Consider the following 57,671-nt stretch of genomic DNA (forward strand, 5'->3'; position numbering starts at 1 on the left):
ACCAAAAGCCATAAGGTCCTGGAAATCATATTGATTATTGTCCATCAGCACCACCCCCATTCTATGTAGAATAGAGGTCAAGCCACCCTGTAACACGATTGTTCCTAATGAAAAGGATAGCACAATACGTTCTTGTTCGCAACACAAAAACGGGCAGAAGGTTGAAATATCTCATCCCTTCTGCCCGTTGCTTTTATCTCCTGGCTGGTTTTATTCTTCGGTATCTGTATTTTCTTCAGCAGTGTCCGTTTCTTCGCTTTCTGCGTCGGTATCCCCAGCAGTGTCTGCCTCCTCACCTTCAGCATCAGTGTCCTCAGCCTCATCAGCGGTCTCAGCCTCGTCCTCCTGTGCATCCGCGTCTGTATCCTCGGCTGTCTCTGTATCTTCTTCGACTTCAGCAGCCTTCATGGAAAAGCTGTGGTTATCCGTGATCGTCAAAGTTTCCAGAACCTTATCCTCTGTCTTAATCTCTGCATCCTCAAGCCATTTGTCTGTCGTCTCAGTATAGTATTTGCTCTCTTTTGTAGATTTCAAGGATTCCATCTTAGACTGGGTTGCGTCTTCGTCATGAGTCTCGTCAAGTCTCACAATATAGCAGCTTGTGTCTGTTTCAATAAGCTCCGGATAAACCTCTCCATCGCCCAGGGTTCTCAGTGCCTCGATAACCTCATCCGGATAGGAAGATGTCATATCCTCGTCGTCGCTTTCATTAGTAAAGAAGGTTCCGCTTAATGCTGAATAGCTCTCATCCTGAGCCTTTGCGGTTTCACCCATATCTGCTTCCGGGTCTTCCTTCATTTCATCTAAAATAGCCTGAGCCTGCTCTTTTCTCGTCGCAATGTCATCTTCCGTCAGGTCATCTCCGCTGGTGGAAATGCTCACATAGGTAAAGCTTGACTGCTGTGCCTCGTCCTCAGAAATCTCGATAGCCGCTTCGTCATAAATCGGCTGACGGATCTTTTCACGGTAGGTCTCCAGCTCCAGAAGTTCTTTTACCTGATCCTCTGTTACAGAAAGAGCTTCGATTGTTTCCTCATCGTTATCTGCCATAAACTCAGCAGCCGCATCTGCCATAGCATTCTGCTCATCCTCGGTGATCTCAACACCGTAATCTGCTGCCTTTTCTTTCATAATGTACATCAGCTCGATCTGCTCCAGGCAGCTCTTTACAGCTTGCTCGCCGTAAGTCTCACCGGACTCAGTATCTGCTGTCTGATCCCAAATGTTTGCCGCACTGCCCATAAAGCTCATATACATAGCCTCTGTCTGTGCCTGTGACTGGCGGGCGTAAAGGCTCAGGACTCCCATGGGGATTTCCGTGCCGTTTACAGTGGCAACCGTCTGTGTTCCATCTAATTTCTTTTCTCCGCAGCCGGAAAGCATTCCTGCGGCCAGAACGCCGGTCAGAACAGCTACGGTTGTTCTCTTCATAGCTTTTTTCATATCTTCCTCCAAACTACACCCTGTTTCTCAAAATCAGGGAAAATGTTTTCCGCATTCTTAAAAAACACGCTTAGTAAGAGTATAATCTTTTTTTCTGGATTGAGCAAGAAAAATCGCAAAAAAGCACAGATATTTCACAACTCTTCCACCAGCGCCAACAATTCCTGCGAAAACTCTGTCAGCGCGGGAATCATATCTCCCACCGGGGTAAACAGGAATTTCGGCTCCTGCTCATTTTTAAACTGCAGACCCCGCCGGTGCTTTTGTATCAGCTCCGGAATTCCAGCCGGATTCAGCCGCGCTTTTTCATAAAGTGTGATGGTGACTGTTTTTCCAAACTGCTTGATCTCCGTAATGTAAGCCTGATGCGCCAGTGCTTTCAGCCGGGCAATGGCAAGCAGGTTCAGCACTGCCTTGGTTGGCTCGCCAAAACGGTCGATCAGTTCCTCCAGCATATCATCGTATTCCTGCTGCGTCTCAATTCCCGCGATCCGTTTGTAAATATCCAGCTTCTGGAACTCATTGCTGATATAAGAATCCGGGATAAAGGCATCCATATACAGATCAATGGTAGTCTCAAAATCCTCCATGGTACGTATGCCTTTTGCCTCTTTTACGGCTTCACTGAGCATTTTACAGTACAGATCATATCCCACCGCATTCATATGCCCGTGCTGCTGCGCTCCCAGCAGATTTCCTGCTCCTCGCAACTCCAGATCCCGCATGGCGATCTTAAATCCGCTTCCCAGATCCGTAAACTCCCGAATGGCGGAAAGCCTTTTTTCTGCTGTTTCTTTCAGCATCCTGTTCCTTCTGTACATAAGGAACGCATAAGCCGTCCTGTTGGAACGCCCGATACGCCCGCGAAGCTGATAAAGCTGGGAAAGCCCGTATTTGTCAGAATCATGGATGATCATGGTGTTTACATTGGAAATATCAAGCCCTGTCTCAATAATCGTCGTGGAAACCAGCACATCAATATCACCGTTGATAAAGTCATACATCACCCGCTCCAGCTCTTTTTCGCTCATCTGTCCGTGGGCAAAATCCACACGGGCATCCGGCACAAGCTTCGCGATCCGCAATGCCACCTCATCAATATCTGTGACACGGTTATATACATAATAGACCTGTCCGCCCCTGCGCAGCTCACGGCTGATAGCCTCCCGCACTGTTTCTTCATCGTATTCCATGACATAAGTCTGAATAGGCATCCGGTCCATGGGCGGCTCTTCCAGCACGCTCATATCCCGGATTCCGATCATACTCATATGAAGCGTCCGCGGAATAGGCGTTGCGGTAAGGGTAAGCACGTCAATATCCTTTTTCATCTGCTTGATCTTTTCTTTATGAGCTACCCCGAAACGCTGCTCCTCATCAATAATAAGAAGCCCCAGATTTTTAAACTGCACATCCTTTGAAAGAACCCGGTGGGTTCCGATCACAATATCCACCTGCCCCTTTTTCAGATCCTCAATGGTCTTTTTCTGCTGTGCTGCGGTCCGGAAACGGCACAAAAGCTCCACCCTGACCGGAAACTCCTTCATTCTCTGAACAAAGGTATTGTAATGCTGCTGTGCAAGTATCGTAGTGGGCACCAGGTAAACCACCTGCCTGCTCTCCTGCACTGCCTTAAAAGCAGCCCGGAGCGCAATTTCCGTTTTTCCATAACCCACATCGCCGCAGACAAGACGATCCATGATCTTTGTGCTTTCCATGTCACGCTTAGTATCTTCAATGGCTGCAAGCTGATCCTCCGTTTCCTCATAAGGAAACATCTCCTCGAATTCTCTCTGCCATACAGTATCCGGGCCGCAGACATAGCCTTCTTTTTCCTGCCGGGCAGCGTAAAGCTCCACCAATTCCTTTGCAATGTCCTTTACAGCCCCCTTTACCTTTGTCTTGGTCCTGTTCCATTCCTGGGTGCCAAGCTTGTTCAGTTTCGGAGGCTTGGCGGTATCAGAACCTGAATATTTCTGCAAAGCATCAAGCTGCGTTGCCAGAATATAGAGGTTGCTTCCATCGCGATACTGGATCTTGATATAGTCCTTTATGATCTTATCGACCTCAACCTTTTCGATTCCCCGGTAAATACCCAGACCATGTTTTTCATGTACCACATAATCGCCGATGGAAAGCTCCGCAAAATCCTGTATTCTTTTACCGTTATAGGTCTTTTTCTTCTTCTTTTTCTTTTGCTCCTGCCCGAAGATATCAGTCTCCGTAATGACCGCAAATTTCACCAAAGGATATTCAAAACCTCTGCGCGCATGCCCGTAGACCACCATAATCTCACCGGGATTAATGCTCCGGTCATAATTCTGTCCGAAAAAGGCATTCAGCCCCTCCTCCTGCAAATCCTTTGCAAGACGCTCCGCTCTTGTGCGGGAACCGGACAAAAGTGCAATCTGATAGCCCCGCTTTTTATATTTTTGCAAATCCTTTACCAACAGCTCAAAGCTGCTGTTATAGGAAGGTACACTCTGAACGGCAAGGTTAAACTTTTCACCAAAATTCCATTTACCGCTTACAGGCTCCAGCGTGGAGAGGGATACCGCCCTTCTTTTATTCAGCCGTTCCTGGAGCGTACTGAATTTACACAGCCACTGATCAGGAAGATTCCTTTCTCCCTTTTCCTCACGGTGCATCCGGCTCTGAAGGTACTCCCTTTCCACAGCCTCGCCGTTTTCTGCCAGTCGATTAGGTTCATCCAATATCAGCAGTGTTTTTTCTGCCGGAAAATAGTCCAGAAAGGAAACCATATCCTTTTCCCCGCTTTTTTCCACAGCAGGATAAATGGTGATCTCATCCAGATTTTCCAGAGAGCGCTGGCTTTCCGCATCAAAGCTCCGGATAGAGTCGATCTCATCTCCCCACAGCTCAATACGCCAGGGATTTTCCTCGGTAAGAGAATAGATATCAATAATTCCTCCTCGCACCGAAAACTGTCCCGGCATTTCCACCTGCCCGGTACGCTCATAGCCCAGATCCACCAGCGCCTTTTTCAGCGTATCCATGTCGATCACACTGTCGCTGTAAAAGTGCAGGATCCGGTTGCTAATCTTTTTCAGGGGCATCAGATAATCCATGCAGCCGTCAATGCTGGTGACTACGGTCAGCTCCTCCTGCTCCATAAGCGCCTTGACCACGCGCATACGCTGGCGTATCAGCAGGTTGCCGTGGATATCAGCCTGGAAAAACAGAAGATCCTTTGCCGGGTAAAAGAGAGCTGTTTTGTCATAAAAACGGTAATCCTCGTAAATGTCCTTTGCCTGCTTCTCATCCTCTGCAAGAATCAGGCGGCAGGGAGCCATCCCGGAAAGCCCGTGGATAAAATGCGCCTTCTGGGATTCGATACAGCCGCTGATCTGAACAATACCCTGTTTTTTCTCTATGCAGTTTTGTATTTCTTCAAATTCCGCCATAGCGGTCAATGGCTGGGTAAATGAAATCATAGGATACCTCTGCTTCCTTCAACAATTCTTTTACAAATGATCACGCGCAAAAAGGCCCGCGTTTTAATTGGCGGGCTTTTTGCGATTGTACTCATTCATGGCTGCATCCGGTCCGTCAGCAATGATCCGCTCAACGGCATCTGCAGCATTTTCAATGGCTTCGTCTATCAATTTTCGTTCTGCCGGGACGAACCTGCCCAGCACATGGTCTGCCAGATCCCATCCCTTTGGCTTGGCTCCCACTCCGATTTTGACACGCATAAATTTTTCTGTGCCAAGCTTCTGGATAATGTCCTTCAGCCCGTTATGGCCTCCGGCGCTTCCCTGCTTGCGTATGCGGAGCTGTCCTGGTTCCAGGTCAATGTCATCCTGAATGACGATCATCCTGGTTTCCGTATCGATCTTGAAATAGGCGGCAATGTCTCTCACAGGACCTCCGCTTAAGTTCATAAAGGACAAAGGCTTCATCACAATTACTTTTTCTCCTCCAATAGTACCTTTGCCGTACATGGCGTTAAACTTTACACCGCTCTGGGGAATGCCATGCTTTTCCACCAGGCGGTCTATGGTGTCAAAACCCATGTTGTGACGGGTTGCCTCATACTGCTTCCCGGGGTTTCCCAATCCAACTATCAAGTACATATTTTCCTCCGCAGGATGGTGCTTTGGTGAGAAAGCACCCAGTTTTTTAATTAAAGTAAACAAGCTCATCCTTCAGCGGCTCACAGGTGCGGATATCGTCCGCATAAAGAACGATCCCTTCTCCCTGATACTCCATTCTTTTTTCAAATCCGACCTTTGCGGTCACCTCGATCCATTCACCTGGCTTCAGTTTCGGCGCGTAAGGACTTTTGCATACATAGCCAAGGAACGTGGTATCGTCTGCGCAACAAGTCATAGCTGTCCGACCCGGAACGAAAAATTTGCTTCCCATTCCCCGCGGCTTCATAACGCGAGCTTTAAATTTCACGGTTTTTCCTATATAGGTATCCGGGTTGTCCATTGCATCCACAAACCAGATGCCGTAATCCTCCGGCATGATCTCTATTACGGGTGCGTTTACATCAAAGGGCATCTCATCTCCGAAAATGTCCTCGATTTCTCCTTCCTCGTCCTCAAAGATCACTTCTGCGCTTTGGTTGGTAACCTTAATGCTCCGTCTGTAATTTGCCAGCGGGTCATCCTGACTGCAGCGGTTAAACACTACCATGTCCGCATGGCGCACCATGTCCATAAAGATGGATTTCATATTTGCCATGTAAATCTGGAAAGTGCTTGCATCCACACAGGTGATCTCCTGCTCCACTCCCCAGCCTTTTGGCAATGCCATCTCTTCGAATTTGCTTACCAGCCACATGCCGTTGTATTCTATAATGACACGCTCCGGCTGATGGATGATATCCATGGCCTGCAGGCGTTCCAGTGTCAGGTCTTCTTCCTTCTCAATGACCTCTACAACGGTGTTCTTCTTTGCCAGAGCCTTGCGGTCATATTCCTCTTCGCCCTCCTCGCAGAGAATCAGCAGGGTCTTACCGTCTATGCTGAAATAGTCCTGCTGCAGGGTAAAGCTGAGGAATGTGGTCTTACCGCTTTCCAGGAAACCGCTTATCAGATATATGGGTACTGTAATTTCATCCATAATATTCTCCATTCTGCCATATGGCCTTTATGCTACACCGAACAGCTTAGCCAGCTTGTCTTCTTTCAGCTTGGAGCCAATGACGCACAGACGTCCTGTGTATTCCGGAGCTCCTTCCCGGATTTCCGTTTCTTCCGGAACCATATCGAAATAAATCCAGGTTCCATCCTCTGCGGGAAGCATTCCTTTCGCACGGAGGATGATGCCATAATCTTCTGATGCACTGAGGGCTTCCAGAATTTTTTCCAAGCCATCGCGGGTGAATTTTTTAACCGTTTCACGGCCCCAGCTTGTGAAAATCTCATCAGCATGATGGTGGTGATGTCCATGCTCATGGTCGTGACCGCAGCCACAGCCACATTCTTCATCGTGGTCGTGATGGTGCTCATGGTGATGGTGCTCGTGATCATGCTCATGTTCATGGCCGCAGCATTCCTCGTCATGATCGTGGTGATGGTGTTCATGATGATGCTCGTGATCATGACCGCAGCACTCCTCATCATGATCGTGGTGATGGTGTTCATGATGATGCTCGTGATCATGGCCGCAGCACTCCTCATCATGATCGTGATAATGGTGCTCGTGGTGATGCTCATGATCATGTTCACAGCATTCCTCGTCATGATCGTGGTGATGGTGTTCATGATGATGCTCATGATCATGACCGCAGCATTCCTCATCGTGATGGTGGTGGTGATGACCATGATGATGCTCGTGCTCCTCCATCATCTCTTCCTCCAGGGAAACAGGATGCTCCATAACCTCCAGGAGTTTTTTGCCATCCAGCTTCTCAATCGGAGTGGTAATGATCGCAGCTTTTTTATTGATTTCTCTTAACAGTTCCATGGCCTGCATTGCTTTTTCTTCATCCACAATATCGGTACGGCTCATAATAATAGCGCCTGCATACTCCACCTGATTGTTGAAAAACTCACCGAAGTTTCTCATATACATTTTGCATTTCTTTGCATCTACCACGGTGGTATAGCTGTTCAGCTCAATTTCCACCTCGTCCTGTACGCCCTGAACCGCCTTGATCACATCAGACAGCTTACCGACCCCTGAAGGCTCGATCAGGATTCTGTCCGGATTGTATTTCTCCACGACCTCTTTTAAGGAGGCTCCGAAATCACCAACCAGAGAACAGCAGATACATCCTGAATTCATTTCGCGGATCTCAATCCCAGCCTCCTTCAGAAAGCCGCCGTCAATTCCGATTTCACCGAATTCATTTTCAATCAGCACTACCTGCTGGTCCTGAAATGCCTCTTTTAAGAGCTTTTTGATCAAAGTTGTTTTTCCGGCACCAAGAAAACCGGAAATAATGTCAATCTTTACCATTGTGTTTCCCCTTTCTATATTCATTTTCACATTAACGCAATCTGACCAGGAAGTATCTATACCCCCTGGTTACAGCAGCTTTGGAAAAGGCACATCTGCGGCTTTTCCGCTTCTTCTTATAGATGAATACGGGGATATGACCTCTTGTCACATCCCCCTATCATTTTTCATGTATATCCGGCTAAAACCTGTTTATCGATCAGCCGTTAATCATAAAGTGCATCAGTTTATCAATATCCTCTTTCTCGTAAGCTACGATCTCCAGTTCCGGAATCTCGCCGTTAGAGAAAATATTTGCAAGAGATACATACTGGGATAATTTGGATTTCAGATTCAGTCTGTCGCCCTCACCAGTTACTAACTCAACTTTTCCGCTGCAGCTGTCAACTACTTCAAAAAATTTTTCAACGTCTTTAATATTGGATACTTTCATGTCAATAATCTCCTTTCAACATGTCATTTACTTATCATTTTCCTATTTCGCGCTCATTATAACCTATGTTTCCATAAATTTCAAGCCATGATATACCTAAATATTTCCGGATTTACTCTGGTTTTTTATACACTTTTCCATGTTAGTACAGGAAAATTGCCACACCATATGCCGGAAGAGGATACGCGAAGGAAAACGGCCTGTTGTCGCACTCGCTCTTTTCAGCCTTGAAGACCTTTTTCTCAGTCATGCCATTCTCATCCATAATGAGTGTGTACTGTTTTTTCTTCGGAACGCCTACCCGATAATCAGGACGGTCCACCGGAGTGAAATTGCATACTACAAGAATGTTATTTCTCTTTGTCGGAGATTTGCGGACAAAGCTGAAAATGCTTCTGTCGCCGTCATCTGCATTGATCCACTCAAAGCCCTCCGGATTATTGTCCATTCCATACAGCGCCGGATATTTTTTATACAGCTTCAGAAGGCTCTGCACGTAATCCTTCAGATTTCTGTGATTTTCCTCACCCAGAAGGAACCAGTCAAGCTCACGCTCCTCACTCCACTCTCTAAGCTGCCCAAACTCCTGTCCCATAAACAGAAGCTTTTTGCCAGGATGACACATCATAAAGGTATAGCCTACCTTCAGGTTTTTGAATTTATCGTCAATCTCTCCCGGCATCTTATTCAGCATCGAGCACTTCAGATGCACAACCTCATCGTGGGAAAGTACCAGAACATATTTCTCACTGTAAGCGTATGCCATAGAGAATGTCATTTTGTTATGGTTGTATTTACGGAAATACGGATCCAGCTTCATATATTCCAGGAAGTCATTCATCCAGCCCATATTCCACTTCAGTGAAAAACCAAGACCGTCATCCTCTGCCTTTCCGGTTACCTTTGGCCAGGCGGTTGATTCCTCCGCGATCATCACAGTGCCGTGGTTTCTGCCCAGAACAACTGTATTTAAGTGCTTGAAAAACTCGATGGCTTCCAGATTCTTATTGTCACCGTACTTGTTGGCAACCCACTGTCCATCGCTCTTTCCGTAGTCCAGGTAAAGCATGGATGCAACCGCGTCCACACGGAGTCCGTCAACATGGCACTCTTCAACCCAGAAAAGTGCATTGGCAATCAGGAAGTTTTTCACCTCCGGACGTCCATAATTGTAAATCTTGGTGCCCCAATCCGGGTGCTCGCCCTGTCTCGGGTCCTCATGCTCATAAACAGCCGTACCGTCAAAGTTTGCCAAGCCATGAGCATCCTTAGGGAAGTGCGCAGGTACCCAATCAAGAATGACACCAATCTTTTGGCGATGGAGATAGTCCACAAGGTATTTAAAATCCTGGGGAGTTCCATAGCGTGATGTAGGCGCATAATATCCTGTCACCTGATAGCCCCAGGAGCCATCAAAGGGATGCTCTGCAATTCCCATCAGTTCTACATGGGTATATCCCATTTCTTTTACATATTTAGCAAGCTTTACAGCCAGTTCACGGTAATTATAGAAGCCCTTTGGGTCTTCCTCTGTTGCAGGATGCTTCATCCAGGAGCCGGGATGTACCTCATAGATTGCCATTGCATCGGTAGCTTCGTTGAAATCCGGACGTTTTTTCATCCAGGCATCATCCGTCCACTTGTAATCTGAGATATCCGTAATTCTGGAAGCTGTACCGGGGCGCAACTCGGACTCGTTACCATAAGGATCTGCCTTGTAAAGCTCTTCCCCGTGCATTCCTACAATATAAAATTTATAGAGCTGTCCGATCTTAGCGCCGGGCACAAACACCTCAAACACGCCGATCGGCCCAACCTTTTCCATCGGATTGGCCTGGGTATCCCAGCCATTAAATTCTCCCACCACGGAAACATACTGCGCATTCGGTGCCCATACGGCAAAATACACACCTTTTTTCCGTTTTTCTGTGGTTGGATGCGCACCAAGCTTCTTATAAATATCATAGTGCGTTCCCTGCCCAAACAGGTACTGATCCAACTCTGTGAACTTCACTTTTTCTCCCATCTGAAGTACCTCCCTTTAAAGCATAAAAATTATAATAATGCGGATATGGCTGCGAAAACCCTCAACAACGCCGCCGTCCGCTGCGCTTTCCCCATATACTCTATTTCATAGATACCAGCAGGCTCTCATTTACTCCCAATGTCACATGCAGGCAGCCGTCTCCAGCCTCAAGCGTTTCCCCGCTTATCAAATCTGTATACACTTTTCCCTGCATTGGCACACGGATATTCATCTGCGCCTCTTTATCATCATTATTTACTCCGACTATAACGCCTTCATCCCCAAGGATTCTGGCAAAAGCATACTGACGGTTAGTGAGAAGCAGTTCCTGATAGCTTCCATCGTAAAGAGCCGGATTTTCCTTACGGATTTTGCCCAGTGTCCTGATCCAGTCCAGGAGCCTGGAATCCGGCACATTTTTCAAGGTTTCTTCCAAATCTACGGCAGGACGCAGCGGGTCATCATTTCCGCCCTCTTTTTTGCCCTGGATTCCCCACTCAGATCCGTAATAAATAGACGGAATACCTGGCAGAGTAAACAGAAGGGTGTGCACCGGATAAATGTGACCGGGCACATTCAGCTTAGATGCAATTCTGTCCACGTCATGATTATCTACAAAAGAATACAGCTTCATCCCTCTGTAAATACCGCCGTTCTGGTCAAACTCCCTGCGGATAGTATGTGCGATCTCAAAGTAATTGTGGTCATTATGCCCGGAATACAGTCCCTTATGCAGCTCATAATTTGTAACGCTGTCCAGTTTATCCGGGCTGACATAACGGCTGTAATCGCCGTGGATAACCTCTCCCATAAGCCAGAAATCCGCTTTTTTCTCGTTTGTATAACGGCGCATATCCTGCATAAAGGAAAAATCCAGACAGTCTGCGCAGTCCAGACGGATTCCGTCAATATCAAACTCATCAATCCAGAAGCCGATCACATCCAAAATGTATTCCCGAACCTTCGGTTCCCAGTAATTTAAATTTACCAACTCGAAGCAGTTTCTCCATGCCTCATATCCAAAGCCATCATTATACGGGGAATTCCATCCAAAATTAATTCCCTTGTACCAGGAACAATAAGGAGAACCCTCCCTGTTTTTCTGAATGTCCTGGAAAGCGAAAAATTCGCGTCCTGTATGGTTGAAAACACCGTCCACAACCACTTTGATGTCGCTTTCATGTGCTTTCTTTACAAAACGTACAAAATCCTCATTATCACCCAGGCGGCGGTCAACCAGCTTATAATCTCTGGTATCATAACCATGGGATGTAGATTCAAACAATGGTCCTATATAAATTGCAGTGCAGCCAAGAGACTGTATATGCGGCAGCCATTTTTCAAGCTCTTCAAACCGATGGGTAACCTCCTGCTGCTCATTTCTCCTTGGCGCACCTGTCATTCCAATTGGATACATATGATAAAATACTGCCTCTTCATACCATTTGCCCATTACGTAGCCCTCCTCAATTATGGTAATATAGCTATGGATATTATACCAATCCGGTCTGATTCCGTCAATGTAAAACCTCTAAAAAGAGGAGCAGCCCTGCCGCTGTTCATACCAGCCGGACAGTTGCCGCTCCCCTTTTTTGCATTTTCATTTTATGTGCTGTTTTTTGCTGTTTTCCTAAGAAAAGTCATTTTCGGCAGAAATCCGTTTTTATTCCTCCGCCTTCCGCTTACGCCCTGTTATTTACAGGTGCTTTTTAAATTCCTCTTCCTTCATGTCCAGGCGCCTTGCCGCCTCATCTACAGTCAAAAGTCCGTCTTTTACCAAGCCAATACAAACTTCGAGTTTTCCTTCTCGGAGAATCGTCTTGGCTTCGTATTCGAGAACCTTTCCACCCATAACAGAGGTCACTCCCTTTCTCACTTTCGCGTACTTCGCCGCGATATTCTTGATGACCTTTTTTGACATGTCCACCAGTGTACATTTCACATACTCGCTGATTTTCCCTTCCGTACACAGACCTTCCAGCCGCTCCATGATCCTCTGATATTCCTTTTTGAGTTCCTGGAGTTTTCTATCGTCCGTCTCATATTCCTCAAAGTTTTTTTCATAATTGAAAATATAGAACGGAATCAGAAACAGCAGGTTCTTATCAAAAATCTCATCTATCGTATACATTTGTGTTTTCAACACCGGGATCTCATAGGAAACGCTCCCTCCCGGCGTGTTTATCTCAACTGTCAGTGCATCCGGTGTATTACGAGTATGCCGAAGATACAAGACTGCCGAATTTGGAAAGGTAACCATTAGCTTTCCCTTCACAATTTCGCCATGATCCAGCGCTATCTGCGAATCATACTCAAACATCCGTACCATCATACTGTTGTCAGCAGTGCTCTGGCATTCAATATGATATTTTTTGTCCGTAGTTCCTTTGATACGGAAACAGGAATCCGTAATCTTCTCTTTTGTATTTACATCCTGCAGATTTATGAAATGCTCATTCTGAAGAAATTCCACCGGTTCTTTGCCCGTATAGTGTTCCCCAAAAATCTCATTTACAACAGGAATTATCAGACTGGTACAATCATTCAGCAAAGTTCTGAATACGTCATCATATGGTGTACCGACAGTGATATTTTCCATTGCCCCACTTCTTTCTTATGAATCGCAGCAGCATAAGACAGAAGTCGCAGTATGTAAGAAACGAATTTCTGTTGGTTTTAGTATAGCAAAAAATGCTTTTAATTGCTACCCTAACTATACCCTATATTTTTTATGTCTGCTTTCGCATGAAAAAGCCGCCGCGCCCATGATTTTCATCATGGGCACGGCGGCCCGTCATTTATTCACTTATTCGCCATCGCTAAAACCGTCCTCTGTGCCGTCTCCATCATCAGATGTAAAGTCTTCAGAGTTTCCGTCATCTCCATCCTCGAAGCCCTCACTGTCTCCGTCTGATGTTTCTTCTGAGGAAGTGTCCGTACTGCCTTCCGTGCTGTTGCCTGCATATCCGGCCACGGCTCCTCTGTCAAGACTGCTCTGCCAGAAATCTGAGTAAGAAGCATTCTGCAGCACAACATTTTTCGCCTCTGCCATTTCGCTGACTGTTACCAGCTTATACCCCTTTGCAATCAGGTCCGGAATCAGCCTTTTTGCTGCTTCCACTGAAGGCTGGTGAATATCGTGCATCAAAATAACAGAACCATCTGTCAGATCGCCATTCATAACAGAATTATAGTCCAGCTCCACATCCTTAAGATCCCAGTCCAGCGAATCAAGGGACCACATGAAAAACGGCTTTCCAACTGTGGCAATAATGTCGGAATTCCAGTTTCCGTAAGGTGCACGCGCCACTGTAGCAGCTTGTCCGCACGCCTCGATCAAAGCATTGTCCGTATCGGTAAACTGCTTTGATACGCCATCCATATCAAGGTTATAAAGGTTCTGATGATCCCAGGAGTGGGATCCGATTTCACAGCCCAACTCCAGCATACGTTTCACTGTATCCGGATATTCCTGCACTTTCTGTCCCAGCATAAAGAAGGTTGCATGTGCGTTGTTTTCCTCAAGGCAGTCCAGAAGCTCCTCCGTATACTCGCCCGGCCCGTCATCAAAGGTCAGTGCCAGCAACGGTCTCTTCTTTTCCGGATTATAGGAACCGTCATCGTTAAAATAATAATCGTTTACGCCTTTGGTTACCCAGCCTGTCTGGATATATCCGTTATCATTAAAGAAATACTGCACACCGCTGATTTCCTGGAAACCTCCGGCAAAATATGTACCATCCGCATTTTGATACCAGCGGCCGTTTTCGTCTTCGTGCCATCCCGGTGTCAGTGCCGATACCTTGCTTACATCCCCTTGTCCCTTCAAAGGCTGCCGCACAGCAGCATTTGGATCCGCTGCTACAGGCTCCGCCTGTACCTCCTGGGTTTCCCCGGGTTTGCCCCCTCCTACACGCTGGGCAATGGGAATAATCACGCCCCGGACTACAAAAATCACCGCAAGCACGGCTGCCACAGCATACGTAACAAGCTTAATAATCCTTCTTCTCCTTAACTGGCGCTGTTTCCTGCGCATTCTCTCGCGCATAGCCCGTCTGTCCATTTCAAATCCCCACTTTTTCTATTGAATCTTCACTTTTTTTATCTACTATTTCATAATACACCATTTCCAGTTAATTGGCAACCATTTACAGCACCTTTTTCAGTTCCAATTCATCTGTCACAAGAAGGATATCCGCTTCTTTTCCTACGGAAAGAGAGCCGACCTCCTCATATATACCGATGCTCTTCGCCGGATTGCGTGTTGCCGCAAAAATAGCCTCTGCCACAGGCACTCCAAAGGAAACAGCCATACGCATACAATCAAAAAGGTTCGTTGCGGAGCCTGCAATGGTGCCGTCCTTTAAGGTAGCCTTTCTGTCTTTCATGGTAACCTCCTGCCCGCCGAGCTGGTAGGTACCGTTTTCCATTCCGGTTGCCATCATGGAATCGCTGATCAGCACAACTCTTTCCGGCCCGAACATCTTAAAGGTGGTGCGGACCACAGACGGATGGATATGAAGTCCGTCACTGATCAGCTCTACCATACATTCTGAGTCGTCACAGGCAGCCCCTATCAGTCCCGGGTCCCTGTGTCCCAGCGGCATCATAGCGTTGTATAAATGGGTAACATGGTGCGCACCGCGTTTCATAGCCTCTGCTGCCGTATCATAGTCTGCCTTCGTATGTCCCAGGGAAATACACACTTCGTTATGTACTTCGTCAATAAACTCCATAGCGCCTTCCACATTCGGCGCCAGAGTCACCAGCTTCACTGCATTGCCGGAATAAGCGTTTAATTCACGGAAAAAATCTGCATCCGGACGGCGGATATGACTTTCTACATGAGCGCCCTTTTTCCCCGGATCAAGGAACGGCCCTTCCATGTTGATGCCTCGTACCGTGGCGCCGTCCTCCATTCCCTGCACCTCTTTTATGGTTGCAAAGATCTTTTCCAGTTCTTCTTTCGGTAAAGTCATTGAAGTGGGGCAATATGACGTGATTCCGTGACTTTTTTCATATCTCAGAACAATTTTCAGGCCTTCTGCATCCGCATCGGAAAAATCATGACCGAAAGCGCCATGGCTGTGAACATCTACCAGCCCTGGGATCACCTTGAGTCCTGCGGCATCCACCACAGTCTTATCCGTTACCTCAGCCTCGCTTGCCACGATTTTATGATTTTCCACATAAAGGTCCTGCACCCGAAAGCTTCCATCCTCCTGAAAAACCTGACCGTTCTTAATAATCATAACCATTTCCTCCTTCCTGAATTCTATTGCTGTGTATCTGTACTGTCAGCCTGGGCATCTCCGCTCTCTGCTGCAGGGTCTGCCTGGGGAGTTTCTCCCTCACCAGCATTATCTCCCTGAGCGGCTTCTCCTACATCTGTCTGAGCATCCCCGCCTTCTGCCGGAACCGTCTCGCCTTCTGCAGCCGCATCTGTCTGAACCGCATCGCCCTCAGCCGCTGCATCCGCCTGAGTTCCGTCGCCCTCACCCGCTGCATCTGCTGCCTGCTCAGCATCGCCCTGTTCAAAGCTGGCATTTGCTATAATAAAATTCTCCACCCGAACTAGTCCGATGCTTTCGTCCACCGCTTCCTGCCCATAGGTGTCGATCAGTGTTGCCAGATCGCCTGCGCCATACTGCTGCACAAGCTGATCCTGGATCGCAAGGCTTTCCTCATCCTCAAGGGTCATGCCCTCAGCGTCCATGATTCCCTGAATGATCAGATCCTGCTTAACCTTTGCCTGCGCATACTGCAGACACTGCTCCTCAAAGTCCTCCATGGACACACCCTGAGATTCCACAAAATCCTCCAGTTCCATGTTTCCCTGCTGTGCATAGCTCTGTGCCTGACGCTTGAACTCTGCAACCGCATTGTCAATATCCTCCTGCGGATATTCCATCACCTCGGAGTTGGTATAAACAGTGGTCCACGCCGTAGTCCTCAGGCTGCTCTCCGCCTGTGCCTGGGCTGATGTCTCCAACTGGCTGCGCACAGATGCCCGGTATTCCTCTGCTGTTCCAAAATCCGTATTGGCGGCCGCCCACTCATCTGTCAGCTCCGGCGGTCTGCGGAAGTTCTGGAGCGTGATCTGGAAAACAGCCTCAACGCCTGCCATTTCCGCTTTCTGGTAATTCTCCGGGAACGTAACGGGAACTTCTTTCGTTTCCCCTATCTTCATTCCAATGATCCCATCCTCAAAGCCTGGAATCATCTTTCCGTCTCCGATAGTCACATCATAATTATTGGCAGTGCCGCCCTCAAAAGCAACACCGTCTTTTGTTCCCACGAAATTAATGGTAACCGTGTCCCCTGTCTCAACAGAAGCACTTTTCGCGGTTACTTCCTCAGCCTTTTCTTTTAAATTCTGGAGTACCTGGTTCTCCACATCCTCATCAGTGACTTCCTCCACTGTGTTGTCAAGAACCATTCCCTTATATTCGCCGATGGTTATATATTTTTCCACGCTGTCCACAGAAACCAGCCTCGTTCCGCCTTCCGGATCTTTTTCCTCCGGCTCCTGGCTTTCCGCCTCCTGGTTTTCTACTTCCTGCTGTGTCTCCGTAGTTCCTGTACTGCTTTCCTTGGCTTTATCCTCGTCTCCGCAGCCTGCTGCAGCCAGTGCCATACACATAGCAAGAACAGCGATGTATCCTTTTCTTTTCATATCCTGCTCCCTTCATTTTCTTAACATAAACCTATCACATTTCCCGAGAAAAAGGAACCCTGCTGGTGCATTTCATTCTTTTTTAAGAAATGTCCTCTTCCGCTCCGATATCCCCTGTTTCTCCTTCCGAGTCCAACATGGATGGTACCGGCACGGGGCGTGAATCGTCCCATACCTCCGAAACATCAAAAAGGTCGCTCAGCATTTCCGGGTCGTAATACATCCGGTAACCATCCAGATTTCTCCGCCCCTGTCGGAAATAATCGTCCGTAATCTGCACCCAATATTGGTTGGAATCCACGTTACAGAAATAACGATACCCTCTTTTCCTGTAATATTTATATTTGGGATTATCCGTGGTGTATTCGTTCCAGTCCCCGATATCAGCACCAAAAGCAAAGATGATCATATCGGTTTTTCCCAGTATGGGAGCTACATATGCCTCCCATTTTTTATTGTCCTGCTTCAGCTCCTTTGCAGTGGAATCCGTCGCATTTTTATGCCCCCAGGTATGACTGGCAAATTCCCAACCTTCTGCTTTTAAAGCATTGGCAACCTCCGTTGCCTTGCTGACCTCCTCATCGTAATTAAAATCCGGGTGGCTGTCCAGGAATTCCTTCTGATTGTCCTGAAGATTCTCCCGTGTCTTATAGGCAATATCCGTCCGGTATCCAAGAACTCCGTTATATCCTGTCATGGCGAGAATCCCCCTGCGTCCATGATAGGAAAAATCCGGATGGGTTTTCAAAAACGTATCCAGCAGAGGCACCATGTCATAATCCCCCACAACGGTCGTCCCGTCGCTCTGCACATATTCTGCCTTTACCTCTCCATTTTCATCCAGAACCAGCTTGCTGGCAAAACCATCCCCGTCCATGTAGTGATAATAGCTTACATCATCCTGTGAAATGACAAACGGTGTTTTTCCCGGTGGAAGCAGGATCTTTCCCCTGCTCATGGTGCCGTCCTCATTCACAATCGCCATATCATGAGGGCTTACCATCACATAGCCCTTGTCGTAAAGTATCTGGATTATTTTATTAAATTCTGTGACCGTAGTCATCATCTGATTATAGCCGTCTGTTTTATAGTCTCCGTCAAAAGCTCTGGCGGTATCGTCTATCAGCGTATGGAAGAATACATGGGTGATCTCTTCCAGCGGGTATTCCACGCAGGAAGCCTTTTTATTTTCATATTCAGCGATCGCTGCCATGTAGTCTCCGTCCCCTTCGTATCCCTCCTGACTGGTAAGAACCTGAATTGCCCCGTCATAGTCATACTGTACGGCAAGAGCCGCTGCCGCATCCAGCGCAGCCAGCTTTTCCGGACTGATTGGTTCCGGTGTAGGTGTAGGTTCCGGTGTAGGCTCCGGCGTGGGCGTCGGAATCGGTGTTGCCGTAGGCAATGGTTTATTCGGATCCGAAAATACATTGTCCTCCCGGAAGGGAAGCACTGCGCATCCTCCCAGGACTAATGCTGTACAAAAAGCTGCCAACAGAACAGCCATTCTTTTTTTCATGTGTGTATCATCCCCCGTTCATAGGCGGTACAGGTGTAGGTCGTGCCGGGTCAAATACTGCACTTGCATCAAACAGATCTGTCAGCAGATCCGGGTTATAGTACATCCTGTAACCATCCAGATTCCGCCGACCCATTCGGAAATAGCTGTCCCGGATCTGGACGAAATACTGGTTGGAATCCACATTGCAGTAGTAATTATAACCCTGAGATTTCAAATAATCAAATTTTTCTTCTCCTGTGTAATCCTGTCCTTTATTGATATCCGCTCCAAAAGCAAAGATGATGATATCCGTACCTCCGATCAGCGGGTCTACATTTTCTTTAAAGTTTTGTGTGTCTGTGATAAGTCGCTCCATGGAAACATCTGACATGTTTTTGTGGCCCCATGTATGGCTGGCAAAAGTCCAGCCTTCTGCCTTCATCGCGTCAGCCACAGTTTTTGCTCCCGCCCTTTCTGTTTCCAGATCAAAATCCGGGTGCGCCTCCAGCCAGGCAAGCTTGTCTGCGTAAAGGTCATCCGGACGGGTCTGATAGCTGATATCCGTGCGATAGCCCAGAATACCATTGTAGCCGGTCAGCGCAACGATCCCCTTTGTCCCATGATAGGAAAAATCCGGGTGTGCCTCCACAAACCGGTCGATCAACGGCACTACATCATAGTCACCCACAGAAACGCTTCCGTCATCCTCCACGTACTCATTCCGGATTTTGCCTTCCGCATCTATCACCAGCTTTGTGGCAAAACCATCCCCATCCTGGCAATGATAATAACATACGTCATCCTGGGACAGCACAAATGGAGTTTTTCCTTCAGGCAGGAGAATCTCCTGAGCTGTCATAACACCGTTTTCGTTAACCTTTGCCAGGTCATAGAGATTCACCATTACGTAGCCCCTGTCGTACATGGTCTGCGTGATCTGGTTAAACTCATTCAGCGTAGTCATCATCTGATTGTAGCCAGCCTCCTTGTAATCCCCATCAAAGGCTTTGGATGTGTCCACGATCAAAGAATGATAGAAAACATGCGTCACCTGCTCCGGGGACCAGGAAACGCAGGAATCCTTTGTCTGCTGATACTGCGCTGCTGCCTGCTGCATCTGTGTACTTCTGGCATAGGCAGCATCATTTTGCAAAAGGTTGATCGCACTGTCGTAATCATACTGGACAACATAGTTCTCAGCCTGCATAAGGACCGTATTTTCCCGGTTGGACTGCGCTGCAATGACTCCTGCACCTGCTGCCGCTGCCTGCGGAATGATCTGTACCTCCGGCTCGGATGCTGTCCCGCTTTCGCTGCCGTTTTGTGCCGGGTCTGTCTCAGTTGAATCATCGCCTTCCGCTGGGATACCGTTCTCGGCTGAAGCATCGCCTTCCGCTGAACCATCACTTTTCGCCACAGTATTTTCCTGCTCTTCTGCTTTCTTTTTCTCTCTGGCCTCCTCACGGGCAGCCCAAAGCTCCCTTGCCTTTGCAACAAGGGTTTCCGCACCCTGAGAAATGCCGATCCTGTCATCAAGAAAATATCCCGCGCCGCCCAAAACGATCAATGCGGTCAGGATGGCTGCGATAAATCTGTTTCTGTTACGTTTCCTTCGGCGCTGGACAGCCCGCTCATGCCGCTCTTTTCTCCGCGCCTCATAAAAAGCAGCTTCCCCCTCTTCGTCACTGCTTTCCTCATTTCCGCTGTCGGTCCAGAAGTTCCGTCTATCCGTACTAAGATCCTGTATTTCTTTGTCAAAGCTTTCTCCCGTCTCCCCACGGTCAGCTTCCTGTTTTATCGGGTCGTGGATTTCCGTCAGGACATCCTTCTCTTCGCCCTGTCCTGTTTTATTCTCCGCCATAGTTCCCTTACTCCTTATCGTTGTAGTGTGACTGTTCACTCCCCTTATGGTTTACCATATCAGACGAAACTATCCCTTTTGTAATCACTGTATTACAATTATAGTATGCCCCTGCATAAATTTCCACCTTTTTCACGCACAATCCTTTTTTCTTCCATTTTAATAATTGCCTTTTTCCCGAAATAATGGTAGAATATACATCGCGTAATATATACCAATGCCACATTAAATAGGAGGATACATATGAGTACAGTGACAATCGTCCTTCTGGTGATTTTAGTTGTCCTGATAGGCTTACTGATCGGCTTATATTTTTTCGGAAAAAAGACCCAGAAGAAACAGGAAGAACAGCAGGCGCAGATCGAGGCCAGCAAACAGACCGTTTCCATGCTGGTTATCGATAAAAAGAGGATGCCCCTGAAGGATTCCGGTCTGCCCCAGATGGTTATTGACCAGACTCCGAAGCTTATGCGCCGTTCCAAGCTTCCCATTGTAAAAGCTAAGGTCGGCCCGAAAATCTCTATTCTGATTGCAGACGAAAAGGTTTACGACCTGATTCCTGTAAAGAAAGAGATCAAAGCAGAAGTAAGCGGCTTATATATCGTGGGTGTCAAAGGAATCCGCGGAAACCTGGAAACCCCGGTGAAAAAGAAAAAAGGCTTTTTCGCCCGCCTGAAAAAATCTGCTGATGAAAAAGTCCAGGAGCAGAATGCTTCAAAAGGCAAAAAGAAAAAATAAAAATTACAAAACGGTACCGTAAACCACCATATTCAGGTGATTCAGCGGTACCGTTTTTTTCTGAGACGCACAAAAAGAGGTCTTCCCGGCCACCTTTCGGCAATCTTGAAGACCTCTTCTGATTTACCTGATCGTGAACTAATATCAGGCAATTGTCTGTGCGTGTTTTACAAATTTTCCTCTACAAATTTCTTAACTTCTGCGATTGCCGCGTCCTCGTCGCCGCCCTCTGCGGTCACGGTGATCTCGTCTCCGCATTTTACCCCAAGACCCATGAGCGCCATCAGTCTGCTGACATCAACTGTTTTTTCTCCCTTGGTCATGGTCATACTGCTGCCGGAAGCCTTTGCAAGCTTTACCAGCGCTCCGGCGGGTCTTGCGTGGATTCCCAGCTCGTCCTTAATTGTATACTGAAAGCTTTTCATTCTGTTCCTCCTACACAAGTTCTTTTACGATTGCCAGAAGTTCTTTTACACACTCCGTCTTGGTATCGCCGCTCTCTTTGTCTATAATGGAGCTGTATACATGCGGGATCACCTTCTGCACGCCTGCATCCAGGATGATCTCCATGATCTCACGGAAGTTCTCCATAGTGATTCCGCCTGTTGGCTCGAGGATAAACTCATTTCTGGCGCAGGCTTCTGCTACTGCCTTTAATTCGTCTTTGCATTTCAGTCCGCCCATCGGGAAGAACTTAATGGAGTTTCCACCCATCTCTTTGATCATGGCGATGGCAGTATCTACCGGAATCAGTGCAGGTTCAGCTTCCTTGGAAAGAGGTCCTGTGGAAATCTTCACCAGACCCGGTGTTCCGGAAGGGGAAACCAGTGCATTGATGTGGCAGGTATCATCCCCTACATTTGCTCTTGTATATCCAACTGCGGAAAATATCTGATTAAAATGGTGGGCTTTGATTTCTTTTGCAATATCTCCCACAGCCTTCCACTGTGCCGGATTTCCTCCGCCTAAACCAACGGAAAGATTTCCCTCCAGAACCTCCATATATTTTTTCATATCCTCAACTGCGGATGCAACGTCAGGATAATCCGCGGAGAGTACGCCAACCTCCACATGTTTCTCTGCTGCAGCATAGATTTCCTCTGCGTTTTTCAGGCTTCCTCCAAGTACATTTAAACACACTCTGTCATTATAATAATTAATTCCCATGATGCTTATCCCTCCATGATTTCTTTCAGTCTGCTGATGATCAGTTCTTTGTCGCCCTCCACCAACGGTCTCGGGTCAAAATCCAGCTTGCCCAGGTTCAGGAATTCTGTTCGGCAGTAAACCATCGGATCGCCTTCTCTTAAGGCACGGTTGATATCTGTCATCTTTTTGTCACATACCTTGTCATCCACCGTTACTCTGGCACGGTAGATAGCTCTTCCCGCCTCATCCTGGATCTGCTCAGCCTTCAGGCCGGGAATCTCGTTGATGTTCTGGCAAAGATATTTTACGATCTCAAGGTTTCTCTCAACCTCTTTCCGGCGGTCCTTGTTCTCATAGCGCTCCAGAGCCTTCAAAAGACCCATGATGCCTTCTTTGCCGATCTTCATGCAGCGGCCGATGCCTTTGTACTGCCGTTTTACATAGCTGATATATTCCTTTTTGCCTGTCACAAAGCCTGATGTGGTGGCTTCCAGGGCCTTTGCACCGCTGTAGATCACCAAATCTGCGCCCATTGCAATATATTTGCGGAAATCCTCCTCCGCAGCCGCATCTACCATAAGCGGAAGATTATGGCGGTGTGCAATGTCGCGCATAGTTTCCAGATCCACCATGCCTTTCTGTACACAGTGGTGGCTCTTTACATACAGAAGTGCCACGGTCTTATCTGTAATTGCCTCTTCAATATCCTCCGGCACAACCTCATTGGCAGTTCCCGCCTCCACGGGAACACCGCCGCCGATCCGGAGCATGGTGGGCATTGGTGCCCCATAATCAATGCTGTGTCCTTTTTGCAGTACGATCTCATTGGCAAGCCCGGTAGAATCCGGCAGCCTGTCCATAATAGACTTTTTCCCTTTGGAGATCAGTCCTGCCACAGTCAGGCAGATGGCTGCGGAGGCGCTGCAGGTAACGCAGCTATCCTCACCGCCTGTATATTGGGAAATGATCTCTCCTGCCCGGTTGATCAGTTCTTCTATTACCACATAGGACTGCCCGCCTGCGATCGCCGCCTGGGCAACCTCGTCACTCAATGTGGACACACCCAGAATCGTAACTCTTCCGCTGGCATTGATCACTCTGCGCAGCCCGATATCCTGATATACACTCACTTTAATCGCCTCTTTCACTTTATCTTACAGGAAAATACCACCCAGGATCATAGCGCCCAGAATGGCACCGCCTGTCATCTCTTTGCCCCATTTGTAGAAGATGGCTGCTCCCACAATAGAACCGATTCCTGCGTATACATTGTACTGGGTTGCAGCTACTACGATAAGCGGAGCCAGATAACGTCCGATTGCATTTCCTGCACCCATCATGATGCTTGTTCCGCCTACTGCAACACCTTCCGGTACCAGCTTACGGATTATAATGATCACACCGCCCATAATAAGGCCGAGTCCTGCACCTACGATCAGCGCTGCAAAGAAGTTGGAGAACGGGAATTTGATTCCCATGGAAAGGAACAGGGCCGGAACACCGATACCAATACCTGTCTGCAGAGTTCCTCCGATATCCATCAAACCTACAAGAGGTCCTTCCAATACTCGTGCGATGAGGAATCCGGCTGCAAAGCCTGCTGCTGCCGCATAGTCTCCGCCGTCTATACCATCTGTCAGCATTGCTACAATGGAAATATCATTAAATGCACCAGTTCCAAAAGTAATAAACATATAAGTTCCTGCAAAGATTGCAGCGGCAGCTCCCATTACCAGAAAGATAAAGGTACTGTCTTTCATCATAAATTCGTCAAATTTCTGTCCGAATGACTTCTTTTCCATTACTGATTCCTCCTTATGCTACAAACTGGGTGAAGAAGCCTCTGAAGTAAGCGATTGCAATAAACATAACTACAACGATTGCAATGAGGATTCTTACGATATTGCTCTTATAACCATTCTCCTCAGCGGATTTACCGATCAGGATACCAAGAACGATACCAGGAACTGCGTTGCCGGAGATCAATGCGGAAACGCCGCCCAGTACGGTTCCCCACATACCAACAGTTTTTCCTGCGTCAATAGCTGCAAGCCAGAAAATAGCAGGCATTACCGGGTTTAACAGCCAGCTTGTAGCCGGAGTCAGTACATTCTGTGCGATCAGGGAAAGCTTCTCCGGAATGATCTGGGACAGTGTGTTTAAGAATGTAACAACTACTGCGCCTACTGCCGCTCCGGCAAGCATCATCTTTCTCGGGTTCCATACGGTTTCTTCCGGGTTTTTGTTCTTTATAAGAAGAGCTGCTGCAGACCAGTTCGGCACGATTCTGTGCAGAACGTCCTGGGTCAGCGCTCCGGTTCCCACTGCTGCTGCGGCAGAGGAGAAAAAGAAGCCCAAACCAAATGAAAAGTGTGCGATCGGGTCGCCGTTACATGCGTTCATCTCGCCTAAAGTACGGAATGCACCCATTGCCTGTACCTCCGGCGCGTGGAACATACGGGCTGCTCCGGCAGCGATACATCCGCCGCCGATCACGCCTATAATAATGGAATAAATAATGATCTGTATCATTTATAAGTCCTCCTTCGTTACATTCAGATATTTCACATTCACTACGATTCTTGCAGTGATGGTATAATCTACTTTTTCCCGCGGCCAAAAGAGAAACATGAACTTTTCTGTTGTCCGATGGACATCAACGTTTTCAAAGTAGACCTCCTGTGCTTCCATCTGAATGATCGGTTTTCCGAATTCCCGGAAAATCTCTTTTCTCATGATCTGGAACAATTTTCCCACTGCGTCCTCCAGTGATGTCCCATTGGCTTTTACAACAACTTCGTGCTTTGTTTCTTCTAATAACTGTCGGTTTTCCATATGATTATTCTCCGTGTACTTTTCTGTATGTCTGTACCAGTCTTTCTCCAAGTTCTTCTACATCCAAAAATCCAAGGCCTACAACCTTGCAGCCTTCCTCAACAGCGGTACATGCAGCGTCTACGGAACGAAGCTCAGCCTTTGCCGGATATCCGTATTTATTCTTTGCTGTCAGAGCGCCTGCTCCGCCGCTTCCACAGAAGCTGATCCCAAGATCTGCGTTGTTTTCGTGCATCACATCTCCAAGCTTCATGTCTGCTGCCATTCCCGGGATGACGATCGCCTTTCCGCCTGCCTTTTCCACGCCTCTTGCCACTGCCTGTCCCTTTCCCATACGGTGACCGATCACTACTAATACCTCTTTGCTCATTTTTATATCCTCCTTTTTTATTATCTTTGTCTCATCTATTTTTCGTTCTGCATTGCCATTTCTATATGTGTTGCTACCAGAAATACCTCGGAGCGGTTCACAGCCAGTCCTTCCTTGGAAAACTGTCCGCCCACAAGCTTTTCCGCAGTACCAAAGGCTTCCTCGGAAACCTCTGACATCATCTCTTCATCAATGTCCTCCACAAAGGCGTTTGCCTTGATCCGCTTTAACAATGCAAGAATATGGTTGCTGAATACAAATTCAGCGTTGTCATCCATCTTAATTCCTGTTTCTGCAAATGCCTCTTTTACTTCTTTGTAAGAATTCAATACATCTTCTTTGACACTCTCGTCAATTTCACTGTTTTCCAGCAACGTGTTCAAATATTTCACTGTCTTCACCTCTGCTATAAATGGTTTTTTTCAATACCAGTTTTTTACTCAGGGTCATCTGATCCCCGATGGAGTCCTCCACAATATCTTCACATGGAGTAAATTCCATAATATTAAAATCCGCAATGGCTCCCGGCGTTAATTCCCCAAGCCCTGTGAGGCCGTAGTGCCTTGCCGGAGCGCTGGTACACTTCTCCACAGCATCCTCCAGGGGCTCGCCGCAGCCGATCACCTTGCTTAAAACAGCAGCCAGGTTATAAACCGGGCCTTCATAATTTTCCACATGCAGATCTGTACCGATCAAATCACAGTCAAAGCCCTCTGCCAGCGCCTTCTGGAACACCTTCAGGCTGAAGCTTGCCACACCATGTCCGATATCAAAGAGAACGCCTCTTTCCCTCGCCTGGATTGCTTCCGGGATAATATGGCCTTCCTCTGTGAGAATGCCGCCTTTCTTTCCGTGGTAGGCATGCGTCACCACATCGTCCTTATCCAGAAGGTTCAGAACCTCTGTCAGCGCCGGAGGGTAGTTGCCTACATGAACCATAAGCGGCTTGCCAAGTCTCTTCGCTGTCTCAGCAGCAATGGCAATGGGTTTCAAGCCCAACCCGCCCACAACGCTTGCGCTTGCTCTGGCTTTCAGGCCCACGATATTGTCCCCGTACTTTTCCAATGTTTTTTCCAGGGCGGGAATATCGATCTTTTCCGGTGCGTCCAGCTCATGGCCATGGATCAGGCCCTCTTTGGAGATATTGAGAAGGGTAAACACCTTTGTTTTACACTTATCAATGTAATTCTCCCGGAAGTCCTCATAGTTGTCAGCTCCGCTGCTTCCCGCATCCAGGATCGTGGTGGTTCCCCTTTCGATTCCCAGAGTATCCGGCGCAAGCCCCAGAAAAGCCTTTGGATAACAGTGGGTGTGAATGTCAATAAACCCCGGCGTTACGATACAGCCTGCCGCATCTACGACCTCCATCCCTTCCTCTGCTTCCAGATCCGTGCCGATTTTTTCAATTTTTCCATTCTTTACCAGAATGTCTCCCTGATCGCGGCGGTGTCCGTTCACAGGGGAAACCAGCAACCCGTTTTTAATAAGCAGTGATTTCATTTTTCAATCCTCCTTTATGATGTATAAAAAGAATGCTGTTTTTTCTTCCACAGGAATCCGCACCTGCAGGGAGCTTTCCACAAGCTGAAAGAATTTTTCCATAATGGCAAAAATCTCTCCGTGCTCTCTGCGTATCTTTGCGTACTCTGCATTAAATTCCTCGCTGGCCGATCCCTCACGGCTTTCGTACCATCTGGGCACTGCCATACTCATATGGATGATCATGCCAAGGAGTGTGTCCTGCCCCATCTGGTACCGTTCAGGAAACTTCGATGTATATTCAAGCAGTGTAAGGATCAGCTTGCTTATCATGCTGGCTGCATACACAAGCTCCCGCCTGCTGTACTCCTTTCCAGGCGTCTCCGCCAGTGCAAAGGGGTCTGCTTTTGCCCCAAAGGAAGCCTCATCTTTTTGCTTCAGCGGAATCTCGTCAATGAGCTTTCCATAGTCCAGAAATTCCTGGATCCTCTTAATGTCATCCTGCGAAAGGATCCTGGATATTTTCACCACCGGAACCCGCGCATTGGATAACGGTGTTGTGGATATGATGAAATCCACATCCCCCCAGCAGTCATTCAGGGAAAGCTGGTAGGGCGATGCCTGTCCTACCACATTCAACATTGGGAAAACCCTTGCCACACGAATGGACAGAAGATGGGAAAGCCCCTTTCCTGTGGCACAGATGATCAGCACGTTTTTGCGGCTGTCCTCCCGCTCCTGGCAGTTTTTATAAAGATAAACCGCAATGTAGCAGATCTCTGTTTCCGTAAACTTTGCCGGAAGTCTTTCCTCCAGGAATTTTGCACATTCTCTTGCCGCCAGATAAAAAGGCATGCAGTTTTCCTTGATTTCCTGGATAACGATGTAATTTTCTTCCTGCTGCCTCTCCCCTTCTCCAAAGATGATGGCATTTTTCAGATGACCGTAAAGATCCTGGTACAGCCCTTCGAAGTCAAAGCTGCCCAACGTCTCCTCAAGGTCCGGCTTCATGACTTCCAACATCTCTCCAAGAATGCCCTGCATCAGATCGGCCTCTGAGCCAAAATGATTGCCTGCCACGCCGTTTTCTTCCACGATCTCCTGCATATATTCCGCTTCCTGGAGGGAAAGGTTGTCCCCGGGAATGGAAATTTCTTTTAAAAGGTCATAGGCGTACCGGGAGACCTGATCCTGTACGGCTTCTACGTCTCCTTGCGGCTTTATGCGGTAAAACCGGATGTTCCGCACAAGGCAGTAGGAAAGCAGGTTCAAAAATGCGGTGTTGGAGATCCAGATGTTATGTCTGGCATTTATTTTTTTGATCCCGTTTGTTATGGAGATAATGGTCTGGAGATTTGTAAATTCCTTTAACGGCTCGGGGAGCAAAAGACTCCAGTCCTCCGGCGTGTAGCTGCCCTTGAACCGCTCTGCAACGATGACGGCTGCCCTGCGTCTCAGCGCCAGCTCTTCCCCTACAAGCTCGTATCCTCCTGATTTGTGGCTGATTAACTTTATATCCAGGTCCCTGAACTGGTTGTCCATTTTCGACAGAAGCCTTAAAAGAGTGGAACGGGAGATAAAAAACTGCTCTGCTACCTGGTCTGCCGTAACCTTTTTTGTCCTGGTGAAAAAATAGAGATAAAGCTTTTTATACCGTTCCTCATCGCTGTCCAGCAGAAAGCCTGTATTTTCCTGGACTTTTTGTTCAATCAGGATTTCCGAGCACGCCATTTTCTGGGAGATCGGAATAAAAAATCCTTTTTTGATAAGGTAGCGAATCTCCACTCCCTTTGTCTCGCAGAGTGTTTTCAGTTCATTCATGTCGTAGCGGATGGTTCTTGGACTTTTATGGAATTTTTCTTCAAAAAATCCGATGTCCAGAGGGCTTGTGCTGGTCACCAGATACTTCAGCATCTCAAGCTGGCGGGCTTTCAGTTTTTCACTCATTTTCAACCCCCTTCCAGTCTTCCTGAAGTTCTACAAACTCAGGGATCGCTTTTGCAAGGCCCTCTTCGTAATTTCCTGCCGTTACCCTGTATGCCTGGGCTTTTACATAATCTGCCGCATTGCCTACGGCAACGCTGTATGTTACCTGCCGGAACATGTCCACGTCATTTTCTCCGTCACCGAATACAAGTACTTCATCCGGCTTGACGTTTTCCTGCTCCATATAGCGTTTCAGGACTTTTCCCTTTGTGATCCCTTTTGGAGAGATTTCAATGAGACGCGGGCAGGTTCTGACAAATTCATAGGTGCCGCCGTATTTTTCTTTCAGGATCTCAAAGACTCGTTCCATGTGCTCCGGTGCTCCAAGGCAGCCGAACTTATTCAGCTCTTGTGGGATCTCCTCTATGGAATAGATCCGTTTCTGATCAGGATATCCGCTGCGGCTGTCTGTCACCCAGGACCAGGCTCCTCCGATCCAGGGGTAATCCTCCGGAACGGCTCTTTCTTTGCGCTCCTGTTCCTTCAGAGGGATTTGGCTCTCTGGAATCCAACTGTACAGGCTCATGTCCTGATAGCACTGCACTTCCACATCCAAAGACTGCAATACCGGGAAAAGCTTTTCGATGTCCGGCTTTTGCAGGCGTCCGAAAATGGTCCTTTTGCCCTGCCCCAGATGGTTGATCGCCATTCCGTTTACTTCGATGAGGCATCCGCCGTATTTTTCCATTTCCAGCTCCTTCACATAGGGCATCAGTCTGGAATAGCTGCGTCCGCTGGCAAGAATGAGCTTGATCCCCTGCTTCTGGCATTGCTTCAGACAGCGCTTTGTCATGGGCATGATTTTGTCGTTTCTGTCCAGTAAGGTACCGTCCATATCGGTTACAATCCATTTTATTGCCATTGGAACACTTCCTTTCTCTCTGTTGATGATGTTATCTTATCATATGCTTCTCGGCATATTGCACTAATGATTTGCAATTTCTCATCCTCCTTTTGCAATTTTGAACAACACTCCCCGCCGAAGCGCGGTTGTTGAATTTCATAAAAAAGAGACATGGGATTTCACTCTCATGCCTCTTAAAAAACTTACGGTTATTTTTGATAATTGGTATTACCTTTGCCATGAAAATCCTGCCGCCTGTATCTGCAGCCTTTGTTTCTCCCTTAAAGCGAAAATTCCGCCGGATCCTTGGTCTGTGCCTGTATGGACAGGCAGCAGTCTGCCACATGCTCCTGATTCATATCCAGCGAATAATTTACCTTCATATCAATACAGTTTTCGCTTTCCTTCAGCTCCATTTTTGTTGCGGAGATGCCCATCTGAAGTGTACCGAAGGGCGTACTGTAGAGGGTCATGTTTTTCTTTCCCTGCTCAAACACCATATGGGTGTTGACCGGTCCCTTTTTGCGCACCTCCATCCCCCTGGGGGAAATCTTTATGTAATTGATCGTGGGTTTTTGCAAATCCTCCATAATCTCCTCATAGCGCAGATAATGGCTTCCGTTGCGGAAATAATATTCCCCCGGCACCACGATCTCAATAGGCTCCTCCTGCCCGTCATCCTCCAGCATCTGCAATCCCTGCACATGTATCAGCACTTCTTTTTCCATAAGTCCTGGCTCCTTTTTGGTCTGCATCAGTATTTTTCAATGTCGATCTTCTGTGTCATTTCCACATCATATGGCAGGATGGAATTGGCAAAGCTTTTAAATTTCTCTGCCAGATCACTGACATAAAAACGATACGGAAATTCCTCCTGTTCTTTTCCCGTGCTTACGAGGTCCTTTTCCTTCAAAAGCCGCCCCAGCTCCAGGGCTGTCTCATAAGCGGGATTTACAAGCTGTACCTTTTCCCCCATCACCTGCCCGATGGTGGAGCGCAGAAGGGGATAATGGGTGCAGCCAAGTATCAGGGTATCAATTTCCTGCTCCTGCAATTCCTTCAGATACCTGGATGCCACCTCCACCGTTACAGGATCGTGAAGCCAGCCTTCTTCTACAAGAGATACAAACAGCGGGCAGGATTTGCCGATCACGGTGATCTCCTGGTCCAGCTTTTTCAGATATTTCTCATGGATGCCGCTGCCTATGGTACCCTCAGTTCCAATCACGCCCACCCGTTTATTCTTAGTTATCCGGGCAGCCACCTCAGCCCCCGGTTCGATCACTCCCAGAATGGGAATGTCCAGCTCATGGCGCACTTCATCCAGTGCAAAAGCGCTTGCCGTGTTGCAGGCAACCACAATTGCCTTTACCTCCTGCTCCCGCAAAAAACGGATGATCTGGCGGGAATAACGGAGGATGGTTTCTTTTGATTTATTTCCATAGGGGACCCGGGCGGTGTCGCCGAAATATACGATTTTTTCCGAAGGCAGGTTGCGCATGATCTCCCGCGCCACCGTAAGCCCTCCCACACCGGAGTCGAACACCCCTACCGGAGCGTCTCTGTCTATTTTCATCTGTCTTTCTCCAAACACTTAGTATATTGTGTTTCTCTATTCTAACACCAAATAAAGCCCGCCGCAAGCGGCAAATCCATATCTCTTTCCAGGAGCAGAGGTTGCATTTTTTACAGGAGGTGCTGCCTATGTATCTTTAAAAAGCTTTAAAAGACACCGCTATCTATTGCAACTGTTCGAACTTAAACTTATAATAAAGGAGGGAACAAATGGGCAGCAATAACACAATTTTTGATGATGTCTTTCTCACATTGTTGGAAAAGCTTCCACACCTGGTAATACCCCTTATAAATGAGGTGTTTCACACCGACTATACGGAGGAAGACGAGGTGACACAGCTCCGCGAGGCACATCAGACCCAGGAAGGCCGGCGTACCACCGACTCCACTTTACGTATCCGGGATAAGTGGTATCACATCGAATGCCAAAGCAACCCGGATTCCACCATCATCATCAGAATGATTGAATATGATTTTTCCATTGCATTAGAACATGTAAAAAAAATCAATAAAAAATATGTTTTGGAGTTTCCAAGGTCCTGCATCTTATATCTTCGCCACACAAAGCACACAAAGGAAGCAGAAGAGGTGGAGGTACATTTTCCGGATGGAAGCCGCTTCCGTTACAAAGTTCCCATTATCAAGGTACAGGAATATACAAAAGATAAACTTTTCCAGAAGAAATTGCTGTTTTTACTTCCATTTTATATCATGCGGTATGAAAAAGAGAAAAAGCGCATCGAAAACGATGCGGCAAAACTGAATGCCTTGCTTGCAGAATACCAGGACATCAGGAATCGTCTTGAAATTTCTTTTGGAAAAACAAATCAGTCAAAGGAACTGCTTGATCTAAAGGAGCTCATTGCGCGAATTGCAGACTACATATTCCGCAATGAGTCCCGGACAAAGAAAGGAGTGCAAGGAATTATGCGAGGAAAAGTATTGGAATTGGAATCCGACAGAATTTATGCAGCGGGAATATCCGCCGGACGCACGGAAGGACGTATCGAAGCCTACATTGAAAATGGTTATTCACTGGAACAGATTTCGAAAAAGGTAGATATTCCCGTAGAGAGAGTCAAGGAAATCCTGGAAAAGCTGTCCCTCACAACTCCGGATGCCTGAGCCAGCTTCCCAAAATGCCGGGATATTTCCTCATCCCCTGGACTTTCCATCCGAATTCGGGTATGATAAGGACGGATGAAGAAATCATAATGGCCGGCAGAATCTCTGCCGGCCGGACATGAGGGAGGATACTATGAAGCAGGTTTATTTAAAACACGAGACCAAAAGATTCGGCTGCGCTGTTCTGGCGGCTGTGATCCTTGCACTGAACATCAAGACCTTTGTCCGTGCCGGAGGACTGTATCCCGGCGGGTTCAACGGGCTGACGCTTCTTTTGCAGGGTATTTTTGAGCGGTTTGCCGGGATTCACATTCCCTACACGGTCATCAATTTACTTCTGAATGCAATTCCTGTTGGCATTGGTCTGAAATTTATTGGAAAGAAATTCACCATCAGCTCCTGCTGTGTAATTTTTCTGTCCAGTATTTTAACGGACCTGATTCCCGGTCAGCCCATCACCTACGACACGCTGCTTATCAGCATTTTCGGCGGACTGATCAACGGACTTGCCATCAGCCTTTGCCTGATCGGCAATACCAGCAGCGGAGGGACGGATTTCTTTGCTATTTATTTTTCGGAAAAATATGGATTTGATATCTGGAATTATATCCTGTGCGTCAATGCCGGCATCCTCATTGTCGCCGGAATCCTTTTCGGCTGGGATAAAGCCCTTTACTCCATTATTTTCCAGTTTACGTCCACCCAGGTGGTCCAGATGCTGCATCAGCGATACAAAAAGCACACTCTGTTCATCATCACACGGCACCCCGAAGATGTTTATCAGGAAATTTCCCACCTCACCAACCACAGCGCCACCCTGTTCCACGGAGAAGGCTGCTACTCCGGTGAGGGCACCAGCATGATCTACTCCGTTGTCTCCCGGGAAGAGGCAAAACTTTTAGTAAAAAAAGTAAAAGAAATTGATCCAAATGCCTTTGTAAATATTATCAAGACTGATTTTATCAACGGACGGTTTTACCATAAGACAGATTATTAACCAATATCCCAAAAGCAGCCTTGCCTGTGGTCGTATTTACGCCACTAAGGCAAGGCTGCTTTTTAAGAATTCTTTACTTTGTCACTTCAATGTCATATATTTCTACTTTTGCATCCTGCGCAAGCAGTCCAAGCTCATATTGCGGTTTTGCATAAACACGGTATGTAAATGCAACCTGCTCGCCCACAAAAGCTTCTACCATATCGTGGTCAACAAGGATTTTTACATCAATGGGTTTTCCCTCTTCTATTTTGAAAGTCTTTTCACACACACGTACACCATCAGGACCCGGATCAGTTGCAGGCGGAACAGCCTGACAGGATTCTACCCAGAATGGATCCACTCCCATAGGCAGGCTCAGAAGGGAAACCCTCTGCATTGCCACATCAAATTCCAGAAGAAGACAGCCACTTGCTTCTCTGTCGGATTTCAGCAGGATTCCAAAGTGATCATAGATTTCCCTCGGGAGGATCTTACATTTAAACAGGAAAGACTCCTCCTCATGCTCCAGGAAACCGTAGGTACATGTGCTCACCGAATCCAGCTCAAAGCTGTTTCCCGCATACTGTCTGCATGTTCCCAGCACAGGGGTATATTTCCATTCTACAGGAGCTGAAAATTCTTTCACATATTCCTCCGGAATTTTCACATCCAGTTCTCCGTCCTCTGTGGCAACCACCTCGTGAGGAACACAGAAGGTTCCTCCCCAGTACCACTCGCCCCTGTCGCTGCACTCAGCACGGTCATGCGCCCAGCCAAAATAAAATCTCCGGCCATTCTCATCCTGCATGGATTTTGCAGCATAAAATCTCCGGCCTCCGATCCCGTCTTTTTTCGGTTTGCGCCATGGCCCGAAAGGTGATTTTGAAACACGGTAAATGGTATTAACATATTCTGAAAATCTTGAATAAGAAAGATACCAGTTGTCCCCAAACTTGTACATTTCACAGCACTCCGGACAGTTGGTATGGCCTGGTGTGTAAATCGGTCCGTAATACTCCCAGTTTACCAAGTCCTTGGAACGGTATAAAACTATACAGCCCCTTCTTGTGATCGGCATATCCAGTTTTCTGGCTGAAATCAGAATCCAGTAGTTTTTATCTTCCTCATTATAGAATACATAAGGGTCACGCCAGTCTAATTTTTCATAAAGCTCAATCATTGGTGTTATTACCGGGTTCGCTGCATCCTTTGTCCACGTAACGCCATCTTCGCTGGTGGCATGGCAAATGGTCTGCTGGTATTCTGCCGTCAGGCAATATCCGGTATAAAAAGCATGATACTTTCCCTCTCCATAAATGACGGAACCTGTCCATACTCCGGACGCATCCGGCTCATCCCCTTCTCCCGGATAAAGTGCAGTGGGAAGCTCAGTCCAATGAACCAGATCTTCTGATACACTGTGGCTCCAGGTTGTCCGAAGTCTTGCCGGATAAACCGTAGTTCCCGGGGGTGAAGTCAGAGAAAAAATGTGATATTTCCCTTCATGATAAAAAGGGATCGCATCTCCTGTTGAATCCGCAAACGACATTTTACGAAAGATATCCATATTCCAATCCTTTCTCTCTTCCTGATAAATAGAAGATTTTCTTTTTTTATTTCTCTCTACAGCTCAGCTATTTTTTCTTTTTAAATGAAATCTTGTCTTTCTGTGCATCCAGCAATACGGCGCATGCGATGATCAGGCCTTTGGCGATAAGCTGCCAGTAGGAGCTTACACCGATCAGGTTCAAACCATTAGAGATAATGCCGATCACCATCGCGCCGATCACGGTTCCGCTGATCCGTCCCTTACCGCCTGACATAGAAGTTCCGCCAAGTACACAGGCAGCAATGGCATCCAGTTCATATCCGTCACCGACGGACGGCTGACCGGAATACATTTTGGAGCAGAGAACCAATCCTGCAAAAGCAGACAACAGACCGGAAAGGGTGAATACGGCAATTTCCACTTTCTTGATGGGAACACCGGAAAGTCTTGCTGCTTCACGGTTTCCTCCGATAGCATAAACGTAGGTACCAAATTTTGTTTTGCTCAGCATAAAGCTGAATATAATGATCAAAATCACCATATAAACAACCGGAAGGGGAATGGTGTTAAACAGATATCCCGTACCGATAGCTGCAAAGAAATCATCATTAATACGGGTGGACTGTCCACCGGAATACACACGCGGAATACCTTTGCACACATTCATCATTGCCATGGTAATGATAAATGCCGGCACCCGGAAACATGCTACTATTCCACCGCTGATGAAGCCTGCCAGCACACCGAATAAAAGCCCCAGAAAGATTGACAGCCCCATCGGAAGTCCCTGATTTACAATAAATCCAACGGTTAAAGTACCGCTCATAGCTACAATAGCCCCAACGGAAAGATCAATGTGTCCCAGAATAATAATCAGCGTCATTCCAAGAGCAATGTACGCATTAATGGAAATCTGTCTTAATACCGAAACAATATTGTTTGGTGTCAGGAATTTATCCGTTACCAGAGCAACAATAATGCACAGCAGAACCAGTACACTAAGAATACCCTTATTGCTAATAAAGACTCCAAGAATTGGGTTATTTTTTATTGATGACTTACTATTCTCACTCATGTTACTCCACTCCTCCTGCTGCATATTTCATGATTTCTTCCTGACTCAGTTCCTCCCGGCAAAGCTTACCTACCAGTCGTCCACTGCGCATAATGCACACGTTGTCACACATATTGATGATCTCTGGAAGCTCACTGGAAATCATTATGATCGCAATACCCTGTTTTGCCAGTTCATTAATAGTCAGATAAATTTCATATTTTGCATTTACGTCAACCCCTCGGGTTGGTTCATCCAGAATCAATACATCCGGTTTTGTAGCCAGCCATTTCCCCAGGACAACCTTCTGCTGATTGCCGCCGGAAAGACTGCCTGCTTCAATCTCCGGCGAAGCAGCCTTGATCTTAAGCTTTTTAAAGAATTCATCTATTACCACATGGCGCTTCTTTTCACTGATCGCAACACCGTTCATGTAAAAATGAAGAGATGCTAAAGTCAGATTAAATGCCACACTGTTTTCAAGAATCAGGCCCTGTTTTTTACGATCCTCCGGCACCATTGCCAGGCCTGCTTTCAATGCCTGCATTGGATTTTTGAAATTCTGCTTTTTACCGTTTAAATAGATTTCTCCTGACTGATATTCTCTGGCCCCGAAAACACTTTCCATTGTCTCACTCCGACCTGCCCCCACCAGTCCGGCAAAGCCCAGGATTTCTCCCTTACGTACCTGGAAGGATATATCTTTAAAGCTTCCTTCACTTGTAAGATTTTTTACCTCCAGCGCAACTGGTGCTTTGCTTAAATCGTTGTAATCTCTTGCGTAGAAATTCTGAAGGTCACGTCCAACCATCATAGCCACCAGTTCATTCGGATTTGTCTCACAGGTTTTTCTGGTACCTACATACACTCCGTCACGAATAACCGTAACTCTGTCAGAAATCCTAAACAATTCTTCCATACGGTGGGAAATATATATAATGCTAACCTTTTTTTCTTTCAAACGGGCAATAATTTCAAATAACTGTTCTACTTCTTCATTTGAAAGAGAAGAGGTCGGCTCATCCATAACAATGATATTACCGTTAAAAGATACTGCTTTTACAATTTCCACCATCTGCTGCTGTGCGATAGTTAGATTTTCCACCATTTCGTCTGCCCGGATATTTACGCCAAGCGCGTTGATCATTTCCTGTGCCATTTGGACAGTTTCTTTCATATTGATCCTGCCGCCTTTTGCGATTTCCCGACCAAGAAACAGATTCTGCGCAACAGTCAGATACGGCACGAGCACGATTTCCTGATGTATAATACCGATCCCGTTTTCCCTGGCCTCTGGTACATTACGTATTTTCACTTCTTTTCCATTGATTCTAATGCTCCCGCTGTCTGGCTGATGAATACCGCCAAGGACTTTGATCAAGGTAGACTTTCCGGCACCGTTTTCACCCAGAAGCGCATGAACCTCGCCAAGCTCAAGAGAAAAATCAATTCCGCTCAATGCGTAGATTCCGGAGAAGCTTTTTTTAATTCCTATCATTTCCAGAACTGTCTGTCCCATGTTTTTCCTCCAATCAGTTTCATAGAAGCCCATGCCGTGATAGCGCGATATGGGCTGTACGCCTATAAAAGAAAATGCGTCGGTGTTGAATCCACCACCGCATTTTTCATTTTATTTTACTGCCAGTCGTTCAGCGTTTCTTCTGCTTCCTCAGCTAATACAAGGTGAGAATCAAGGTAAACCTTCTTCTCTCCAAGATCTGTCTCACCGCCAAGATATTTAACTGCTGCGTCATAAGCATACTCTGCAATCTGTAACGGAACCTGAGCTGCTACTGCTGTGAACTCGCCGTCAAGAAGCGCCTGCTTTCCATCCGGAGAAGCATCGATACTGTAAACGCCGATCTCACCTGTCATGTTCGCTGCTTTGATAGCTGCTGCTGCGCCAAGAGCAGATGGGTCGTTAATACAGAAGAATGCTGCTACATCAGGGTTGGCTGTGATAATGTCCTCTGCCAGTGGAAGAGAAACATCCAGCGCCGCTGCACCGTCCTGCTGCGCTACAATATTAAATTTATCAGCATTTTCTCCCAAACCATCCAGGAAGCCGTTTACACGGTCAACGCAGCTTTCATTGGACGGGAAATCAAGGATTGCGATATCTGCGCCATCCGGATAGTCCTCAACCATCTGTGCTCCAACAAGCTGTCCTGCCATAAATGTGTTTGTTCCCACAAACTGTGTCACAAAGGAATCAATATCCTCTTCAATAACAGCTGTATCTACGTTAAAGATCGGTATTCCTGCCTCGTTGATCTCAGCAAGTCCGGCAGTGATCCCTGCGGAATCAACAGGGATGATAAATACTGCATCATATCCGCTGTTTGCCACGTCAGACAACTGGCTAAGCTGTGTATTCAGATCGTAGTCCGGATCCAGGCATGCGTAAGAAATTCCAGCCTCTTCACAAAGCTCGCTGAATTTTGCATCCATAGAACTCTGGAATGTGTTGTTCAATGTGTTGGTACAAAATGCGAAAGAAAGTTTTGATGTGTCAAGCTCTTCTGCGGATACAGAAACAGTTGTTCCTGCCATTGCAGATACCATAGTTGCTGCAAGTCCTAATGCTACTAATTTTTTCATGATTGGTGTCCCTCCATTTTTTTATTAAACAAACACAGTAACAAGGAATTTCTCACCAAACAAAATTTACGTAAGTTTTTCTTTGTTTTACTCATATCTTTGTTTGTTTACGTAAATTCTATTATTTAATTAGCATTTTGTCAATATCTTTTACATTTTCACAACCCTTTTCATCGTTTTGTACAATTTAATTTTGGCTTTTTAAGCTATTTTTCTTTTTGTTTTAATTTTTTTACGTAAAAAATCATATTTTACCTGATATTGGTTCATGGAAAACTTCCTTCCACGCCCTTCGAAGCTGCTCCGGTTCTACTGTACACGGCTGCACGCCCACATACTTGGGAACATCCTCGCTTACCAGAGATTTGGCCACCACCAGCGCAGCAGCCCTTCCCTGTTCATAGGGCTTCTGGGTGCTCATTCCTTTTACAACACCCTCCTCCATATATTCCGCTATTTCACGGTCAAGATCCGTTGTAAAGACAGCAATATCCTCACGGTGCATCTCCTTTAAGGCTTTGATTGCATGAAGCGCCGGACGGTCCCAGCTTACATAAAGGCCCTCAATTTCAGGGTGGGTCTTCAGGATATCCATACAGACATTGTAAGCATTCTCAATCTGTCCGAAATTTCTGCTTGTTACGATTTCCACGTTCGGATACTGCTCTTTCAGAATTTTTTCCGCCGCCTGATCACGCTCCCGGGTTCCATAAAAAATAGCTCCATGATTAATAAAGCCTACTTTGGCTTTTCTGTCATGAAAATATTCTCCCATCATCCGACCGGCGTTTGCGCCGTTTTCCCATTCATTTACTGATACGCAGGACACATAGCTGTTCTTACCGATATTTTCCGGAATATTGCTCAGAAAGACTATTTTGGAAACCTTTGACAGATTCATAAATCCCTCGGAAGTCTTTTTGTCATCTGTGGGAATGGCGATCACTGCATCCGGCTTCTGGATGATCAGGCTCTGAAGCTGTACATTCTGAAGCGCCGCGTCAAAGTGCGCATCCATAACGGAGCTGATCTCAATCCTATATTGCTCCAATGCGTCCCGAATTCCCTTTTCATGCAGCTCCGCCCATGCAGTTCCTGTATAGTGAAAGGAAATCGCCACACGGAATTTTCCATTCCACAGCATCTTTTTTTCTTCTTTGCTCAGAGTAATGGTGTCCGGTGAAACAGCCATTTCTCCGCAGGGTCCATTGTCCAGCATCCTGGTGGATTTGCGGATATTCAGCTTGACATCAGCGTAACGCTCCTTGGTACTGACATAGCCAAGATTTATTTTTTCAAAAAGGATCTCTGCCGCGAGAGCGGACAATCCAGCCACGTCCCTGTTTAATGTGGTAAGAGGCGGTTCCAGAAGGTCTGTCCATGTCTCGTCCCCAAACCCGAGAATGGAAAGCTCCTCCGGGCAGCGGATCCCCATGTTTCGGATCGTTTTCAGCAAATGAAGGGTCAATCTGTTTCCGCTTGCGATCGCTGCAGTTGGCATTGTCCGGTTAATCCCCCGTGCAATGGTCTCCTGGATCACCTCCGCGCTCTGATCCAGATCAATTTCCAGTATATTGGCATCGTTGATATTCAGATTGTTTCTCTCAAGAGCGTTCAGATACCCTTTTGTCCGCTCCTCTCTGGTGGAGCCTTCCGACGTCTCCCTCAGATACAGCAGATTTTTATGCCCGCAGTCGATCATATAGCTTGTACCTTTATCCAACGCTTCCCTATCGTGAAATTCTACGGAATCAATTCCAGCTCCGCGGATATTCCGCTCCATACACACATAGGGAATACCGGACTCTATTACTTTTTTGTAATCCTTCGCTGTATCACGGGCAGGCACAAGCAAAAGCCCTGCCACACGTTTGTCACTGATGATCCCCTCCAAGAGTTGCTGCTCCTCCTGGTAATTTTCGCTGGAAATAGCACAGTAAAACTGATAGCCCTGCTCGCTGACCTTTTTTTTCAGGCACGATACCATGTCCCGGTAAATGGCGCTTGCAATATTGGGCACCACGCAGACCACCAGCGATTTCCGCCCCACCTTCAGCCGTTTTTCTTTCCCGGCTATCTTTTCCACATATCCGGTTTCTTTCAAAACCCGCTCCACCTTTTCTATCAACTCCGGGCTTACATACCTGGTTCTGTTAATCACATGGGAAACCGTCGCAATGGATACTCCTGCCAAATCCGCAACTTCCTTAATCGTTATCTTTTTCATACTTCTGCACCTTTTTTACGTAAATTTTTATTCAGATTAACATATTATGGCAGAAATATCAATGTTCTGCGGCCTTTTTCGCATTTTCCAAACAGATATTTACATAAAAAATTCCCCGCAGACGGAAAAATGCCGCGCTGCGGGGAATCCCCAAATATTCCTTATAAAATTTCTCACCCCAACCAGGTAATCTGGACATTGCCGTATTCGGCAACCTCCTTCATCGCGCCCTCAGCGGAAAGCTGGTCCGGTACCTGGATGATCTTAGCCGTTCCGTCCCGCATGGATTTCAGGCAGGCAATGGTATTCGGCAGGACATCATCGCCCAGCGGAGAGCCGAAGCCGCGGAAATCATGGTGCGCATTATAAACGGTTTCAAAGGCAGTTCCCTTCATGGCATAGATTCTCTCCAGGCCTTCCAGGGTCAGACGCAGTGCTTCCTCTTTGGATCCTCCTACATTCTGGTTTAGCAGGAAATTGCGGTTGCAGGCATCTCCGCTAAAGAGTATTTTGCTCTTATCGTCAATGGCAACGCATTCTCCCTCCGTATGCCCCGGACAGTGGTAGATAGTCACCGTTCTTCCGCCCAGGTCAAAGACCTGTCCGTCCTTCAGGATTTTCTTGGCAGGCTCCTTTTGCCAGTCTACAATATCCCGCTCCGGATCGTAATTATAATTTTTATTTTCCCGGCCGCGTATCAATTCTGCATATCCTTTTCTGCCTTCCAATGTGGGGGGCACCAGCAGATCGGACCAGTCAGAATCCGCCTCATGGATCCAGACCTCATCAAAGAATCCGGCTCCACCAATATGATCCGCATGATTATGAGTCAGCACCACATCGTAAGGCTTATCTGTAATGCGGTTCTCTATCACCCAGCGCAAATCTCCGATGCCGTTGCCGCAGTCCAGAACCAGCGCCCTTTTTTCTCCCACGATCACGAAAACGGAAACGCAGTCAAACTCGTCAATTTCAAACACACCTTCGCTAAATTCATAGTACGGTAATGCACGTGTCAGCATATGTATCCTCTTCTTTCCTATCAGTTCTTTTTTCCATGACCTTCATAACAGTCGATTGCAACAGCAACCAGAAGGATCAGACCCTTTACTACGCTCTGGAAGTTGGAGTTTACGCCCATAAGGACCAGTCCGTTATCCAGAATACCAAGAATGATAACACCGACTACAACGCCGCTGATCTTGCCTTCACCACCGGAGATACTGATTCCACCCAGGCAGGCAGCCGTCATACAGTCAAAAGGATAGCTGCTTCCTGCTCCCGGCTGGGAAGCGTTGGTCCTTCCTACCATAATGATCGCTGCAATACTTGCTGCAAAGCCTGTAAAAGCGTAGATAAAAATGGTCAATCTGTCAACATTGATACCTGCCAGTCTGGCTGCTTCCTTGTTGCCACCCAGCGCATAAATATGACGTCCCAGATAGGTTTTGTTCATAACAACCCATCCGAAAATAATGAAGATAATAAAGACAATTACAGGAATCGGCACGATACCGATATAACCCTGTCCGATTTTTGTAAACGCCTCCGGCATTCCGGTAATAGGATAACCTCCTGTGATCAGGTACGCAACACCCTGGAGCACCAGCATCATGGACAGTGTAACAATGATGGGAGCAATATGCAGCTTAATAGCAAGAATTCCATTGATCGCGCCAAATGCAATACCCACCAGGATTCCGATGATCATAGCCGGCACCATGCCCATTTTCATGTTTACCATCAAATAGCCCAGGATCATTCCCACAACCGCCATCTGACCGCCGACAGACAGATCCATTCCGCCTCCGATCATAACAGCAGATACACCGGTTACAACAATACCAAACATGGATACCTGACGCAAAATGTTAATTACATTTTTATAAGACAGGAAGTTTGGCGCAAAAATTGCAAAGAAGACAAAAACTGCAACCAGAAAAATATAAATTCCGAACTTTTTATAATAATCAATCCACGTTTTTTTCGTCTGTTCCATTTCCATTTCCTCCAGATGCCAAATCCAGAATATAGTTCTGATCGAATTCTGCTTTGGCCACTTCTCCTGTTTTTACGCCTTCATAGATAACTACGATACGGTCAGACATACCCATAAGCTCCGGCATTTCCGACGATACCATGATAATGGATTTTCCGCCCTCCGCAAGCTCATTCATCAGCTTGTAGATTTCCTGCTTTGCACCCACGTCAATACCTCTTGTCGGCTCATCAAAAATAATGATCTCACTGTTTGCTGCAAGCGTTTTTGCCAATACGACCTTCTGCTGGTTACCACCGCTTAAATTCTTTACCTTCTGCTCCAGACTTGGGGTTTTAATGTCGAATTTCTTTTGGTAGTCAGCAGCAGCCGCGTCCTCTTTTTTCGTATCTACAAAGAGGCCATTGGAAAACGCTTTCAGGTTGTTGATAACTGTATTCCATTTAATCGTCATGGGAAGGAAAACGCCCTGCGCCTTTCTGTCCTCCGGGATATATCCGATTCCATGTCGGATTGCATCGCTGCAGGACTTAATATGAACTTCCTTTCCATGGATGAAAATCTTTCCGGCTTCTATAGGATTTGCTCCGTAAATAACCCTCATAAGCTCCGTACGGCCTGCACCAACCAGTCCGGCAAAACCTAAAATTTCCCCCTTATGAAGTGTAAAAGAGATATCCTTGTCGCCATTTCCGTACAGACTTTCCACCCGCAGGACTTCCTCACCAACGGAAACATTTCTGGAAGGATAAGACTCCTTCAGCTCCCTTCCTGCCATCATAGCGATCAGCCTCTGACGGTCAATGTCTTCCATTTTTTCCGTACCCACATAGGCGCCGTCTCTCATAACCGTTACCCGGTCTGCAATCTCAAACAATTCCTCCAGACGGTGTGAAATAAAGATAATGGTAACGCCCCGTTTTTTCAGGTCGCGGACGATTTCAAACAAAGTATCCACCTCGCTGACTGTCAGCGGTGCTGTCGGCTCGTCCATGATCAGGATTTTTACATCCTTGCTCACAGCCTTTGCAATTTCCACGATCTGCTGACATGCCGGCGACAGATCCCTTACCGGTTTGGAAACATCAATTTCCACTCCCATCTGGTCAAACAGCTCTTTTGCCCGGCGTTCCCTGTCCTTGATATCTACAAAAAGTCCCTGGGATGTTTTTTCTCCCAGAAACACATTCTCTGCCGCACTGATTCCCGGCACCAGAGTAAACTCCTGATAGATGACCGCAATTCCCTCATCCTTTGCCAGCTTGGGATTCATAGCTGAAAACTCTTTTCCATTTATGATAATGGTACCTGATGTAGGCGTGATCGCACCGGACAGAGTTTTGATCAGCGTAGATTTTCCCGCTCCGTTCTCTCCTATGAGGGCATGGATCTCGCCCTCCTCCACATCAAAGGATAAGTGGTCGATGGCCCGCACACCGGGATACTCTTTTACAATATCCCTTACGCTCAAAATTGTTTTTGCCATATCTGTTTCCTTTCAAAATCAGTGCTGCCCACTACTGCGGACAGCACTGTCTTTATTCACTCTTATCCACTTTTGTTTCCGCAGAATTCCGGTTTATTCTTCTGCAGTATAGTACTCAGCAATGTTTTCAGCAGTAACGCTGATGCAGTCTGTAGTAACCACATCGTCAAAGGTTTCCCCGTCAAAAAGTCTCTGGCAGTATTCAGCCATCATCGGTGCCAGCGGCGCAAACATAACAGTACCCTTCTGCGGATCGCCGTTTGCGATTCCTGCAAGTGCCTGTGCAGTACCGTCACAGGAGAAAATACCAAAGTTCTCAGAATCAACGCCTGCTGCTTTTGCAGCTTCCATAGACTCTACTGCTGCGGCATCACCATAGCAAACGATCGTATTTAAATCCGGATATTTCTGAAGCATATTTTCTGTGGTGTCAGTACCGGAACCAACAACGTCTTTTCCGATATCTACAACTTCAAGGATCTCAGCATCCGGTGCATTCTCTTTCAGTGCTTCCTGGATACCTTCGCCGCGGTTCTGCATATCCTGGTTCTGTACAGTTGTGTAAACAACAACCTTGCCCTTGCCGTCTAACTGGTTGTTGATCCAGTCAGAAGCCATCTCACCGATCTGAACGCCAACTGCATGCTGGTCTGTATTAAGAACTACGTCATGAACATCTGTCTCAACACCGCACTCCATGATCTTTACGCCGTCTTCCTGAGCGGATTTCAGTGCAGAGTCGCAGGAGCTGTCAGAAACCATTGCAATGATTGCATCACAGGAACCTGTTACCATGTTTTCAATACTTGTAACTGCCTTTGCGGAATCATTGTCAAAGCTTACGGATACATATTCCCAGCCTCTTTCCTCGCACTCCTGTTTCAGACCGTCATCAATACCGATAAAGAACTCTGTCTGAAGTGTCGGTGCCAGGAAACCAATCTTGTGGGATTCCTCAGCCTGTACGGTGCAGGTGCTTCCTGCTGCCAGACCTGCCACCATTGCAGTTGCCATTGCGATGCTTAAAACTCGTTTCTTCATTTTGTTACCTCCCTGAATTTTTCTTTTCCCTCTCAACAAGGGTTCCCGTTTCGTGTGATTATATTTTACCTTTTCTGCCCTTGCTTTCAATGTGAGGATTCTCAGATTTAGGGGGGTGATTCTCAGACCTTTCTTATCTCCTTCAGAGGTCTTATTCTGCTGCTTATGGAAAGGCATGCCAGAATGGTGATTCCTGCCAGGATATTCTCCCAGCGGTTCAAATATCCCCTTGCAGTCAGGATACAGGTGAACAGCACCACCGTCACAGCTCCCAGAACCATGCCTGCAACGCTTTCTTTTTCTCTGCGTACCATATTCTGGCCCAGACATACGGCTGCCAGAACTTTGTACAGATAATCTCCTCCCAGAGAACTGCTGCCGCTTCCTGTATACAGCATCAGCAAAATTGTGGGTACGGAAAAATATACGGATACTGCTGCATGGATCAGCATTGAAATTTCCGTGCATTTCAAACCGCTCATTTTTGCCAGCTCCAGATTTTCGCCCAGCATCCGGCAGTATTTTCCGTAATAGGTTTGTTCCAGAAAGAAAAATGCTGCCGATGCTCCCAAGATCACAAGAATGGTACACACCAGATTCATGGGGGCATTTCTGTACAGTTCTTTCAATTGAACGATCACAATGCTGCTGTTATCCGTGATCCCTGCACAGAAGTTCGCCAGGATCATCTGCAGCGCCAGGGAAAAAATAATAGACGGCATACGCATTTTTACAAGCAAAAATCCCTTCAGACATCCCACAAGTCCATTAAAAACAAAAATCATCCCGCAGCTTACAACCACAGGAATACCTTTGGAAATCATAAAAACACCAATCAGGGAGGCCGCTGAAATCTGGGCTGTAAATGCCAGGTCAAAATCCCCGCTGATACATTCCAATGACACGCCGACAGTCAGAAAAATCATAACCGCAGCCTGACGCATAAAAAAGGAAAAATTGCCTGGACATACACCGTACACGATTCCTGCTGCCAGGATTCCCATGATCAGAATACACATTTTATATTTGTAAAAGATTTCCTTCATCATTAAATCCATCCTTTATCCGGAACAACTACCCGGTCAGAAAAAGGAAGGGCATCCTCCTCAAATGCTTCCAGAAGAATCAGAGCAGTCCCCCTCCCTGCCATTTTCAGAAGCTCCGTCTGCAGCCATTGCCTCATCTCAATATCTGCCCTGGACAAAACGTTGTGCAGGATCAGCACCTTTGGGTGAAACAGCTTCCAACGGTAGCACAGGATCTTAAAAACACTTTCGTCTGTCAACCCCTCGCTTTTTTCAAGCTCTTTAAGTTCAGGACAAAATTGCAGGTCACGAAAGACAAACCTTTCTCCTGCCTGATAAAAACCTGCCCTGCTGATTTTTTTCACAGAAGGCAGCAAAATATTATCGCGGACAGACAGATTGAAAAAATACTCGGATTTTAAAGGTTCCTCGCCCCAGTACCCGATTCTGTTTTCCGCCAGAATTCTCCTGTCGTCGTAGGCAAAGCGCTGATCCACGCTATCAAACACAGCTCCGCGCCCGTTTTCTCCAAGCAGATTTTTCAAAAGCTCCTGCTGCTGTTCCCAGCCGGAGCTTCTCACATACACAATTTCGCCCGCCCTGAATTCCAGGATCGCCTCTTTTCCCTCCTGGTTTCTCCAGATAAAACGACTGCAAGTGCTTTGTTTTCCCGCAATATCTTCCTGACGCTTTGTGTCCTGGTAATTTACGTTTCGGTACCAATATTTTACGAAACTCTCCCTGTCCCAGAATTTCTTTATCAAAGACCCTCCCCGCATCACGTAATGATCGTCTGCCAGTTCCATAAAGTATTCCGGGTGGCTATCGTAAATGAGAAGAGAAATTCCCTCCTCCCGAAGCTTTTTCAAAAGCCCCAGCAACTTCTTAAGGTCCTGGCGGCTGCAGATCTGTGTCAGCTCTCCCAATACCAGCATTTTTGCCCGTCTGTCCGCAAGCCTTGCAATCTGAAACCAAACCTTTTCGATGGCCCTCAAATCCTCTGCTCTCTGCTCCGCATCCAGATCCAGCTCATAGTGTTTCAGAAGCTCCCTTGTCGGCACCGCAAGCGCCTTTCTGTTCAACCGGATCTTTTTCAGGCTGTTTTCTTTTAAAAGAAACAGGTTTTCTGCCAAATTCAGGGAATTCATAAATTCCACCTGCCTGTCTACAAAAAAGATTCCGTTCTTTTCAAAGCATTCCCGGCTGCAGCTTTCTGTTTTTCCTCCGCTCATACGGATGCTGCCCTTCAGGATTTTCCCCTTGCCGCGGAAAAGATTTGCCAGGATCCTGGGCGTTCCATCGCTGCCCCACAGAAGGTGTGTCTCCCCTTCCAGAAAAACCATATTCAAAGCACTTAACTGCTCCTGATATTCATTTTTTATGTATAAGTCTGAAAATTGCAGAAATTCCCGTCTCATTCCTGTTCCATTTCCCTGCGGATGGGAAGCAAAATCTCCACGTCCGTCCCTTCTCCTTCAATACTGTAAGCGTTCAGGCAATATTCATCTCCAAAAGTCAGCTTCAGACGCTGATTGATATTATAAAGCGCAATTCCATTTCCATGCGCCTTTCCGGAATCCCCTGCCCTGGAAGCACTGTCATTGCCATGCTCCAGACTGTAACGGAGCTTTTTCAGCTTCTCCTCGTTCATTCCCACTCCATTGTCTGAAATGGTAAGAATAATCTTGTCCTGTGTCATACGGATACGGACTGTCACACGGCTTTCTCCGGTTTTTGTTTCCAATCCATGAAAAATCGCATTTTCCACAATAGGCTGTATGGTCATCTTGGGAATCAGACAGGACAGCGCTTTCTGGTCTTCCTCCTCCATATCCACCCTGAAATGGAATTTATCTTCAAAGCGGTAGTTCTGGATCATAATATAATTCTGGATATTATTCAGCTCGTCCTGAATCGTTACAATATTTTCTCTCCTACTGATACTGTACCGGAAAAAAGATGCCAGGGATTTCGCCATATTAGCTATGCTTTTGTTTCCCTGGCAGATGGCCTCGCTTCGGATACATTCCAAAGTGTTATAGAGAAAATGGGGATTTATCTGGCTTTGAAGAGAATTTATTTTGCTCTGCTTATCCTCCACCTTGGCACTATAATGCTTTTCTATCTCATCGGAAAGCTCTGCCTCCCTTTGGGCTATCAGCTTAAAGATCGGTTCCCGGGAGCTGAGCAGGATTCTCCTGAACTGCTGCTGATCAGACATCATATCTATAGATTTTTCTAATGTGCGTGCGAACCTTACTCCCCGGACTCCTCCGGCGATGATCAAAATAATCAGGAAAATGCCAAAGGTATTGCCAATCACCCCAGGGCAAAACCAAACAGGCAAAATACAGATTCCTGTCACTGCAAAATATATCCGCAGTTTTTCTGAAAGCTTCATAGGTCTCACCTCTTAAAAATATAATCTCCGGTATTCGGTGGGTTTGATTCCTACGGTCTTTGTGAACTGCTGGCTAAAAAATTTGGAATCCTTGTAGCCCACTTGCGATGCTATTTCATAGATATTATCTGAGCTGTCCCGCAGAAGCTTTTTTGCAGCCTCCATGCGTACCTCTAACAGATAAACTGAGAAATTTTTGCCGGTTTCTTTTTTGAAAATCTCAGAAAAATAGTTGGGATGGAAGCCAAATTTTTCCGCCACATCCTCCAGAAGAATCTTTTGTCCATAGTTGTTTTTCACATATTCTATGGTATCCAGAATCGGTTTCCGCTCCAGGTCTGCCTGCTTCTGTTCCAGATATTTCAGATGGTTTTTCAGGGTATCCAACACAAGCTTTTTCATTGTACTAACGTTTCTGCTGTTTGCCGCCTCTTCTTTCCATCGTTCAAGTTCTGTTGTCATATCCTCATGGAAAAGCTCAGATACCTGTGCACAGTATGTACCCAGCAGACTGTATGCTAACTCGAAAAATTCACAGGCCATTGCTTTTTCCTGCTCTGCCTCTGCAAAGCAGCTCCTTATTATCCTGTCAAGGTCATCGACCCGGAACACCTGGATATATTTTCCCATGGCCTCCTTATTGTTTTTCACGATTTCCTGTCCCTTGACATTTTTATTCCGGTTCTCCGAATATGTGCGGATGCAGATTCCACAACCCTCAAAGATCCTGCACCGGACAGCCTCCCGGGCCATTTCCAGGATCAGATTTACCTTTGAAAACTCAGCGGTATAACTGCTTTGTCCCATGGTGATCTCGTAGTTTTCAAAGCTTCCGATGTAGTTTTTCATAGAATAAAATACCTGATTCAGAAGAGCGGAAATCTCCTCCTGATCTTCCTCCCGGAAGTTTAAAAGCACCAGGATCCACATGTGCCTTTTGGCAGAAACTACCAGGTCAATTACATGCGGCTGTATTGTTTCGCCTATCATATCTGTCAGCTTGTTTATGATCAGGGCTTCCTGCTCTTTATTCCGGGAGATTTTCAGATCGCGGTCTACCTTGATTCCAACAGCCTGGAAAAGTCCGTTTCCCGTGTATTCCTGGTGTGCATTGTCGGTTATGTCCGTATCCTGCTTTTCCTGCTGCTCAAAAACGCGCTCCATCAGTTCCCTGTGAAGCATGTGCTTGCTGTTTTCCAGATTTTTCTCCAGGTTTTTTACATGCTGCTGCAGACCCCTGGCCTTCTCTTCTTCCTCGCAGACTTTTTTCAGGATCTTGTTTAATTCATCCTCATCAATAGGCTTCAGAAGATAGTCCTTTACCCCGTATTTCAGCGCGCTCTGGGCATATTCAAAATACCGGTAGCCGCTGATCACAATAAAGTGTACCTGCAGCCCGGACTCTGTTACCTTCTGTATCATTTCCAGTCCGGTCAGGCTGGGCATGCGGATATCTGTGATCACAATATCCGGCTTTTCCGCCATAATGACCTCATAGGCAGTCTGCCCGTCCTGCACGATATCCATAAACTCAAGCCCCAGTTCTTCCCACTCAATGAGATTTTTAACCAGCAGTCCTACCTTTCTCTCATCATCTGCAATCAATACTTTCAGCATAATTTCCCCCTAATTCTCCCAAAGCCAACGATTTTCTTATTTCTTTATAACATTAAAGTAGTATGGTGTCAAATACGTTAGCAAAAAGTGTGCGCCTTGGCGCACACTCGCGCCGAAGCGCGGTTGCGCCAGCAACCATATTCCTCTTGCGCATAGTGCGCATTCCCGCAGCGTAAGCTGCGTTTTTTGTTTCAAAGGAAAGTTCAGAAAGTCTTCACGCAGAACAAAATGGAGTACTTTCCTATGAAACAAAAAAGGAGCTGTTGCAGACCAGCCGATGACTCAGCCATTCTGCAACAGCTCCAGTTATTATTTCAATTATTTCCCTTTATTTCTCCGACGCCTCTGGATCTTCTCCTGGATGGAAGGATTGTCCTTCACTGCGTCAATGAGAACTGCGATCAGAACAACTGCACCGGTAACGATGGTCTGCCAGTAGGAGGATACCCGAAGCAGTGTCAGACAGGTGCTGATAACACTGCTCAAAAGACCGCCGAAGATAGTTCCCACTACAGTTCCGATACCGCCTGACATGGAGGTGCCGCCCAGCACTGCCGCTGTGATAGAATCCATCTGCCAGCTCTCACCGATACTTGCCTGGAAAGAAGCCAGCCTGCACGCCATCATAACGCCTGCAAACGCTGCCAGAATGCCGCTTAAGCAATATACCATCATTTCCACCTTCTCTGTGGGGATACCTACGATCTTTGCACATTTTCTGTTACCGCCCAGAGCATAAATATGACGTCCGAATTTTGTCCGGTTCAGCATCACGGTAAGAAGCACACAGATGATCACCATCATGACCACGATGTTTGGCAGGATTCCGCCAATGATCCCATTTCCCAGATTCTCAGCAGCCTCCGGCATACCGGTGATCGGCATACCCTTGGTAATAACGTATACAATACCTCTGTAGATCTGCATGGTTGCCAGTGTTACGATAAACGGGGTCATCTTAAAATACGAGATAAAAAAGCCGTTTACTGCTCCCAGAAGTCCGCCCAGTATTGTTGTAACGATAATGGCAAGATACGGGTTCACGCCGTAATTTACCATCAGGATCGCATTCGCCATACCGCAGACCTGGCCGATAGTCGCCACAGATAAGTCAATGCCTCCTGTCAGAAGTACGATCGTCTGTCCAAAGCCTACGATGATGGAAAAGGAGGCCGCCCTGGAAAGTGTACTGATGTTATAAGCGGTAAAAAAGTTTCCGGTTACTGCATGTACCACGATCCCGATCAGGATCGTGACCACCAGCACCATTCCTGCTGTTGACTTTAAAAATTTTTTCACACTATTCATGATAAGAAATCCCCCTGTTATTGGAATGCGACTTTCAGAACGTCTTCCTGTGTCGTTCTGTCAACTTCGTCAATAAATCCGCTCACTTTGCCTGCATGGATGACCATGATACGGTCTGCCAGCGCCAGGACCTCATCCATCTCGGAAGAGATCACAACAACAGCCACGCCGCTGTCCGCAAGCTGACGGATCAGGTCATAGATCTCGCTTTTGGCATTGACGTCAATTCCCCGGGTAGGTTCATCCAGAATGAGCATTTTTACATTTTTCGCAATCCATCTGGCAACGATCACCTTCTGCTGGTTACCGCCGGAAAGATTCTTGATCAGTGTTTCTCTTGATGCCGTCTTGATGGACATGGACTTAATATATTTGTCCACGATCTCTGTAACCTGCTTATAATCGATCAGTCCGTGCTTTGTAAGCTGCCCATAGGACGGAAGCACCATATTCTCCTTTACAGACATGCCGGGCGTGATACCGTCGTGACGTCTTTCCTCAGAAACGTATCCCATTCCATGCTGGATCGCCGCGATGGGAGAGGTGATATCTACTTCTTTTCCCTCGATATAGGTATGACCGCCCGGTTCCTTCTGAGTGATTCCGAACACACACTTGAAAATCTCCGTACGGCCTGCACCCACCAGTCCTGCCACACAGAGGATCTCACCCTTCTTTACGTCAAAACTGATATTCTCAAATTCTCCGGCGCGGGAAATATTTTTTGCCTCAAAAAATTTCTCCTTTGAGTAGGTGCGCGTCACATGCTTTGCCACGTTTACCTTCTTGCCTGCCATCTTTGTGATCATCTCATCCTTGGTGATATCTGAGGTGAGCGTCTCTTCCACAAGCTGTCCGTCCTTCATGATCGTAATGCGGTCTGCCTGTTCCATGACCTCATCCAGATGATGGGTGATAAATACCATGGCAGTTCCCTGGGCTTTCAGACGGTTCATGGATTTAAACAGGTTGTCTGCCTCCACATTGGTCAGTACGGAGGTCGGCTCATCCAGGATCAGCACCTTTGGCGTATAAGTCAGCGCATGGGCAATGGATACCATTTGCTGATAAGCCGCTGATAATTTCTTTACAGGCTGTGTCACATCAATGTCTACGTTCAGGACCTTTAAAAGCTCCTTTGCCTTTTCCTGTGCCTTTTTCCAGTTGATCATTCCTCCGCTGCAAAGCTCATTGCCAAGAAAGACATTCTCTGTCACACTGGCTTCCGGGATCAGATTTAATTCCTGGGGCACCAGAACAATATTCTTTTTTAATGCGTCCTGCGGAGAGGAGAGCCGCAAGGGCTCTCCTTCCATCAGAACTTCTCCGCCGTCCTTTGTGATCTGTCCGGTCAGGATATTCATAAGGGTACTTTTTCCGGCTCCGTTTTCTCCCACCAGCGCATGGATCTCGCCCTTTCTAAGCTTCAGATCCACGCCATCGAGAGCCTTGGTTCCCGGGAAATACTTGGTAATACCCTTCATTTCAATGATATAATTATCATTATTCTGCATTTGCATCCTCTCCATAGAGCATTGTGATAAATTTATCAGCCTCATCTGCGTATACGGATGTAGAGCCAACTGCTGTAGAATCTTCTACTTCCTCGCCGTCAACTGTTTTAACAGCATTCCAGATCAGCTTATAGCCCATATCGTAGCAGTTCTGAACCTGTGCAACATACAGAGTGTCGTCTTTCAGGTATTCCAGGGTACGAAGGTCATGATCCATACCGCCGATGACGATCTCGCCGCCCTTGCCTGCATCCTTCACTGCCTGGCATGCGCCAACCGGGTTGGACATGTTGTTGCAGAGGATACCGCCTAAATCCGGGTAAGCCTGAAGCCAGGACTCTGTAATGCTGATCGCTTTTTCAACTGCATCGTTGTCTCTCTGCTCATCAACAAGTTCGATGTCCGGATATTTCTCGATAACATCTTTGAATGCCTGGAGTCTCTGCTCATGAGATGCTGCACCCATGGTTCCGGAAAGAATTGCGATCTGGCCTTTTCCGCCCATCTTCTCGCATACTGCTGTTGCAAGAGCTTCACCGTCACCATAGTTATCTGTGTTTCCTACGAAAAAGCTTCTGTCACAGTTTTCCACATCAGAGCTTGCAAAGGTAGCAACCTTTACACCTGCTGCAACTGCTGCGTCGATTGCCTTTGCAGTCGTCTCAGGCTGGTTTACGTCTACTGCGATCAGATCATAGCCCTGTCCTACGGCAGTTTCAATGGAATTAACCTGGTCAACAGCATCCGGCTCTGCCGGTCCGTACCACTCATAGTCAACGGTTACGCCTTTCTCAGCAAGGTCAGCTACTGCTGCATCAACACCTGCCTTGATGGCGTCATACCAGCTATGGATGTTTTTGTATGTACAGTAGATCTTGTACTCGGTCTTTGCCGGCTCATAGCTTGTGTCAAAGCTCTGGTCTGCCAGGGATGTCTTTCCCGTTGCGCTGTCTCCTGCCTCTGCTGCGGACACACTTCCTGCCATCATGGTCACTGCCATTAAGGATGCGGTTACGATTGATAAGAATCTTTTTTTCATTTTTGTTTCCTCCTTAAAAAATTTGTTTTAGTTGTAACTCTCTGTATCCTGTACAGAGCAGGTACTTAAAATTTTATTACGCCTTTAATTACTTCATCCTTGTGGTCGTTGCTGTATTCAATGGCGTGGATGCAGTCTTTAAAGTCAAATACATGGGATACGATCTTTTTCAGCGGGATCAGCCCTGAGGATACCGCTTTGATCGCCTTGGGGTACAGGTTTCTGTAACGGTAAACAGAGTAGATCGTGCCCTCCATGGCGTTTAATGTTGCAATGTCCAGCTCCAGAACCGGCTCCGGTGATACGCCTGTCAGGGTGACCTTGCCTGCACGCTTGATCAGTCTGCATGTCTGCAGAGTGGTGAATCTGTTTCCTGCGCACTCATATACCTGGTCTGCGCCGCCTCCTGGAAGTGTCTTTGCAAACTCCTCAATGCTTTCCCGTTTGCCGTTAAATACCCTTGTGGCTCCTACTTCCAATGCCCTTTCCAGACGTTTGTCCAGAACATCCACCGCATAGATCTCGCTGACGCCTCTTGCTTTCAGGCTCATAATGGTGCAAAGTCCAATACATCCGCACCCAAGAACGATGGCTGTTTCCCCAAGCTTTGCGTTGGAAAGCTCTGTTCCGTGCATGCCCACTGTCAAGGGCTCCAGAAGTCCGCCCTCCATGGTATCCATATTGTCAGGAAGCTTAAAACACATAGTAGCATCATGGGTACAATATTCTGCAAAAACCCCATCGCGCTCATGAGGAATGGCAAGCATTTTTACATCCGGGCACAGATTATAATGCCCTGTTCTGCAGGTTTCACACTTTCCGCATGGTACGGCAGGCTCAATGGCAACCTTGTCTCCTACCTGGAAACCAACGACTCCCTCACCGATGGCGGTAACCACTCCGCCCGGCTCATGGCCCAGCGCCAAAGGACCGTCCAGCTCCCAGTTGGCAAGGCGTCCCTGGTCATAAAAGTGGAGATCAGATCCGCAGATGCCCACATACTCCAGTTTGATCTGCAATTCCCCTGGCTGTGGCTGCGGAATTTCCCTTTCCGTCCATTCCAACTGCCTCTGCCCTGTCAGGACACAGACCTTCATTGTTCCTTTCATTTTTATTCCTCCTGTATTATATAGTTTTCTTGTAACTGCTCAGCGGCATATATCTTTTCAGACACTGATCAGATACTTTTTTTACTGATCAGAGCTTTCACTCTGTCTTTCACACCCTTTGTGTCCATCTTATAGTAAGCAAATACTTCCTGGTCGGAACCGTTTGGCACATCTTCATCCGGTATTCCGCAGATGCTTAAGGGTACGGGCACTGTCTGTGAAACCACCTCGGCAACAGATCCCCCCAGACCGCCGTACAGGCTGTGCTCCTCCAGTGTGAGGATGCAGCCGCATTCCTCTGCCACCTTGCGCACCATTTCTTCATCAAAAGGCTTAATGGTGTGCATATCCACTACGGTAATATCAATTCCCTCTTCCTTTAACTGCTCTGCAGCTTCCAACGCTGTTGCCACAAGCTGTCCGCAGGCGATAATGGCAGCGTCCTTTCCTTCTGTCAGACGGTTTGCCTTTCCAATGGTGATCTCTGCACTTTCATCATAGATCACCGGAACGCCTCCTCTGGCTACGCGGATATATGTAGGACGCGGCTCCTGAAGAAGCTGTTTTGTGATCTTTCTCATCTGGACCGCATCGGACGGGATCATAACCGTAAGTCCCGGGATGGAACGCATCAGGGCAATGTCCTGAAGGGAATGGTGGGTAGCTCCCAGCGCACCATAACTGATTCCACCGCTGATGCCGATAACTGTTACATTGTTATGTGAATAGGCGACATCTACCTTTACCTGCTCTGCTGAGCGCATACTGTAAAAGCTTGCGGGGCCAATGGTAAATACCTTTTTTCCCATATATGCCATTCCGGCAGAAACGGTAACAGAATTCTGCTCCGCAATTCCCATCTCCACAAACTGCTCCGGCAATTCAGTTGGATAATCCCCCATTTTTGCAGAGCCTCTGGAGTCTGTACATACCACAATAATATCCTTATCTTTTTTAGCCTCTTCCAGAATCATTTTCGCAAAAGCACTGCTGCAAGCTTCTTTTTCCATTATTCCAATTCCTTTCTGTATTCAGCCATATCTACCTTTAACTGCTCTACCTGCTCTTTTGAAGGAGTTTTATGATGCCAGCCTGCCTGATTCTCTGCACAGGAAAGTCCTTTTCCTTTAATGGTGTTTGCGATAATGCAGACTGGTTCATCCTTTTCCCTGAAATTCAGCGCATCGGAAATCTGGTCGTAGTCATGTCCGTTAATTTCCAGGGTCTTAAATCCAAATGCTTCCGCTTTTGCCTTCAGGCTGTCGATAGGCATAACATCCTCCGTGTTTCCGCTGATCTGCAAATGGTTTCTGTCCACGATCCATGTCAGATTATCAAGCTTATATTTCTTTGCAGACATCAGGGCTTCCCAGTTGCTGCCCTCTGCCAGTTCGCCGTCTCCGGTAAGCACATAAACATGGTTGTTTTTTCCGTCCTTTTTCAGTGCAATGGCAGCTCCTGCGGCAAATCCCAGTCCGTGTCCCAGGGAGCCTGTGTTTGCTTCAACTCCGTTTACCTTTTTATTGGGGTGCCCTCCCAGCAAGGCACCAAAACTTCCGAAATCGTCCATCTCTTTTTGTCCGATATAGCCGTATTCGTTGAGAAGTGCATAGTATGTCTCTGCTGAATGACCTTTGCTCAGGATAAAGTAATCTCTTTCTTCCCATTTGGGGTTCTTTGCATCATGCTTCATCTGGTCAAACAGTACCACCATGATATCAGTCTCTGACAAATCCCCGCCGATATGTCCGCCCCCGCCATGGTAAATCAGCTCCACTGTTTTTTCACGGATTTCCGATGCCTGAATCAACAACCTTTTCTTTCTCTCTGCGTCCATTTTCGTATCCTTTCGTTTTTATTTTCTAAGAAGCATATTTATCGCTTTATTCCAGCCGTCCTGCTTCTGTGTCCGTTCCGTTTCATCCATCTGTGTATCATAGAATTCGTAAGAAATCGCCTCATATATTCTATCCGCATCGTAAAGCCCTGCAGCTTCTCCTGCCAGATATGCGGCACCGATCACGGACAGCTCCTCCGCATCCGGTATCTTGATCCCGGTCCGGGAGATATCGCTTTGGAACTGCATCAGGTAATGATTTCTGGTAGGCCCTCCGTCTACACATAACTGTGATATCTCAATACCGGAGTCCTTCCGCATTCCCTCCACCACATCATTGATCTGATATGCAATGCAGTCACAGGCTGCTTTTACAATTTCCTTTTTCCCCGTTGTCCGGCTCATTCCT

At 47.0% G+C, this 57,671-nt stretch carries 50 protein-coding genes (1 of these 50 running past the window's edge); 3 read left to right on the forward strand and 47 right to left on the reverse strand.

Features of this window, described 5'->3' with window-relative positions; all coding sequences use genetic code 11:
* Nucleotides 1-210: 210 nt before the first annotated feature.
* From ACESZH_RS08935 to ACESZH_RS09000, 14 genes are all read right to left on the reverse strand, one after another.
* The gene (locus tag ACESZH_RS08935) at nucleotides 211-1,443 is read right to left on the reverse strand and encodes an FKBP-type peptidylprolyl isomerase (RefSeq protein WP_373214777.1); all 1,233 of its coding nucleotides are present in this window, start codon (nucleotides 1,441-1,443) and stop codon (nucleotides 211-213) included.
* A gap of 134 nt (nucleotides 1,444-1,577) precedes the next feature.
* Entirely contained in the window at nucleotides 1,578-4,898 is a 3,321-nt protein-coding gene (gene mfd, locus ACESZH_RS08940; protein WP_373214776.1) for a transcription-repair coupling factor, read from the reverse strand.
* 63 nt (nucleotides 4,899-4,961) lie between these two features.
* The gene (gene pth, locus ACESZH_RS08945) at nucleotides 4,962-5,540 is read right to left on the reverse strand and encodes an aminoacyl-tRNA hydrolase (protein WP_373214774.1); all 579 of its coding nucleotides are present in this window, start codon (nucleotides 5,538-5,540) and stop codon (nucleotides 4,962-4,964) included.
* Between the two features lie 46 nt (nucleotides 5,541-5,586).
* Nucleotides 5,587-6,537 carry a GTP-binding protein gene (locus tag ACESZH_RS08950; protein WP_373214772.1) on the reverse strand — a complete coding sequence of 317 codons (951 nt, stop codon included), beginning with the start codon at nucleotides 6,535-6,537 and terminating at the stop codon, nucleotides 5,587-5,589.
* Nucleotides 6,538-6,564: 27 nt separating this feature from the next.
* Nucleotides 6,565-7,878 carry a CobW family GTP-binding protein gene (locus ACESZH_RS08955; RefSeq protein WP_373214770.1) on the reverse strand — a complete coding sequence of 438 codons (1,314 nt, stop codon included), beginning with the start codon at nucleotides 7,876-7,878 and terminating at the stop codon, nucleotides 6,565-6,567.
* A 199-nt stretch (nucleotides 7,879-8,077) separates the two neighbouring features.
* On the reverse strand, nucleotides 8,078-8,311 hold the full coding sequence (locus ACESZH_RS08960; protein ID WP_373214769.1) for a polya polymerase: 234 nt from the start codon (nucleotides 8,309-8,311) through the stop codon (nucleotides 8,078-8,080).
* A 142-nt stretch (nucleotides 8,312-8,453) separates the two neighbouring features.
* Nucleotides 8,454-10,337 (reverse strand): 1,4-alpha-glucan branching protein GlgB, encoded by a 1,884-nt coding sequence (gene glgB / locus ACESZH_RS08965; RefSeq protein ID WP_373214767.1) that lies wholly within the window; start codon nucleotides 10,335-10,337, stop codon nucleotides 8,454-8,456.
* Between the two features lie 100 nt (nucleotides 10,338-10,437).
* Nucleotides 10,438-11,790 (reverse strand): alpha-amylase family glycosyl hydrolase, encoded by a 1,353-nt coding sequence (locus tag ACESZH_RS08970; protein WP_373214765.1) that lies wholly within the window; start codon nucleotides 11,788-11,790, stop codon nucleotides 10,438-10,440.
* 243 nt (nucleotides 11,791-12,033) lie between these two features.
* Nucleotides 12,034-12,936 (reverse strand): hypothetical protein, encoded by a 903-nt coding sequence (locus ACESZH_RS08975; protein ID WP_373214764.1) that lies wholly within the window; start codon nucleotides 12,934-12,936, stop codon nucleotides 12,034-12,036.
* A 207-nt stretch (nucleotides 12,937-13,143) separates the two neighbouring features.
* Nucleotides 13,144-14,400: a polysaccharide deacetylase family protein gene (locus ACESZH_RS08980; protein ID WP_373214762.1), complete on the reverse strand. Its 1,257-nt coding sequence runs from the start codon at nucleotides 14,398-14,400 to the stop codon at nucleotides 13,144-13,146.
* A gap of 85 nt (nucleotides 14,401-14,485) precedes the next feature.
* Nucleotides 14,486-15,589, reverse strand: a complete 1,104-nt coding sequence (gene nagA, locus ACESZH_RS08985; RefSeq protein WP_373214759.1) for an N-acetylglucosamine-6-phosphate deacetylase — start codon at nucleotides 15,587-15,589, stop codon at nucleotides 14,486-14,488.
* 23 nt (nucleotides 15,590-15,612) lie between these two features.
* Nucleotides 15,613-17,013 carry a trigger factor gene (gene tig, locus ACESZH_RS08990; protein ID WP_373214758.1) on the reverse strand — a complete coding sequence of 467 codons (1,401 nt, stop codon included), beginning with the start codon at nucleotides 17,011-17,013 and terminating at the stop codon, nucleotides 15,613-15,615.
* A gap of 82 nt (nucleotides 17,014-17,095) precedes the next feature.
* Nucleotides 17,096-18,532, reverse strand: a complete 1,437-nt coding sequence (locus ACESZH_RS08995; protein WP_373214757.1) for a polysaccharide deacetylase family protein — start codon at nucleotides 18,530-18,532, stop codon at nucleotides 17,096-17,098.
* A gap of 7 nt (nucleotides 18,533-18,539) precedes the next feature.
* Entirely contained in the window at nucleotides 18,540-20,375 is a 1,836-nt protein-coding gene (locus ACESZH_RS09000) for a polysaccharide deacetylase family protein (protein WP_373214755.1), read from the reverse strand.
* A gap of 243 nt (nucleotides 20,376-20,618) precedes the next feature.
* On the opposite strand from ACESZH_RS09000, the gene ACESZH_RS09005 reads away from it, so the two are divergent.
* Entirely contained in the window at nucleotides 20,619-21,113 is a 495-nt protein-coding gene (locus ACESZH_RS09005; RefSeq protein WP_373214754.1) for a hypothetical protein, read from the forward strand.
* A 167-nt stretch (nucleotides 21,114-21,280) separates the two neighbouring features.
* Here the strand turns inward: ACESZH_RS09005 and ACESZH_RS09010 are convergent, their stop codons facing one another.
* The 13 genes from ACESZH_RS09010 to murI form a co-directional block, all read right to left on the reverse strand.
* Entirely contained in the window at nucleotides 21,281-21,538 is a 258-nt protein-coding gene (locus tag ACESZH_RS09010; protein WP_373214751.1) for an HPr family phosphocarrier protein, read from the reverse strand.
* 10 nt (nucleotides 21,539-21,548) lie between these two features.
* Entirely contained in the window at nucleotides 21,549-22,280 is a 732-nt protein-coding gene (locus ACESZH_RS09015; protein WP_373214749.1) for a KDGP aldolase family protein, read from the reverse strand.
* A 5-nt stretch (nucleotides 22,281-22,285) separates the two neighbouring features.
* On the reverse strand, nucleotides 22,286-23,392 hold the full coding sequence (locus ACESZH_RS09020; RefSeq protein ID WP_373214748.1) for a DgaE family pyridoxal phosphate-dependent ammonia lyase: 1,107 nt from the start codon (nucleotides 23,390-23,392) through the stop codon (nucleotides 22,286-22,288).
* Nucleotides 23,393-23,416: 24 nt separating this feature from the next.
* The gene (locus tag ACESZH_RS09025; RefSeq protein WP_373214745.1) at nucleotides 23,417-24,064 is read right to left on the reverse strand and encodes a DUF4310 family protein; all 648 of its coding nucleotides are present in this window, start codon (nucleotides 24,062-24,064) and stop codon (nucleotides 23,417-23,419) included.
* Between the two features lie 13 nt (nucleotides 24,065-24,077).
* Nucleotides 24,078-24,794, reverse strand: coding sequence for a DUF4311 domain-containing protein (locus ACESZH_RS09030; protein WP_373214743.1), 717 nt, complete (start codon nucleotides 24,792-24,794; stop codon nucleotides 24,078-24,080).
* Nucleotides 24,795-25,097 carry a DUF4312 family protein gene (locus ACESZH_RS09035; RefSeq protein WP_373214740.1) on the reverse strand — a complete coding sequence of 101 codons (303 nt, stop codon included), beginning with the start codon at nucleotides 25,095-25,097 and terminating at the stop codon, nucleotides 24,795-24,797.
* Between the two features lie 4 nt (nucleotides 25,098-25,101).
* Nucleotides 25,102-25,467 (reverse strand): SFCGS family glycine-rich protein, encoded by a 366-nt coding sequence (locus ACESZH_RS09040; RefSeq protein ID WP_373214737.1) that lies wholly within the window; start codon nucleotides 25,465-25,467, stop codon nucleotides 25,102-25,104.
* A 35-nt stretch (nucleotides 25,468-25,502) separates the two neighbouring features.
* Entirely contained in the window at nucleotides 25,503-25,859 is a 357-nt protein-coding gene (locus ACESZH_RS09045) for a PRD domain-containing protein (protein WP_373214735.1), read from the reverse strand.
* A complete protein-coding gene (locus tag ACESZH_RS09050; RefSeq protein WP_373214733.1) occupies nucleotides 25,825-26,967 on the reverse strand; it encodes an amidohydrolase family protein in 1,143 nt (380 codons plus the stop codon). Before ACESZH_RS09050 ends, ACESZH_RS09045 begins: the two co-directional genes overlap by 35 nt.
* 3 nt (nucleotides 26,968-26,970) lie before the next feature.
* Nucleotides 26,971-28,893, reverse strand: coding sequence for a PRD domain-containing protein (locus ACESZH_RS09055; protein WP_373214730.1), 1,923 nt, complete (start codon nucleotides 28,891-28,893; stop codon nucleotides 26,971-26,973).
* Nucleotides 28,886-29,794, reverse strand: coding sequence for an HAD family hydrolase (locus tag ACESZH_RS09060; protein ID WP_373214728.1), 909 nt, complete (start codon nucleotides 29,792-29,794; stop codon nucleotides 28,886-28,888). The genes ACESZH_RS09055 and ACESZH_RS09060 overlap by 8 nt, the downstream gene beginning before the upstream one ends.
* A gap of 263 nt (nucleotides 29,795-30,057) precedes the next feature.
* Nucleotides 30,058-30,504, reverse strand: a complete 447-nt coding sequence (locus ACESZH_RS09065) for a DUF1934 domain-containing protein (RefSeq protein WP_373214726.1) — start codon at nucleotides 30,502-30,504, stop codon at nucleotides 30,058-30,060.
* Nucleotides 30,505-30,530: 26 nt separating this feature from the next.
* Nucleotides 30,531-31,352, reverse strand: a complete 822-nt coding sequence (gene murI, locus ACESZH_RS09070; protein WP_373214724.1) for a glutamate racemase — start codon at nucleotides 31,350-31,352, stop codon at nucleotides 30,531-30,533.
* 209 nt (nucleotides 31,353-31,561) lie between these two features.
* Here murI and ACESZH_RS09075 point away from each other — a divergent pair, with 209 nt between their 5' ends.
* Nucleotides 31,562-32,476: a hypothetical protein gene (locus tag ACESZH_RS09075; RefSeq protein WP_373214722.1), complete on the forward strand. Its 915-nt coding sequence runs from the start codon at nucleotides 31,562-31,564 to the stop codon at nucleotides 32,474-32,476.
* 133 nt (nucleotides 32,477-32,609) lie between these two features.
* Nucleotides 32,610-33,473, forward strand: a complete 864-nt coding sequence (locus ACESZH_RS09080; protein WP_373214720.1) for a YitT family protein — start codon at nucleotides 32,610-32,612, stop codon at nucleotides 33,471-33,473.
* Between the two features lie 73 nt (nucleotides 33,474-33,546).
* Here ACESZH_RS09080 and ACESZH_RS09085 read toward each other — a convergent pair whose 3' ends face one another.
* From ACESZH_RS09085 to ACESZH_RS09180, 20 genes are all read right to left on the reverse strand, one after another.
* Nucleotides 33,547-35,022 (reverse strand): GH32 C-terminal domain-containing protein, encoded by a 1,476-nt coding sequence (locus ACESZH_RS09085; RefSeq protein WP_373214717.1) that lies wholly within the window; start codon nucleotides 35,020-35,022, stop codon nucleotides 33,547-33,549.
* A gap of 67 nt (nucleotides 35,023-35,089) precedes the next feature.
* Nucleotides 35,090-36,079 carry an ABC transporter permease gene (locus tag ACESZH_RS09090; RefSeq protein ID WP_373214716.1) on the reverse strand — a complete coding sequence of 330 codons (990 nt, stop codon included), beginning with the start codon at nucleotides 36,077-36,079 and terminating at the stop codon, nucleotides 35,090-35,092.
* A 1-nt stretch (nucleotide 36,080) separates the two neighbouring features.
* The gene (locus ACESZH_RS09095) at nucleotides 36,081-37,577 is read right to left on the reverse strand and encodes a sugar ABC transporter ATP-binding protein (RefSeq protein WP_373214713.1); all 1,497 of its coding nucleotides are present in this window, start codon (nucleotides 37,575-37,577) and stop codon (nucleotides 36,081-36,083) included.
* 116 nt (nucleotides 37,578-37,693) lie between these two features.
* The gene (locus ACESZH_RS09100; protein ID WP_373214711.1) at nucleotides 37,694-38,659 is read right to left on the reverse strand and encodes a sugar ABC transporter substrate-binding protein; all 966 of its coding nucleotides are present in this window, start codon (nucleotides 38,657-38,659) and stop codon (nucleotides 37,694-37,696) included.
* Between the two features lie 244 nt (nucleotides 38,660-38,903).
* Nucleotides 38,904-40,886 (reverse strand): LacI family DNA-binding transcriptional regulator, encoded by a 1,983-nt coding sequence (locus ACESZH_RS09105; protein WP_373214709.1) that lies wholly within the window; start codon nucleotides 40,884-40,886, stop codon nucleotides 38,904-38,906.
* Nucleotides 40,887-41,059: 173 nt separating this feature from the next.
* On the reverse strand, nucleotides 41,060-41,908 hold the full coding sequence (locus ACESZH_RS09110; RefSeq protein WP_373214707.1) for an MBL fold metallo-hydrolase: 849 nt from the start codon (nucleotides 41,906-41,908) through the stop codon (nucleotides 41,060-41,062).
* Between the two features lie 20 nt (nucleotides 41,909-41,928).
* A complete protein-coding gene (locus ACESZH_RS09115; protein ID WP_373214706.1) occupies nucleotides 41,929-42,885 on the reverse strand; it encodes an ABC transporter permease in 957 nt (318 codons plus the stop codon).
* Nucleotides 42,857-44,371: a sugar ABC transporter ATP-binding protein gene (locus ACESZH_RS09120; RefSeq protein ID WP_373214705.1), complete on the reverse strand. Its 1,515-nt coding sequence runs from the start codon at nucleotides 44,369-44,371 to the stop codon at nucleotides 42,857-42,859. Before ACESZH_RS09120 ends, ACESZH_RS09115 begins: the two co-directional genes overlap by 29 nt.
* Before the next feature lie 93 nt (nucleotides 44,372-44,464).
* Nucleotides 44,465-45,412: a sugar ABC transporter substrate-binding protein gene (locus tag ACESZH_RS09125; RefSeq protein ID WP_373214703.1), complete on the reverse strand. Its 948-nt coding sequence runs from the start codon at nucleotides 45,410-45,412 to the stop codon at nucleotides 44,465-44,467.
* 122 nt (nucleotides 45,413-45,534) lie between these two features.
* On the reverse strand, nucleotides 45,535-46,461 hold the full coding sequence (locus ACESZH_RS09130) for an ABC transporter permease (RefSeq protein ID WP_373214699.1): 927 nt from the start codon (nucleotides 46,459-46,461) through the stop codon (nucleotides 45,535-45,537).
* The gene (locus ACESZH_RS09135; RefSeq protein WP_373214696.1) at nucleotides 46,461-47,855 is read right to left on the reverse strand and encodes a hypothetical protein; all 1,395 of its coding nucleotides are present in this window, start codon (nucleotides 47,853-47,855) and stop codon (nucleotides 46,461-46,463) included. The genes ACESZH_RS09130 and ACESZH_RS09135 overlap by 1 nt, the downstream gene beginning before the upstream one ends.
* Nucleotides 47,852-48,838: a sensor histidine kinase gene (locus tag ACESZH_RS09140; RefSeq protein ID WP_373214694.1), complete on the reverse strand. Its 987-nt coding sequence runs from the start codon at nucleotides 48,836-48,838 to the stop codon at nucleotides 47,852-47,854. Before ACESZH_RS09140 ends, ACESZH_RS09135 begins: the two co-directional genes overlap by 4 nt.
* Before the next feature lie 12 nt (nucleotides 48,839-48,850).
* Entirely contained in the window at nucleotides 48,851-50,455 is a 1,605-nt protein-coding gene (locus tag ACESZH_RS09145) for a response regulator (protein WP_373214692.1), read from the reverse strand.
* Between the two features lie 318 nt (nucleotides 50,456-50,773).
* Entirely contained in the window at nucleotides 50,774-51,763 is a 990-nt protein-coding gene (locus tag ACESZH_RS09150; RefSeq protein ID WP_373214691.1) for an ABC transporter permease, read from the reverse strand.
* A 17-nt stretch (nucleotides 51,764-51,780) separates the two neighbouring features.
* Nucleotides 51,781-53,277, reverse strand: a complete 1,497-nt coding sequence (locus tag ACESZH_RS09155) for a sugar ABC transporter ATP-binding protein (protein ID WP_373214689.1) — start codon at nucleotides 53,275-53,277, stop codon at nucleotides 51,781-51,783.
* Entirely contained in the window at nucleotides 53,267-54,316 is a 1,050-nt protein-coding gene (locus ACESZH_RS09160) for a substrate-binding domain-containing protein (RefSeq protein ID WP_373214687.1), read from the reverse strand. The genes ACESZH_RS09155 and ACESZH_RS09160 overlap by 11 nt, the downstream gene beginning before the upstream one ends.
* 65 nt (nucleotides 54,317-54,381) lie before the next feature.
* A complete protein-coding gene (locus ACESZH_RS09165; protein WP_373214686.1) occupies nucleotides 54,382-55,425 on the reverse strand; it encodes an NAD(P)-dependent alcohol dehydrogenase in 1,044 nt (347 codons plus the stop codon).
* A 68-nt stretch (nucleotides 55,426-55,493) separates the two neighbouring features.
* The gene (locus ACESZH_RS09170) at nucleotides 55,494-56,435 is read right to left on the reverse strand and encodes a transketolase family protein (protein WP_373214684.1); all 942 of its coding nucleotides are present in this window, start codon (nucleotides 56,433-56,435) and stop codon (nucleotides 55,494-55,496) included.
* Entirely contained in the window at nucleotides 56,435-57,262 is an 828-nt protein-coding gene (locus ACESZH_RS09175; RefSeq protein ID WP_373214681.1) for a transketolase, read from the reverse strand. The genes ACESZH_RS09170 and ACESZH_RS09175 overlap by 1 nt, the downstream gene beginning before the upstream one ends.
* An 18-nt stretch (nucleotides 57,263-57,280) precedes the next feature.
* A protein-coding gene (locus tag ACESZH_RS09180; protein WP_373214679.1) for a glycerol kinase crosses the window boundary here: on the reverse strand, nucleotides 57,281-57,671 show its final stretch. 1,097 nt of this gene lie beyond the right edge of the window; only the last 391 of its 1,488 coding nucleotides appear in the window; the start codon falls outside the window, past its right edge — the gene reads right to left on this strand; the stop codon is at nucleotides 57,281-57,283.

The organism is Ruminococcus sp. 5_1_39BFAA, from assembly GCF_964240875.1.
In the GTDB taxonomy this organism is placed as follows: Bacteria; Bacillota; Clostridia; order Lachnospirales; family Lachnospiraceae; genus Blautia_A.

What these genes read in the sequence shown, in the direction of transcription:
- ACESZH_RS08955 (WP_373214770.1), bottom strand. Translation starts at nt 7,878, where the DNA reads ATGGTAAAGATTGACATTATTTCCGGTTTTCTTGGTGCCGGAAAAACA.
- ACESZH_RS09105 (WP_373214709.1), bottom strand. Translation starts at nt 40,886, where the DNA reads ATGAAAAAGATAACGATTAAGGAAGTTGCGGATTTGGCAGGAGTATCC.
- ACESZH_RS08975 (WP_373214764.1), bottom strand. Translation starts at nt 12,936, where the DNA reads ATGGAAAATATCACTGTCGGTACACCATATGATGACGTATTCAGAACT.
- ACESZH_RS08980 (WP_373214762.1), bottom strand. Translation starts at nt 14,400, where the DNA reads ATGGACAGACGGGCTATGCGCGAGAGAATGCGCAGGAAACAGCGCCAG.
- ACESZH_RS09085 (WP_373214717.1), bottom strand. Translation starts at nt 35,022, where the DNA reads ATGGATATCTTTCGTAAAATGTCGTTTGCGGATTCAACAGGAGATGCG.
- pth (WP_373214774.1), bottom strand. Translation starts at nt 5,540, where the DNA reads ATGTACTTGATAGTTGGATTGGGAAACCCCGGGAAGCAGTATGAGGCA.
- tig (WP_373214758.1), bottom strand. Translation starts at nt 17,013, where the DNA reads ATGAAAAGAAAAGGATACATCGCTGTTCTTGCTATGTGTATGGCACTG.
- mfd (WP_373214776.1), bottom strand. Translation starts at nt 4,898, where the DNA reads ATGATTTCATTTACCCAGCCATTGACCGCTATGGCGGAATTTGAAGAA.
- ACESZH_RS09135 (WP_373214696.1), bottom strand. Translation starts at nt 47,855, where the DNA reads ATGAGACGGGAATTTCTGCAATTTTCAGACTTATACATAAAAAATGAA.
- ACESZH_RS09050 (WP_373214733.1), bottom strand. Translation starts at nt 26,967, where the DNA reads ATGAAATCACTGCTTATTAAAAACGGGTTGCTGGTTTCCCCTGTGAAC.
- ACESZH_RS09060 (WP_373214728.1), bottom strand. Translation starts at nt 29,794, where the DNA reads ATGGCAATAAAATGGATTGTAACCGATATGGACGGTACCTTACTGGAC.
- ACESZH_RS09110 (WP_373214707.1), bottom strand. Translation starts at nt 41,908, where the DNA reads ATGCTGACACGTGCATTACCGTACTATGAATTTAGCGAAGGTGTGTTT.
- glgB (WP_373214767.1), bottom strand. Translation starts at nt 10,337, where the DNA reads ATGGGAGAAAAAGTGAAGTTCACAGAGTTGGATCAGTACCTGTTTGGG.
- ACESZH_RS09010 (WP_373214751.1), bottom strand. Translation starts at nt 21,538, where the DNA reads ATGAAAAGCTTTCAGTATACAATTAAGGACGAGCTGGGAATCCACGCA.
- ACESZH_RS08935 (WP_373214777.1), bottom strand. Translation starts at nt 1,443, where the DNA reads ATGAAAAAAGCTATGAAGAGAACAACCGTAGCTGTTCTGACCGGCGTT.
- ACESZH_RS09030 (WP_373214743.1), bottom strand. Translation starts at nt 24,794, where the DNA reads ATGATACAGATCATTATTTATTCCATTATTATAGGCGTGATCGGCGGC.
- ACESZH_RS09150 (WP_373214691.1), bottom strand. Translation starts at nt 51,763, where the DNA reads ATGAATAGTGTGAAAAAATTTTTAAAGTCAACAGCAGGAATGGTGCTG.
- ACESZH_RS09005 (WP_373214754.1), top strand. Translation starts at nt 20,619, where the DNA reads ATGAGTACAGTGACAATCGTCCTTCTGGTGATTTTAGTTGTCCTGATA.
- ACESZH_RS09175 (WP_373214681.1), bottom strand. Translation starts at nt 57,262, where the DNA reads ATGGACGCAGAGAGAAAGAAAAGGTTGTTGATTCAGGCATCGGAAATC.
- ACESZH_RS08950 (WP_373214772.1), bottom strand. Translation starts at nt 6,537, where the DNA reads ATGGATGAAATTACAGTACCCATATATCTGATAAGCGGTTTCCTGGAA.
- ACESZH_RS09155 (WP_373214689.1), bottom strand. Translation starts at nt 53,277, where the DNA reads ATGCAGAATAATGATAATTATATCATTGAAATGAAGGGTATTACCAAG.
- ACESZH_RS09090 (WP_373214716.1), bottom strand. Translation starts at nt 36,079, where the DNA reads ATGAGTGAGAATAGTAAGTCATCAATAAAAAATAACCCAATTCTTGGA.
- nagA (WP_373214759.1), bottom strand. Translation starts at nt 15,589, where the DNA reads ATGATTATTAAGAACGGTCAGGTTTTTCAGGAGGATGGAAGCTTTCGG.
- ACESZH_RS08960 (WP_373214769.1), bottom strand. Translation starts at nt 8,311, where the DNA reads ATGAAAGTATCCAATATTAAAGACGTTGAAAAATTTTTTGAAGTAGTT.
- ACESZH_RS09145 (WP_373214692.1), bottom strand. Translation starts at nt 50,455, where the DNA reads ATGCTGAAAGTATTGATTGCAGATGATGAGAGAAAGGTAGGACTGCTG.
- ACESZH_RS09075 (WP_373214722.1), top strand. Translation starts at nt 31,562, where the DNA reads ATGGGCAGCAATAACACAATTTTTGATGATGTCTTTCTCACATTGTTG.
- ACESZH_RS09100 (WP_373214711.1), bottom strand. Translation starts at nt 38,659, where the DNA reads ATGAAAAAATTAGTAGCATTAGGACTTGCAGCAACTATGGTATCTGCA.
- ACESZH_RS09160 (WP_373214687.1), bottom strand. Translation starts at nt 54,316, where the DNA reads ATGAAAAAAAGATTCTTATCAATCGTAACCGCATCCTTAATGGCAGTG.
- ACESZH_RS09165 (WP_373214686.1), bottom strand. Translation starts at nt 55,425, where the DNA reads ATGAAAGGAACAATGAAGGTCTGTGTCCTGACAGGGCAGAGGCAGTTG.
- ACESZH_RS09015 (WP_373214749.1), bottom strand. Translation starts at nt 22,280, where the DNA reads ATGGGAATTAATTATTATAATGACAGAGTGTGTTTAAATGTACTTGGA.
- ACESZH_RS09080 (WP_373214720.1), top strand. Translation starts at nt 32,610, where the DNA reads ATGAAGCAGGTTTATTTAAAACACGAGACCAAAAGATTCGGCTGCGCT.
- ACESZH_RS09115 (WP_373214706.1), bottom strand. Translation starts at nt 42,885, where the DNA reads ATGGAACAGACGAAAAAAACGTGGATTGATTATTATAAAAAGTTCGGA.
- ACESZH_RS09120 (WP_373214705.1), bottom strand. Translation starts at nt 44,371, where the DNA reads ATGGCAAAAACAATTTTGAGCGTAAGGGATATTGTAAAAGAGTATCCC.
- ACESZH_RS09170 (WP_373214684.1), bottom strand. Translation starts at nt 56,435, where the DNA reads ATGGAAAAAGAAGCTTGCAGCAGTGCTTTTGCGAAAATGATTCTGGAA.
- ACESZH_RS09035 (WP_373214740.1), bottom strand. Translation starts at nt 25,097, where the DNA reads ATGGAAAACCGACAGTTATTAGAAGAAACAAAGCACGAAGTTGTTGTA.
- ACESZH_RS09065 (WP_373214726.1), bottom strand. Translation starts at nt 30,504, where the DNA reads ATGGAAAAAGAAGTGCTGATACATGTGCAGGGATTGCAGATGCTGGAG.
- ACESZH_RS09025 (WP_373214745.1), bottom strand. Translation starts at nt 24,064, where the DNA reads ATGGAAAAGAAGTCATTCGGACAGAAATTTGACGAATTTATGATGAAA.
- ACESZH_RS09140 (WP_373214694.1), bottom strand. Translation starts at nt 48,838, where the DNA reads ATGAAGCTTTCAGAAAAACTGCGGATATATTTTGCAGTGACAGGAATC.
- ACESZH_RS09130 (WP_373214699.1), bottom strand. Translation starts at nt 46,461, where the DNA reads ATGATGAAGGAAATCTTTTACAAATATAAAATGTGTATTCTGATCATG.
- ACESZH_RS09125 (WP_373214703.1), bottom strand. Translation starts at nt 45,412, where the DNA reads ATGAAGAAACGAGTTTTAAGCATCGCAATGGCAACTGCAATGGTGGCA.
- ACESZH_RS09055 (WP_373214730.1), bottom strand. Translation starts at nt 28,893, where the DNA reads ATGAGTGAAAAACTGAAAGCCCGCCAGCTTGAGATGCTGAAGTATCTG.
- ACESZH_RS09000 (WP_373214755.1), bottom strand. Translation starts at nt 20,375, where the DNA reads ATGGCGGAGAATAAAACAGGACAGGGCGAAGAGAAGGATGTCCTGACG.
- murI (WP_373214724.1), bottom strand. Translation starts at nt 31,352, where the DNA reads ATGAAAATAGACAGAGACGCTCCGGTAGGGGTGTTCGACTCCGGTGTG.
- ACESZH_RS08970 (WP_373214765.1), bottom strand. Translation starts at nt 11,790, where the DNA reads ATGGGCAAATGGTATGAAGAGGCAGTATTTTATCATATGTATCCAATT.
- ACESZH_RS08995 (WP_373214757.1), bottom strand. Translation starts at nt 18,532, where the DNA reads ATGAAAAAAAGAATGGCTGTTCTGTTGGCAGCTTTTTGTACAGCATTA.
- ACESZH_RS09095 (WP_373214713.1), bottom strand. Translation starts at nt 37,577, where the DNA reads ATGGGACAGACAGTTCTGGAAATGATAGGAATTAAAAAAAGCTTCTCC.
- ACESZH_RS09040 (WP_373214737.1), bottom strand. Translation starts at nt 25,467, where the DNA reads ATGAGCAAAGAGGTATTAGTAGTGATCGGTCACCGTATGGGAAAGGGA.